The sequence below is a fragment of the Nocardia arthritidis NBRC 100137 genome, assembly GCF_001612765.1.
Lineage (GTDB): Bacteria > Actinomycetota > Actinomycetes > Mycobacteriales > Mycobacteriaceae > Nocardia > Nocardia arthritidis.
Map to the genome: position 1 here is coordinate 1 of NZ_BDBB01000051.1, position 51,281 is coordinate 51,281.

The 51,281-nt window shown below is 69.4% G+C and carries 54 protein-coding genes, 1 tRNA gene and 1 pseudogene; 18 read left to right on the forward strand and 38 right to left on the reverse strand.

Annotated elements, in window-relative coordinates; translation table 11 throughout:
* Positions 1-113 precede the first annotated feature (113 nt).
* On the reverse strand, positions 114-1,022 hold the full coding sequence (gene dapA, locus NA8_RS28325; RefSeq protein ID WP_040868050.1) for a 4-hydroxy-tetrahydrodipicolinate synthase: 909 nt from the start codon (positions 1,020-1,022) through the stop codon (positions 114-116).
* A gap of 148 nt (positions 1,023-1,170) precedes the next feature.
* Here dapA and NA8_RS28330 point away from each other — a divergent pair, with 148 nt between their 5' ends.
* The gene (locus NA8_RS28330) at positions 1,171-1,614 is read left to right on the forward strand and encodes a hypothetical protein (protein ID WP_063053393.1); all 444 of its coding nucleotides are present in this window, start codon (positions 1,171-1,173) and stop codon (positions 1,612-1,614) included.
* 10 nt (positions 1,615-1,624) lie between these two features.
* Here NA8_RS28330 and NA8_RS28335 read toward each other — a convergent pair whose 3' ends face one another.
* The 8 genes from NA8_RS28335 to NA8_RS28370 all read right to left on the reverse strand — a co-directional run bounded on the left by NA8_RS28335 (position 1,625) and on the right by NA8_RS28370 (position 8,265).
* Positions 1,625-2,824 carry a winged helix-turn-helix domain-containing protein gene (locus NA8_RS28335; protein WP_063053394.1) on the reverse strand — a complete coding sequence of 400 codons (1,200 nt, stop codon included), beginning with the start codon at positions 2,822-2,824 and terminating at the stop codon, positions 1,625-1,627.
* Positions 2,825-2,868: 44 nt separating this feature from the next.
* A complete protein-coding gene (locus NA8_RS28340; RefSeq protein WP_063053395.1) occupies positions 2,869-3,888 on the reverse strand; it encodes a DUF8320 family protein in 1,020 nt (339 codons plus the stop codon).
* Complete coding sequence (locus NA8_RS28345) at positions 3,881-5,155, reverse strand: ATP-binding protein (protein WP_245664041.1); 1,275 nt, start codon at positions 5,153-5,155, stop codon at positions 3,881-3,883. The genes NA8_RS28340 and NA8_RS28345 overlap by 8 nt, the downstream gene beginning before the upstream one ends.
* 11 nt (positions 5,156-5,166) lie before the next feature.
* The gene (locus NA8_RS28350) at positions 5,167-5,886 is read right to left on the reverse strand and encodes a DNA-binding response regulator (protein WP_063053397.1); all 720 of its coding nucleotides are present in this window, start codon (positions 5,884-5,886) and stop codon (positions 5,167-5,169) included.
* A 76-nt stretch (positions 5,887-5,962) separates the two neighbouring features.
* Positions 5,963-6,415 carry a flavodoxin family protein gene (locus NA8_RS28355; RefSeq protein ID WP_169810575.1) on the reverse strand — a complete coding sequence of 151 codons (453 nt, stop codon included), beginning with the start codon at positions 6,413-6,415 and terminating at the stop codon, positions 5,963-5,965.
* A gap of 28 nt (positions 6,416-6,443) precedes the next feature.
* A complete protein-coding gene (locus tag NA8_RS28360) occupies positions 6,444-6,944 on the reverse strand; it encodes a hypothetical protein (RefSeq protein WP_063053398.1) in 501 nt (166 codons plus the stop codon).
* A gap of 40 nt (positions 6,945-6,984) precedes the next feature.
* Entirely contained in the window at positions 6,985-7,731 is a 747-nt protein-coding gene (gene dapB, locus NA8_RS28365; RefSeq protein WP_063053399.1) for a 4-hydroxy-tetrahydrodipicolinate reductase, read from the reverse strand.
* Between the two features lie 87 nt (positions 7,732-7,818).
* Positions 7,819-8,265 carry a MarR family winged helix-turn-helix transcriptional regulator gene (locus NA8_RS28370; protein WP_157106968.1) on the reverse strand — a complete coding sequence of 149 codons (447 nt, stop codon included), beginning with the start codon at positions 8,263-8,265 and terminating at the stop codon, positions 7,819-7,821.
* Between the two features lie 75 nt (positions 8,266-8,340).
* Here NA8_RS28370 and NA8_RS28375 point away from each other — a divergent pair, with 75 nt between their 5' ends.
* Positions 8,341-8,775: a MarR family winged helix-turn-helix transcriptional regulator gene (locus NA8_RS28375; RefSeq protein WP_063053401.1), complete on the forward strand. Its 435-nt coding sequence runs from the start codon at positions 8,341-8,343 to the stop codon at positions 8,773-8,775.
* A gap of 23 nt (positions 8,776-8,798) precedes the next feature.
* Here NA8_RS28375 and NA8_RS28380 read toward each other — a convergent pair whose 3' ends face one another.
* On the reverse strand, positions 8,799-9,911 hold the full coding sequence (locus tag NA8_RS28380) for an alcohol dehydrogenase catalytic domain-containing protein (protein WP_063053402.1): 1,113 nt from the start codon (positions 9,909-9,911) through the stop codon (positions 8,799-8,801).
* Between the two features lie 160 nt (positions 9,912-10,071).
* Between NA8_RS28380 and NA8_RS28385 the strand changes: the two genes are divergently transcribed.
* Together NA8_RS28385 and NA8_RS28390 are read left to right on the forward strand one after the other, a co-directional pair.
* Positions 10,072-10,464, forward strand: coding sequence for a DUF4440 domain-containing protein (locus NA8_RS28385; protein ID WP_063053403.1), 393 nt, complete (start codon positions 10,072-10,074; stop codon positions 10,462-10,464).
* A gap of 151 nt (positions 10,465-10,615) precedes the next feature.
* Positions 10,616-11,041 carry a YbaB/EbfC family nucleoid-associated protein gene (locus NA8_RS28390; protein ID WP_169810576.1) on the forward strand — a complete coding sequence of 142 codons (426 nt, stop codon included), beginning with the start codon at positions 10,616-10,618 and terminating at the stop codon, positions 11,039-11,041.
* A gap of 212 nt (positions 11,042-11,253) precedes the next feature.
* On the opposite strand, the gene NA8_RS28395 is transcribed toward NA8_RS28390, so the two are convergent.
* On the reverse strand, positions 11,254-11,742 hold the full coding sequence (locus NA8_RS28395; protein WP_063053405.1) for an FBP domain-containing protein: 489 nt from the start codon (positions 11,740-11,742) through the stop codon (positions 11,254-11,256).
* 232 nt (positions 11,743-11,974) lie between these two features.
* Here NA8_RS28395 and NA8_RS28400 point away from each other — a divergent pair, with 232 nt between their 5' ends.
* Positions 11,975-12,919: a YihY/virulence factor BrkB family protein gene (locus NA8_RS28400; protein WP_245664043.1), complete on the forward strand. Its 945-nt coding sequence runs from the start codon at positions 11,975-11,977 to the stop codon at positions 12,917-12,919.
* Positions 12,920-12,948: 29 nt separating this feature from the next.
* Positions 12,949-13,206 (forward strand): annotated as a pseudogene (locus tag NA8_RS28405) (low affinity iron permease family protein); the annotation flags it as partial.
* Between the two features lie 55 nt (positions 13,207-13,261).
* Here the strand turns inward: NA8_RS28405 and NA8_RS34130 are convergent.
* The gene (locus NA8_RS34130) at positions 13,262-13,411 is read right to left on the reverse strand and encodes a hypothetical protein (RefSeq protein WP_157106969.1); all 150 of its coding nucleotides are present in this window, start codon (positions 13,409-13,411) and stop codon (positions 13,262-13,264) included.
* A 384-nt stretch (positions 13,412-13,795) separates the two neighbouring features.
* Between NA8_RS34130 and NA8_RS28410 the strand changes: the two genes are divergently transcribed.
* On the forward strand, positions 13,796-14,749 hold the full coding sequence (locus tag NA8_RS28410; protein ID WP_063053408.1) for a helix-turn-helix transcriptional regulator: 954 nt from the start codon (positions 13,796-13,798) through the stop codon (positions 14,747-14,749).
* Positions 14,750-14,807: 58 nt separating this feature from the next.
* On the opposite strand, the gene NA8_RS28415 is transcribed toward NA8_RS28410, so the two are convergent.
* The 7 genes from NA8_RS28415 to NA8_RS28445 all read right to left on the reverse strand — a co-directional run bounded on the left by NA8_RS28415 (position 14,808) and on the right by NA8_RS28445 (position 21,534).
* A complete protein-coding gene (locus tag NA8_RS28415; RefSeq protein WP_063053409.1) occupies positions 14,808-15,629 on the reverse strand; it encodes a SigB/SigF/SigG family RNA polymerase sigma factor in 822 nt (273 codons plus the stop codon).
* 80 nt (positions 15,630-15,709) lie between these two features.
* Entirely contained in the window at positions 15,710-16,234 is a 525-nt protein-coding gene (locus NA8_RS28420) for an STAS domain-containing protein (protein WP_063053410.1), read from the reverse strand.
* A gap of 154 nt (positions 16,235-16,388) precedes the next feature.
* Positions 16,389-17,066, reverse strand: coding sequence for a PAS and ANTAR domain-containing protein (locus tag NA8_RS28425; RefSeq protein WP_369690271.1), 678 nt, complete (start codon positions 17,064-17,066; stop codon positions 16,389-16,391).
* A gap of 402 nt (positions 17,067-17,468) precedes the next feature.
* Positions 17,469-18,470: a PfkB family carbohydrate kinase gene (locus NA8_RS28430; RefSeq protein WP_063053412.1), complete on the reverse strand. Its 1,002-nt coding sequence runs from the start codon at positions 18,468-18,470 to the stop codon at positions 17,469-17,471.
* An 882-nt stretch (positions 18,471-19,352) separates the two neighbouring features.
* Positions 19,353-19,787, reverse strand: coding sequence for an Hsp20/alpha crystallin family protein (locus tag NA8_RS28435; RefSeq protein ID WP_174550149.1), 435 nt, complete (start codon positions 19,785-19,787; stop codon positions 19,353-19,355).
* Positions 19,788-20,172: 385 nt separating this feature from the next.
* Positions 20,173-20,248: transfer RNA gene (locus tag NA8_RS28440), tRNA-Gly, on the reverse strand.
* Positions 20,249-20,319: 71 nt separating this feature from the next.
* Positions 20,320-21,534 (reverse strand): MFS transporter, encoded by a 1,215-nt coding sequence (locus NA8_RS28445; RefSeq protein WP_084467153.1) that lies wholly within the window; start codon positions 21,532-21,534, stop codon positions 20,320-20,322.
* Between the two features lie 93 nt (positions 21,535-21,627).
* On the opposite strand from NA8_RS28445, the gene NA8_RS28450 reads away from it, so the two are divergent.
* A complete protein-coding gene (locus NA8_RS28450; protein ID WP_063053434.1) occupies positions 21,628-21,957 on the forward strand; it encodes an ArsR/SmtB family transcription factor in 330 nt (109 codons plus the stop codon).
* Positions 21,958-21,978: 21 nt separating this feature from the next.
* On the opposite strand, the gene NA8_RS28455 is transcribed toward NA8_RS28450, so the two are convergent.
* The 4 genes from NA8_RS28455 to rpsO form a co-directional block, all read right to left on the reverse strand.
* A complete protein-coding gene (locus tag NA8_RS28455) occupies positions 21,979-22,401 on the reverse strand; it encodes a hypothetical protein (RefSeq protein WP_157106970.1) in 423 nt (140 codons plus the stop codon).
* 145 nt (positions 22,402-22,546) lie between these two features.
* Positions 22,547-23,887, reverse strand: coding sequence for a M16 family metallopeptidase (locus tag NA8_RS28460; protein ID WP_063053435.1), 1,341 nt, complete (start codon positions 23,885-23,887; stop codon positions 22,547-22,549).
* A gap of 38 nt (positions 23,888-23,925) precedes the next feature.
* Complete coding sequence (locus tag NA8_RS28465) at positions 23,926-26,202, reverse strand: polyribonucleotide nucleotidyltransferase (RefSeq protein ID WP_063053414.1); 2,277 nt, start codon at positions 26,200-26,202, stop codon at positions 23,926-23,928.
* A 720-nt stretch (positions 26,203-26,922) separates the two neighbouring features.
* A complete protein-coding gene (gene rpsO / locus NA8_RS28470; RefSeq protein ID WP_039799352.1) occupies positions 26,923-27,192 on the reverse strand; it encodes a 30S ribosomal protein S15 in 270 nt (89 codons plus the stop codon).
* 258 nt (positions 27,193-27,450) lie between these two features.
* On the opposite strand from rpsO, the gene NA8_RS28475 reads away from it, so the two are divergent.
* Positions 27,451-28,269, forward strand: coding sequence for an alpha/beta fold hydrolase (locus NA8_RS28475; RefSeq protein WP_063053436.1), 819 nt, complete (start codon positions 27,451-27,453; stop codon positions 28,267-28,269).
* Positions 28,270-28,272: 3 nt separating this feature from the next.
* On the opposite strand, the gene NA8_RS28480 is transcribed toward NA8_RS28475, so the two are convergent.
* Positions 28,273-29,244, reverse strand: a complete 972-nt coding sequence (locus NA8_RS28480) for a bifunctional riboflavin kinase/FAD synthetase (protein WP_051175376.1) — start codon at positions 29,242-29,244, stop codon at positions 28,273-28,275.
* Positions 29,245-29,666: 422 nt separating this feature from the next.
* On the opposite strand from NA8_RS28480, the gene NA8_RS28485 reads away from it, so the two are divergent.
* The 4 genes from NA8_RS28485 (at position 29,667) to NA8_RS28500 (ending at position 32,606) form a co-directional block, all read left to right on the forward strand.
* Positions 29,667-30,119 carry a cupin domain-containing protein gene (locus tag NA8_RS28485; protein WP_063053415.1) on the forward strand — a complete coding sequence of 151 codons (453 nt, stop codon included), beginning with the start codon at positions 29,667-29,669 and terminating at the stop codon, positions 30,117-30,119.
* A gap of 1 nt (position 30,120) precedes the next feature.
* Entirely contained in the window at positions 30,121-31,308 is a 1,188-nt protein-coding gene (locus NA8_RS28490; protein WP_063053416.1) for an aminotransferase-like domain-containing protein, read from the forward strand.
* Positions 31,305-31,769: a hypothetical protein gene (locus tag NA8_RS28495; RefSeq protein WP_063053417.1), complete on the forward strand. Its 465-nt coding sequence runs from the start codon at positions 31,305-31,307 to the stop codon at positions 31,767-31,769. The genes NA8_RS28490 and NA8_RS28495 overlap by 4 nt, the downstream gene beginning before the upstream one ends.
* A gap of 168 nt (positions 31,770-31,937) precedes the next feature.
* Positions 31,938-32,606, forward strand: a complete 669-nt coding sequence (locus tag NA8_RS28500) for a metal-dependent transcriptional regulator (RefSeq protein WP_174550150.1) — start codon at positions 31,938-31,940, stop codon at positions 32,604-32,606.
* Between the two features lie 215 nt (positions 32,607-32,821).
* Here the strand turns inward: NA8_RS28500 and NA8_RS28505 are convergent, their stop codons facing one another.
* Positions 32,822-33,901: a tartrate dehydrogenase gene (locus tag NA8_RS28505; protein WP_063053419.1), complete on the reverse strand. Its 1,080-nt coding sequence runs from the start codon at positions 33,899-33,901 to the stop codon at positions 32,822-32,824.
* 10 nt (positions 33,902-33,911) lie between these two features.
* On the reverse strand, positions 33,912-35,384 hold the full coding sequence (locus tag NA8_RS28510; protein WP_157106971.1) for an NAD-dependent succinate-semialdehyde dehydrogenase: 1,473 nt from the start codon (positions 35,382-35,384) through the stop codon (positions 33,912-33,914).
* Between the two features lie 131 nt (positions 35,385-35,515).
* On the opposite strand from NA8_RS28510, the gene NA8_RS28515 reads away from it, so the two are divergent.
* Both NA8_RS28515 and NA8_RS28520 read left to right on the forward strand, forming a co-directional pair.
* Complete coding sequence (locus NA8_RS28515) at positions 35,516-36,757, forward strand: aspartate aminotransferase family protein (RefSeq protein WP_063053420.1); 1,242 nt, start codon at positions 35,516-35,518, stop codon at positions 36,755-36,757.
* 59 nt (positions 36,758-36,816) lie between these two features.
* The gene (locus NA8_RS28520) at positions 36,817-37,311 is read left to right on the forward strand and encodes a DUF3830 family protein (protein ID WP_063053421.1); all 495 of its coding nucleotides are present in this window, start codon (positions 36,817-36,819) and stop codon (positions 37,309-37,311) included.
* 48 nt (positions 37,312-37,359) lie between these two features.
* On the opposite strand, the gene NA8_RS28525 is transcribed toward NA8_RS28520, so the two are convergent.
* Both NA8_RS28525 and NA8_RS28530 read right to left on the reverse strand, forming a co-directional pair.
* On the reverse strand, positions 37,360-38,760 hold the full coding sequence (locus tag NA8_RS28525; protein WP_084467154.1) for an amidase: 1,401 nt from the start codon (positions 38,758-38,760) through the stop codon (positions 37,360-37,362).
* Between the two features lie 12 nt (positions 38,761-38,772).
* Entirely contained in the window at positions 38,773-39,738 is a 966-nt protein-coding gene (locus NA8_RS28530) for a D-2-hydroxyacid dehydrogenase (RefSeq protein WP_063053422.1), read from the reverse strand.
* Between the two features lie 86 nt (positions 39,739-39,824).
* Between NA8_RS28530 and NA8_RS28535 the strand changes: the two genes are divergently transcribed.
* The 3 genes from NA8_RS28535 to NA8_RS28545 are packed head-to-tail and all read left to right on the forward strand — an operon-like array spanning position 39,825 to position 41,963.
* The gene (locus tag NA8_RS28535; protein WP_063053423.1) at positions 39,825-40,565 is read left to right on the forward strand and encodes a maleate cis-trans isomerase family protein; all 741 of its coding nucleotides are present in this window, start codon (positions 39,825-39,827) and stop codon (positions 40,563-40,565) included.
* A 14-nt stretch (positions 40,566-40,579) separates the two neighbouring features.
* On the forward strand, positions 40,580-41,311 hold the full coding sequence (locus NA8_RS28540; RefSeq protein ID WP_063053424.1) for a maleate cis-trans isomerase family protein: 732 nt from the start codon (positions 40,580-40,582) through the stop codon (positions 41,309-41,311).
* Positions 41,298-41,963 (forward strand): GntR family transcriptional regulator, encoded by a 666-nt coding sequence (locus NA8_RS28545; RefSeq protein WP_063053425.1) that lies wholly within the window; start codon positions 41,298-41,300, stop codon positions 41,961-41,963. The genes NA8_RS28540 and NA8_RS28545 overlap by 14 nt, the downstream gene beginning before the upstream one ends.
* Before the next feature lie 81 nt (positions 41,964-42,044).
* Here the strand turns inward: NA8_RS28545 and NA8_RS28550 are convergent, their stop codons facing one another.
* The 10 genes from NA8_RS28550 to infB form a co-directional block, all read right to left on the reverse strand.
* The gene (locus NA8_RS28550) at positions 42,045-42,467 is read right to left on the reverse strand and encodes an EF-hand domain-containing protein (protein WP_063053439.1); all 423 of its coding nucleotides are present in this window, start codon (positions 42,465-42,467) and stop codon (positions 42,045-42,047) included.
* A gap of 128 nt (positions 42,468-42,595) precedes the next feature.
* Positions 42,596-43,003 (reverse strand): hypothetical protein, encoded by a 408-nt coding sequence (locus tag NA8_RS28555; protein WP_063053426.1) that lies wholly within the window; start codon positions 43,001-43,003, stop codon positions 42,596-42,598.
* 41 nt (positions 43,004-43,044) lie between these two features.
* Positions 43,045-43,944, reverse strand: a complete 900-nt coding sequence (truB, locus tag NA8_RS28560; protein WP_063053427.1) for a tRNA pseudouridine(55) synthase TruB — start codon at positions 43,942-43,944, stop codon at positions 43,045-43,047.
* Complete coding sequence (gene npt / locus NA8_RS28565) at positions 43,944-44,612, reverse strand: 4'-phosphopantetheinyl transferase Npt (RefSeq protein WP_063053428.1); 669 nt, start codon at positions 44,610-44,612, stop codon at positions 43,944-43,946. Before npt ends, truB begins: the two co-directional genes overlap by 1 nt.
* A 57-nt stretch (positions 44,613-44,669) precedes the next feature.
* On the reverse strand, positions 44,670-45,626 hold the full coding sequence (locus NA8_RS28570; protein WP_157106972.1) for a metallophosphoesterase family protein: 957 nt from the start codon (positions 45,624-45,626) through the stop codon (positions 44,670-44,672).
* Between the two features lie 58 nt (positions 45,627-45,684).
* Positions 45,685-47,034 carry an MATE family efflux transporter gene (locus NA8_RS28575; RefSeq protein WP_063053441.1) on the reverse strand — a complete coding sequence of 450 codons (1,350 nt, stop codon included), beginning with the start codon at positions 47,032-47,034 and terminating at the stop codon, positions 45,685-45,687.
* Between the two features lie 236 nt (positions 47,035-47,270).
* On the reverse strand, positions 47,271-48,272 hold the full coding sequence (locus NA8_RS28580) for a DHH family phosphoesterase (protein WP_063053429.1): 1,002 nt from the start codon (positions 48,270-48,272) through the stop codon (positions 47,271-47,273).
* 13 nt (positions 48,273-48,285) lie between these two features.
* Positions 48,286-48,729 carry a 30S ribosome-binding factor RbfA gene (gene rbfA, locus NA8_RS28585; protein WP_063053430.1) on the reverse strand — a complete coding sequence of 148 codons (444 nt, stop codon included), beginning with the start codon at positions 48,727-48,729 and terminating at the stop codon, positions 48,286-48,288.
* 98 nt (positions 48,730-48,827) lie between these two features.
* Entirely contained in the window at positions 48,828-49,118 is a 291-nt protein-coding gene (locus NA8_RS28590; protein WP_040868135.1) for a DUF503 domain-containing protein, read from the reverse strand.
* Positions 49,119-49,192: 74 nt separating this feature from the next.
* On the reverse strand, positions 49,193-51,281 hold a 2,089-nt coding region (infB, locus tag NA8_RS28595; RefSeq protein WP_084467157.1), incomplete at its 5' end, for a translation initiation factor IF-2.

Genomic DNA, 51,281 nt, shown 5'->3' on the forward strand with positions numbered 1-51,281 from the left:
CGCGGCGGCCTCCGGCGACGTGGCAGGCGTCCGCTGCTCGGCCGGTGCCGCGGAGGGAGCGGGCGCTCCCGCGGGGCGGGAGGCGCTGCGGCGGCGACGGGATAGAGACTCGCTCACGAGAGCACCCCCGCCGAGCGCAGGTCGGCGGCGAGCGCTTCCAATTGCTCACCGGTCGGCATCAGCTGGGGCAACCGTGGCTCCCCGACCTCCACGCCGAGCAGCCGCAGGCCACCCTTGCTCATCGCGACACCGCCCAGCCTGGCCATCGCGGCGTGCAACGGCAGCAGCGTGGTGTTGATCTCGCGGGCGCGCACGACCTCGCCCGCCGTATACGCTTCCAGCAATGCGCGCAACCGTTCGGGCGCGAGATGTCCGATGACGCTGATGAATCCGGCCGCGCCGACCGACAGCCACGGCAGGTTGAGCGCATCGTCGCCGGAGTAGAACGTCAGGCCGGTGCTCGCGATGAGTTCGGCGCCCATGTTCAGGTCGCCCTTGGCGTCCTTGACCGCGACGATGCGCGGGTGCTCGGCGAGCTTGCGGATGGTGTCACTGGCGATCGGCACCACCGACCGCCCGGGGATGTCGTACAAGGTCACCGGCAGGTCGGTGGCATCCGCGACGGCGGTGAAGTGAGCGATCAGCCCCTCCTGGGAGGGCCGGGAGTAGTAGGGCGTCACCACGAGCAAACCGTGTGCACCCGCGCGCTGCGCGTTGCGCGCGAGTTCGATCGAGTGCGCGGTGTCGTAGGTGCCCGCGCCCGCGATCACGGTCGCGCGCTCGCCCACGGCATCGACGACGGCGCGCAGCAGATCCGCTTTCTCCGATTCGGTGGTGGTCGGCGATTCACCGGTGGTTCCCGAGATCGCGAGCAGGTCGACGCCGCGGTCGATCAGGCGGGCCGCGAGCGCGACCCCGGCATCGACGTCGAGCTTGCCGTCGGCACTGAAGGGGGTCACCATCGCGACACCTACCGTGCCGGACGCACGCAGCTCCGTTGGCGTCGATTCACCGTTCGTCATGGTCAGAAAGGCTACCCGGTCTGGGACACGCCCTCGACACCGTCGTCGGCGATCAGGCCGCAACACAGACGCGAATCCATATCGACGACGGCGCACTGCTGTCACACCCGCCCTTGCTAGACATCATCTATGACGTCACACTGATGTCATGGATTTGAACAAGTACACCAGTCGGCTGCGCGAGGACCTGATCGCCGCCGCGGCGCTCGGCGACGAGAAGACGCAGGCCACGGCCGCGGCCCTGGCCGCGGCCACCGAAGGCTCGGCCCGCTTGGTCCTGCTCGCCGCGCTGTCGGACCTCGCCGCCGAGGTCAGCGCCGCGCTAGGCGACCGTACGGTGCATGTGTCGATCGACGGCACGGACGCTTCCATCGATGTGCGCAAGAGCACGGTGGGCGACGAGCACCCCACCTTCGAGGAGATGACCGGAGACATCAGCCGGGTCACGCTGCGGCTGGTGGAGCAGATGAAGGCGCGCGCGGAAGAGGCTGCCGCACAGAGCGGTCAGTCCCTGAACTCGTGGCTGTCCAGCGCGGTGCACGGGGCCTTGCGCGACCAGATGCGCGGCTACGGGCCCAAACGCGACATCTGACCCAGTCGCGCTACAGCAACGCGGCCAGATTGCCGCGGTCGCCGATGGCGACCTCGTCCAGTTCGAGCCAATCGGCCAGTTCGCGCAGCGCGCCACCGAGGGCGTGCGCGGTGGCGGGAGTGTCGTATCCGGGCTCGGCGAACGCGGCGGGCACCCACAACCGTCCGTTCGCGCGTTCCGCGCGCAGGTCGACCCGGCCGACGAGTTCACCGTCGAGCAGGAACGGGAAGACGTAATAGCCGTGCACCCGTTTGTGTTCCGGGGTGTAGATCTCGATGCGGTAGTGGAAGTCGAAAATCCGTTCCGTGCGGGCGCGGAAGAAGATCAGCGGGTCGAACGGGCACAGCAGGGCGGCGCCTTCGATCCGCCGCGGTGTCGCGGCGCCCGCCCGCAGATAGGCCGGTTTCCCCCAGCCCGGTACCTCCACCGCGATCAACTCACCCGCGTCGACCAGATCGGCGATGGCGGGCTCGGTCTGGCTGCGATGGAGACGGTAATAGTCGCGCAGGTCCGCTTCCGTGCCGATGCCGTGCGCGGTGGCCGCGCGAAGCACCAGCTCACGGACAGCGTCCTGCTCGGCGACCTCGCGCGCCAGCACATCCGCGGGCAGCACCCGCTCGGTCAGGTCGTAGTGCCTGGTGAAGCCCACCCGGGTGGCCACCGACAGCGCGCCCGCCGCGAACAGTTGTTCGCAGATCATCTTCGTATCGCTGAGGTTCCACCAGGAGCCCTTCGGCCGCGGCTTGTCCAACTCCAGGTGGCGCTCCACCTCACCCGCGGTGGCCGGGCCCACCGCGGTGATCACGTCCAGGATGTCCTTGCCCAGGGTCGGATTGCGCTCGACCACCTTGCGCATACCGGACCAACGCCCGTGCTCGTACCGCCGCATCCGCCAGCGCAACAGCGGCCAGTCCTCGACTGGGATGAGCGCGGCCTCGTGCGCCCAGTACTCGACGAGTGCCCGCGGCCGCCGCGCGCCGTTGCTCCACGCGGCCTGATCCAGCAGGGTGCGATCGTAGGGACCGATCCGGCTGAACACCGGCGCGTAATGCGCCCGCACCACCGCCGACACCGAATCCAGTTGCAGCAGCTGGGTCCTGTCCAAGACCCCGAGCACCGTCCGCCGCGTCGTCCGCCCGGGTCGGCGCACCCCGAAACCCTGCGCCGCCAGCGCCGTTCGCCGCGCCGCCGCCGTACCCATCTTCCGCATGACTGGCAACCATGCCACGAGGCACCGACATCACGATCGCGCCGTCAGGTCGAGACCGTCACCGCGCCGGTGGTGTCGATCTCGGTGCGGCGGTCCCGGTCCGACGCGGTGGCCAGGACGGTGGCCAGGATGCGGCGGCCGGTCGGGAGGATGCGGACGGTGACCGAGCCGTCGTTCGCGGCGTCCAGTTCCCGGGTGGCCGCGTCGATCACTTGCCGGCGCACCCGATGCGGGACGCCGGTGAAACCGCCGTCGTCGAGCAGGATCACCTCGACGCCGCGGGAGCGGGCTCCGCGGGCGGCGCTGCTGAGCTGGTCGGTGGCCAGCTGCGGGGCCCGCAGGCCGTCGCGCAGTTCGGCTTCCAGGAGCCTGCACTGTTCGCGCTCCGCGGCGGTGAGGTCCTCCCCGTCGGCGATGCGTTCCAGGATCGGGCGCGCCACCGCGTCGAGCCGAGCCAGCTGACGGGTGCGTTCGGAGTTCTCCGCGGCCATCGAGGCCTCGGCGGCGGCGCGCATGGCGGCCTCCTCGCGCAGCAGCCGCAGCGAACGCTGGGTGGGCCGCATGATCGCCGCGAACAGGGAGACCCCCGCGACCGTGGCGACCGGCACGATCGAACCGACGACGACGCCCACCCGCAGGCCGGCCACCACACCGACCACGGCGATCACCACGCCGATGCCTGCGACGCCGAGCCAGGCCGCGGCCGAGCGTCCGCGCAGCACCAGCACGGCGAGCACATACGAGGCGGCGAACGCCGTCCACACCTGCTTCGACCAGCCGTGTTCGACATCGAACGAGGTCAGGGTCGTGGCCAGCGGCCCGGAGGCGGCGACGAACACGGTCGCGGGCCAGGGCAGCGGATCGGTCGGCGCCACCAGCACCACGACGCCGGCCAGCGCGAGCACGACCAGTGCCGCGACGGCGGCGGCCACCGGCGATTCGGAGAAGTTCCGGATCATGTACAGCACGATGGTCGCTTCGAGAACGACCAGGAACAGCCAGGCCGCGCGGTCCCGCAGCCCGAGCAGATCCCGCAGCCCGAATTCGGCCTCCCGCTCAGCCATTTCCGCCCCACACCAGCGTCACGGTCGTTCCCTCGCCCGGCTCCGATTCCACGAAGCCGGCGCCGCCGGCCAGCTGACGCATGCGGCCCAGGATGCTCACCGAGATGCCGAGCCGATCGACCGGCACCTCACTCAGGTCGAAACCCGCTCCGTCGTCCCGGAACACCACGCGAATCCCACCCGCGCTGATCGTCACCGTGACGGTCCGGCGCACTTCGCGCCCGGCGACGGTGGCGTGCCGCAGACTGTTGCGCACGGCCTCGGCCAGCGCGGCCGCGATCGTGCTCGCGGCGTCCACCGGCAGATGCAGATCGTCGAACCCGGGCCAGCGTCGCGTGGTGAACCGGATGCCGGGATTCACCTCGTGCACGGCGGAGCGGAGGAACCCGATCGCGGACTGCGCGTCCAAGCGGTCGGGTTCGTACCCGGCCACCCGGCACTCGTCGAGCTGTTCCAGGGTCCGTTCGGCCTGGCGGCGCAGTACCGGTGATTCGGTCCCCGCTCGCGAGGCGTCCAGCAAGGTGGACAGCACCGCGTCGTGGATCAGCGCGGCGAAGCGCGCACGTTCCCGCTCCCGGGCCGCCGCGCCCGCGACCGCCGCCGCGCGGCTGCTCTCGATCGCCGACTCACGATCCACTCGCACGGCCGCCGCCCTGGCATAGATCACGCACCACAGGAACAGCGCGCTCAATCCGGCGGCCCTGGCGAAGTCGCCGAGCAGCGCGAGCGCGGTGGTCTCCCGCAGCACGACCAGATTCGCCAGCGCGCTGAACGCCGCGCCCACCACCAGGTACGCCACGGCGAGCGGCGGTCGCCAAGCGAGCACCGCCGCGAGGACGCCGAGCGCCAGCACCCGGTACAACCACACCGACGCCCCTTCGGCGTCCGGCACGGCATACGCCAGCGGAACCACCGCCATGGCCGCGAGGAAACTCACCGCCGCCGCGCCGGCGACCCGCTGGATCATCCGCCTGCTCATGCCGAACGAGACGATCGCGAGCACCGGGAACAGTCCGAACGCCAGCGCCACCTCGACCACCGTCCACCGGACCGGCACGAAGCGGCTCTGGTCGGCGATCTCGGGCAGCTCGACGACCGCGGCGATCACCCCGGCGATGCCGATGGCCAGGCCGAATCTGCGCAAGATGCGGTCGGCGGCGCCCTCGGAAGCTTTCTCCCCGGACAGCGCGATGACTCCGCGACGCCAGCGGTTCGCACGGAACCGGTCGAGCGGGAGGGAGCGAGAACGCGACTTGGTGTCCAGCATGCTGGACGCGATCATCCGCGCGGATGCCGCTCGGGAACCGGCAGCCAGCCGTCCTCGACCGCCCGCTTGTACAGGTCGGTTTTGGTCGGCGCGGGACGACCGGCGTCGGCGTACTTCTGGCGGATGCGGCCGAGATAGTCGTTGACCGTCTGCTCGGACAAACCGGTCAACCGCGCGACCCTGGAGGCTTTCTCCCCGGACGCGTACAGGGTGAGCACTTCCTCCTGACGCGGGCTCAGGCCCACATCGGACAGTTGCGGATCGCCGTCGATGGCGGCGGCCCAATCGGTGGTCACCACCTGCTCGCCGCCGGCCGCACGGCGTACGGCGGCGACGACGGTCGGCACGTCCTCGGATTTGCGCACCACGCCCAGCACCCCGGCGCGCGCGGCGGCGCGCACCAGGAAGGCGTTGTCCGCGCCGGTGAAGACCAGCACCTCGATACCGCGGCTACGCAGGGCGCGCACGTTGTCCTCGGGCGAGGACCCGTCGGCCAGCCGCAGGTCCAGCACCACCAGGTCCAGCTTCGGCGCGCCGTCGGCGGCGGCGAGCAATTCCGGCACGGTGCCCGCCGTCAGCACCAGATCGAGATCGGTTTCCGGCGCGAGCATCGCGGCGAGACCGATGGCGACCGATTCGTGGTCCTCGACCAATCCGATTCGGCGCGGGGTGTTCTCGTTCCCTTCGGCCCAGGTCACCTGGCTCTCCCATCCCGAGCTACTCGTAAACATCCCCACCGCGACAACAACCGCAGACAGTATGCCGGTCGATGGTGCGCCATGGTCAGACACCAGAATTCGGGGGTGCTCAGGCCATGAGCCCGGCCGCCAGGGTGGCCCCCAGCTCCCAGCACCGCCGCAGGTCTTCCTTGGCGGGCGGACCGGAGATCACCACCGCGGCGGCGGCCTGTTCCCAGCCCAGTCCGGTCGTGACGCTCACCACCCCGCGCTCGGCGCCTTCGGTGCCTTCGTTGCCGTGCAGGTACAGGCCATACGGACGACCGCGCGTGGAGTCGAGGCACGGATAGTAGAACGTGTCGAACGCGTGCTTGAGCGCGCCGCTCATGTATCCGAGGTTCGCCGGACTGCCCAGCAGGAAGCCGTCGGCGGCGAGCACGTCGGAGGCGGTGACGGCCAGCGCGGCGCGGCGCACCACCTCCACGCCTTCGATCTCCGGGTCGGTGGCCCCGGCGACGACGGCCTCGAACATCGCCTGCATATGCGGGGACGGCGTGTGATGGATGATCAGCAACCGGGCCACCCCGCGATAGTATCGGCCCGCGCGGCGGTCAGGCGGTGTCGCGCTCGTGCCGTTCCAGCGCGACCGCGCGGCGCATGGTCTCGCGGGCTCTGGTGCGGTCCCCCGCGTAGTCGTAGGCGCGCGCGAGGCGGTAGGAGACGCGCCAGTTGTCCGGGTCGGCCTCCCACTCCGCCTTGACCGTGGCGAACAGTTCGTCGGCCGCCGCGCGTTCGATGCGACCGGAGGGCAGGCGCGGCAGATCGGCGGTGTCGAGCTCGAGGCCCTCGTCGTGGATGCGCCGCGCCAGGTGCTGATGCGCCAGGGCCGCGCGCACGGTGGCCACGACGATCCAGACCCCCAGCAGCGGCAGGATCAGCACGCCGACGCCGATCACGATCGCCGCCACGTCGCCGGAACCGATCAAGCCGAACGCGATCCGGCCGAGCAGCAGGAAGTAGAAGCCGAGCACCAGGATGAGGGCCGCGATCAGTGCGACGACCTTGAGGACTTCCCCGCCGCCCTTCCGATCGGCCCGGTCCGAGCCGCTCACGGGCGCGCTCCGACGGGCGCCGTGCCAGGCCGCCGCGCGATCACAGGTCCAGGAACGGGTCGAGTCCGACGGTGAGACCAGGGCGGTTGGCGATCTCTCGCACGCCGAGCAGCACGCCTGGGGCGAACGACGAGCGGTCGATGGAGTCGTGCCGGATGGTGAGCGTCTCACCCTGGGTGCCGAACAGCACCTCCTGATGGGCGACCAGACCGGCCAGGCGCACGGAGTGCACCCGCACTCCGTCCACGTCGGCGCCGCGCGCACCCTCCAGTTCGGTCGTCGTCGCGTCGGGACTGCGGTTGAGGCCCGCCTTGTCCCGGGCGGCGGCGATCAGGCCTGCCGTGCGGTAGGCGGTGCCGGAGGGCGCGTCCGCCTTGTTGGGGTGGTGCAGTTCGATGACCTCCACCGATTCGAAGAAGCGGGCGGCCTGCTCGGCGAATCGCATGGACAGCACCGCGCCGATGGCGAAATTCGGCGCGATCAGCACACCGACATCCGGGCGACCGGCCAGCCAACCGCGCACCTGCGTCAACCGGGCCTCGTCGAATCCGGTGGTGCCGACCACCGCGTGGATGCCGTGTTCCACCAGGAACTCCAGATTCCCCATCACCACGTCCGGGTGGGTGAAGTCGACGACCACCTGCGTGTCCGCCGCGGTGAACGCCTCGAGCGAATCGTCCTTGTCGACGGCGGCGACCAGTTCCAGATCCTCCGCCGCCGTCACCGCCGCGCAGATCGCCTGTCCGACTTTGCCACGCGCTCCGAGCACTCCGACCCGAATGGCCACCGCACCTCCTCGTTCCGTTTCCGGTCGGGATCAGCCTAATGGGCCCGGTCGAGCGCGATCCCTCCGCCGCCCGGCCGGGCCCGGCGTTCATCGCGCCGCCTGCGGTTCACCGGCCTCCGGGTTCGGCGCACCCGCGAGATTCGCGGCCATCTTCTGCAGCAACCGCAGCACCTCGGCGAATTGCTCGTCGGCGATGCCCTCCGCCATCTGCCGCCTGCGCTGGGCGATCCGGACGAAGGCCGCCTCGTGCGTGACGCGGCCCCGCTCGGTCAGCGACAGCACACCCGCGTCGTCGGAGACCAGGCCGGCGGCCACGAGTTCGGCCAGTTCGGTGGGCCATTCGGAGTCGTCGGCCCAGAAGGTGTCGAGCGCGTCGCGGATATCGTCGGCGCGCTGCGGTCCGTCGGCCAGCGAGTGCAGACTCTGCCAGCGTCTGCGACTCAACCCGCCCGACGCGAGGTCTTCGTCGAAGCGCTGGTTGATCAACCGATCGAGTTCCACGAGCCAGTAACCGATACCGCGCTGGATGGCCATCACCACTCCTATACATGTCTATCTACAATCACATGTGATCTTACATATATATTTCGAGCATGACAGAGTGGAGTCATGGACGACCACGATGCGATCACCGTCGCCGTGGAAGCGGCGATGGTCCGAATCCGGCGCAGGCAGACGCGCGGTGCGCTGAGCGACGGCGCGATTCCCGTCGCTGTGTTCCGTGTACTGGACGCCGTCGCCGACGGCTCGGCCGCCACGGTCGGCGCACTCGCTCCGGCGCTCAGCGTCGATCAGCCCAGGGCGAGTCGCCTGGTGGCGCAGGCGGTTTCCGCCGGCCTGCTGGAACGCGTCGCCGATCAGCGCGACGGTCGGCGTTCGGTCCTGCGCCTCACCGCCGCCGGTAACCGGGCGGTGGCCGAAGCCAGAAAGGGCAGGCGCACGACCATGGCCGCCGCCATGGCCGACTGGACGCCGGCGGAGCGCGCCGACTTCGCCCGTCTGCTCGAACGATTCGTCGACGCGATGGACCGGCCCGCGGGCTGAACGATCGCCGGCGACAGGCCGGGTCAGTCGAAGACGATGACCTGGCGCAAGGCGTGCCCCGCGGCGAGTTCGTCCATGGCGCGGTTGATTTCGTCGAGCCCGACGTGCGCCGAGACCAGCCGCTCCACCGGCAGGCGTCCCGCCCGCCACATGCGGACGTACTCGGGAATGTCCCGGGATGGCACCGCGGAGCCGAGGTAGCTGCCGACGACGGAACGGCCTTGAGCGACCAAGGCCAGCGGAGAAATGGCGGCACGGGCGTCCGGGGCGGGCAGCCCGACGGTGACCGTCGTACCGCCGGGCGCGGTCGCCGCGACGGCGGTCTCGAAGGCGCGGACGTTGCCCGCGGCCTCCACCACCACCTCGGCCTGCACACCGAGTTCGGCGATCTCGGCCGGGGTATAGGCAGCGTGCGCACCCAGCTCCCGGGCGAGAGCGAGCTTGTCCGGCACGGTGTCGACCGCGATCACTTCGTGCCCTGCCGCGGCGAGCGACACCGCGACCAGCACCGCCGCCATACCGACGCCACCCAGACCGACGACCATGATCCGGTCCCCGGTGCCCGGTCGCGCCGAATTCAGCAGAGCGCCACCGCCGGTCAGCACCGCGCAGCCGAGGACGGCGGCGATCTCGGCGGGCACGTCGTCGTCGACCGGCACCACCGACCTGCGATCCACCACCGCGTGCGTGGCGAAAGCGGAAACACCCAGGTGGTGGTGCACCTCGGCGCCGTCGCGGGACAATCGCCGCCCGCCGTTGAGCAACTCGCCCGCATTGTTGGCGATGCTGCCGGGCACACAGGGCGTGCGGCCGTCGGTCGCGCACCCGGCGCATTCGCCACACCGCGGCAGGAAGGTCATGACCACGCGCTGCCCGACCGCGATATCGCCGCCGCCGGGACCGACCGCTTCCACCTCCCCGGCGGCCTCGTGGCCCAGCAGCATGGGCACCGGGCGGACCCGGTTTCCGTCCACCACGGACAGGTCCGAATGACACAGCCCCGCCGCCTCGATCCGGACCAGCAGTTCTCCCGGCCCCGGCTCGCGTAGTTCCAGATCACACACGGTGATCGGGGCCGACTCGGCGAACGGCGCGGGCGCCGCGATCCGCTCCAGGACCGCTCCACGAATCTTCATTCCGCCGACGCTACCGCTCGCTGCGGTCCGAGCCCACCGAGAACGTCCGTGAGACCGGACTTCGAACCACGGACCCGTGGCACCGGTTGATCTGCGCCGACCCGGCGGATCGCGATCCGGCTCGCAGAGGGGGCGATCGCAGCGTGCGTACGATGCGCGAATGGGTGTGGATCTGGCCGATGTGGTCGAACGCTTGCATGCCGACCTCGCGGCGTGGCTCGGGTCGGCGGCGCCGGACGAGGTGTTCGAGCGGTTCGCGGCGGCGCAGCACGAGCGGTTCAGCATGGTGACCACCGGTGGTGAAGTGCTGGGGCGCAACGCGTTGCTGGCGGGTCTGCGGGGTGCGCGCAACGCCGTGCCCGGCCTCACCATCGAGGTGTCCGAGGTCGAAGAGCTCCAGCGATCCGGCGGCATCGCGGTCGTGCGGTTCCTGGAGACGCACCGGGCGCCCGGCGGCACCACGCATCGCCGGGTGACCGCCGTTCTGACGACCGAGGATCCCGGTGGCGTTCGCTGGCTGACGGTGCACGAGACCGAGAACTCGCCGGCCTGACCATTCCCAGCAGAGGGATGTGCGCGCCGCGGCCGCGCCCCGAGTGCCGGACAATTTCTTGCCTCGTTCCCGGCCGCGAGTCGTCCCGGTGACGACTCGGATCGCGCAGCTGCGGTTCGGGAGTGAGGTGAACCCGAGGAGGTCGGCGCCGGTGGATCGCTGGGAACGCGACGGGCTGCGCTCCGCCAACGGCGGAATCCGCAACCAGGTGGACCACATTCTGGACGCGCTCGCCGAGCAGCGCACTCACCTGTCGGAGGTGCGCGAAAAGCTGGCCGCCGTGCGCTGCACAGCCGAGTCGGCGGACAGCCTGGTTGAGGTGACCGTGGACGCGGCGGGCGTCCTCGTCGATGTGCGCTTCGCCGCGGCGGCACTGCGGAGCACACCGGAACAGCTCGGCCGTTCGGTCACCGAAGCGGGCAGGCAGGCGGCGCGGCTGGCCCGAGACCAGCACGCGGCGATCATCGCTCCGCTCGTCGCCGAAGCCGAAGCGGTGCCCGATCTGCCCGATCTGGTCCCCGGCGCACCCAGCCTGCGTGCGGTGTGGGAACCCACGGATCACGACTCGACCGGCTAGCGGGCTCGGTACCCGAAGCCGTGACTCCTCGCCGGACGGGACGGTCCGGCCGATCCGGGCCGACTCGACCGGCGAGGAATCACGGCCATCCCGAGATCCGTTGCGCTGTGGGCTGGTTCGGGCGGCTCGAGCGTGCGGTCCTCGAGTGTCGGCACATGGCATCTACCTCCGTTCGGATGGCAGCGCGTCGGCTGCCGGGATGGGCAAAGGGATCAGGCGTAGAGCTTCGCGAGGAACGTGTTCAGGTTGTCGCGGACTCGCTCGACCTTTTCCTCGGGCGTGAGGTCCTCGCGGTACCTGCTTCCGAGCGCGGGTCGCTTCTTGTTCCGCGCGTACAGCGAGCAGGCGAGATCGGTGCACATGTAGGTGCCGACCGAGTTACCCCTGCGCCCGGACTCGCCTGCTTTGTGCGCGGTCATCAGCGAGACCCCGCCGCCGGTGTGGGTGGTCAGGCAGATCGCGCACATCTGCGCGCGTCCGGTGCCGCCGGTGGCATACCGCAGGGCGACGCCGACCAGGCGGTCGTCCTGCGGGACGACCAGGTACCCGCGTCCCGGAAAGGACGGATCACTCCAGCCCAGGAAGTCCAGATCCGCCCAGGGCCGCTCGCCCAGGTCCCTGGGCACGGGCAACCGCTTGGCGTCTCCTTTCGAACAGTTGACGAACGACGACCTGATGTCGCGTTCGGTGACGGGTTCCACGATGAAATCTCCTTCGGTCGATCGGTGGGCAAACCGAAACGACGTTACGGTCCCCCGGTGCCGGGAACAACGGATTTTCCGACGTCGCGGGCATTGCGCGCCGCCCCGGGAACAAGCCGGGAGCCGCGAACACCTCGGGCGCGGAGACGGTTTCGCGGCCCATAAGGCGGGTATCCGCGCGCCAGCGGGAGGTGGTGGTAGGCGTCGGGAGGTGATCGGTGAGGTGCAAGACTTGAAGAATGGGTTCGCGGCGCGACGCAGGCTGCGCGGGCCGGCGGATCTGCCGGGACGATCGTGGTGGGGCGTGATCAAGCGGTCGGTCGGCGAGTTCCAGCGGGACAATCTGACCGACTGGGCCGCGGCGCTGACGTATTACAGTGTGCTGTCGCTGTTTCCGGGACTGATCGTCATGACCGCCGGGTTGGGCATGCTCGGACGCAACGACACGCGGGCACTGGTCGACACCATCCGCGAGATCGGACCGGGCAGCGGAACGGATCTGCTGGTCGACGCGGTGAACGAGATCCAGGAAGCGCAAGCCCCGGCCGGGCCGTTGGCGCTGCTCGGGTTGGCGTCGGCGCTGTGGACCGCGTCGGCCTACATCGGCGCGTTCATGCGCGCGACCAACGCCATCTACGACATCCAGGAAGGGCGCCCGATCTGGAAGACCGTGCCGGTGCGGGTAGCCCTGACCGCCGCGGTGGTGGTCCTGCTCGGCGTCTGCACGGTGGGCGTCGTCGTCAGCGGTTCACTCGCCGACCGGATCGGCGGGTGGCTCGGACTCGCGCAGGCCACGATCGCCATCTGGGGCCTCGCCAAGTGGCCGGTGATGATGGCACTGATCAGCCTGGTTTTCGCCCTGCTGTACTGGGCGGCGCCGAATGTGCGGCAGCCGGGATTCCGGTGGCTGACCCCCGGTAGTGCGCTGGCCGTCCTGCTGTGGGCGGGGGCGTCCTGGGGATTCGCGTTCTACGTCGGCCACTTCGGTTCCTACAATCGGGTCTACGGTTCCCTGGGTGGCGTCGTGGTCTTCCTCGTGTGGCTGTGGATCTCGAATATCGCGGTCCTGCTGGGCGCGGAACTGGATGCCGAACTGGCGCGTGCGCGCAACATCGCACACGGCCATCCGGAAGATGCCGAACCGTATCTGCCGCCGCGCGACGATCCCGACGAATGACCAACTGCGGCAACAGGTTCGAGAGGAATTGGGCGCCGACGATCTTCGTCCTGCCGAGCGTCGAAACCTGGCAGATGGTCATCAACACCGCGACGATGATCATCACGTTCCTGCTCGTCGCACTGCTACAGAACACGCAGAGCCGCTCCGACGCCATCCAGCAGAAACTCAACGCGATCGCCGACGGACTGGCCGACCTGATGGGCGAGCTGAGCGCCGACCATCCCGAGCTGCTGCGTCACCGCAAGGAACTCGCCGAGGCCGTCGGGCCGGAGAGCGCCGGGTGACCGGCGCGCGGGCCGGCGGCATGGTGCGCCGCCGGCCCGCGCGGCCACGGATTCGTCACCGCTGATCGGTCTCGGTGTCCTTGCCCGCTTCCCGAATCGCTTCGGCGAGTTCGCCACGCAGACGCTCGGCGTTGGCTTCGTCGCCCGTGTCCTCGGCGGTGGTGATGTCTTGACGCAATTGCGCGATCGTGTCCCGCGAAACCATAGGACCTCCCTCGTCTCTTCGGACGGTTTCCAGTGATGGGGCGAACCGCACCCCTCGTGCTCAGGGTGGCCGCTCGGGCAAGGACGAAACACTCCCGAGACTCGTGCGGGCCGGTGGCGGACGCCGGATGCGCCACAGGCTCGGCTCGATGCGAACGCGCGCCGTAGAGTGGAAGAAGGCCGACGAATGAACCTCGATGAAGCGGGTACACGTCACAGCGGTATGTCCGGATCGGCTTTCGCATCCTGTGGTGACGACCGCAGCCGCTGACCTGCCACCGGATCAACGGTTGTGACCAGTCCGTACGCCGAGCAAAGTGGCTCGACAGACCCTACGAGGTGCCGGACGGGATGCCGTATTCGAGAGAGCAGGAGCGTCGCATCGATGGAATCAGTCACCTTCCACAGCGACAGTCTCGGTGCTACCGAGGACTTCCTCAATCTGAACTACACCAAGATGCGGATCGGCAACAGCACGGGGGTACCGGTCCGGACGAACATCACCCGGAAGCTGCTCGGCCCGGTCAGCCTGGACGAGCTCGAGTTGAGCTTCGACATGAACTACGACGCCCAGCCGCTGGGCAAGATATGCCTGTGCCAGGTGACCACGGGGATGATCGAAGAGAATCACGTCGACGGCGCCACCGACTACTTCCAGGCGGGCGACATCGGGCTGCTCACGCCACCGGATCTGCCGTATTCCGGAGTGGTCCACCACGCCCGTTACAGCATCACGATGTTCGATCCCGCTCTGCTGACGCAGGTCGCCGCCTCGGCCCCGGACCACGACCTGGAACCGATCCGGCTGACAGGTCATCGGCCGGTCTCCCCGGCCGCCGCGCGGCACCTGTCGAACGTGCTCGAGCACATACGCGGTCTCGCCATCGACCGCAGGGTGAACGAACAACCGCTGGTCGCCTCCACTGCCGCGCAGTACCTAGCCGCCAGCGTGCTGCACGCTCTCCCCAGCACGGCACACACCGATCCGACTGCGCGCGACCGCAACGACGCCCACCCCGAGACGGTGCGGCGGGCGCTGGCGTACCTCGAATCGCACGTCCGCGACGACATCACCGTCGCCGACATCGCCGCCGCCGCTTATGTCACCGTCCGTGCGCTGCAACTGGCGTTCCGTCGCCATCTCGACAGCACACCCATGGCGTACCTGCGGCGCCTTCGGTTACGCGGGGCGCACGAACAGCTGCGCGATTGCTCACCCGAGGACGGTCACACCGTGACCTCGATCGCCGCGGCGTGGGGCTTCGCCCATCCGGGACGGTTCGCGACCGCCTACCGCGACGCGTACGGCCGATTCCCCCATACGACGCTCCAGGCGTGATCCCGCGCGCCGTGGCTCGCGGTGATCGCGGCCGAGCGCACCGCGGGGGCAGCCGCGATCAGTCACGCAGAGCGCGCTCTCGAAGCTCGGCGAGCGTCCGCGACAGGACGCGCGAGATGTGCATCTGTGAGACGCCGAGCGCGGCGGCGATCTGGGCTTGCGTACATCCTTCGAAGAAACGCATGCGCAGTAGGCGCCGCTCGCGCTCGGGCAGTTCGGCCAGCAATGGGGCGACCGCGAGCGCTTCATCGGTCAGATCGTAGGAGGGGTCCTCCTCGCCGAACGTCTCCGCGACCCGAACCGCCGCGCCGCCGGTGTCGTCGTCATCGACGACGGCATCGATGGAGTTCGTGGAGTAGGCGTTAGCCGCCAGCAGCGCTTGGGTGACTTCGGTCAGGTCGATGTTCAGCTCCACGGCGATCTCCAGCGCGGTGGGCATTCGTCCCAGACGTTGGGACAGCCGCTCCACGGCCGGGCCGATGGTCAGCTGGATCTCCTTGATCCGGCGCGGGACCCGCACCGCCCAGCTGTGGTCCCGGAAGTGGCGGCGCACCTCCCCCATGATCGTGGGGACCGCGAACGACAGGAACGACGGTCCCCGTGCCGGGTCGAAACGGTCGACCGCGAGCACCAAACCCACGGCGGCGATCTGGTACAGATCGTCATAATTCTCCCCGCGACCGACGAAGCGACGGGCGATATGCTCGGCCAGCGGCAGGCACCGGCGCATGATCTCTTCCCGCAGCCGCGGGCGTCCGGGGTCGTTCTCGGCCAACGCGTGCAATTTCTCGAGCCACGGTTCGATTCCGTCGTAACTGTCGGTTCCACGCCGGGACCGGCGGGGCGTGGCGGTCCTGTGGTTCGCGGTCGCCAGTGACATGAGCTTCCTCGATTCCCCTTTTTCCAACGGTCGACGCGCTCGTGCGATGGCCGACGAGGCGACGGTCGCCGAGTACCGCCCTACCGTTGCGTCAAGCGTTCGTGGGCGGTGTTGTTCGTTTTTCGGATGGTCGAGCGGTGTGCATGTGCGTTCGCGGGATGCGGCCGCTGCTCACCGTCCGCCCGCCCCGCCGCCTCGTCCGCGGCGGCCGCGGATGACCCGCATACGCGCGGCTGGTCGATGCCGTGCATCGCCGGCGCCGGGCGGCACGCCATGACCGGAACGCTCTGCTGCACCGCCAGCAGGTCCAGGACGCGCCGCACGGGCGCCTCATCCGGCACGGTCATGCCGACCGGTACGCCCGCTCGCGCACCCCATCCCGCCAACCGCAGCACCACGCGCACGCCCGCGCAGGACAGAAAACGCACCCCGCACAGGTCGATCACCACCGGAAGGGGGACCGGCGTTGTGTCGCAGTATTTTTCGACGATCTCGGTCATCGACGTGAAGCATTCCTCGGCCGTCGCCGCATCGAGTTCGCCGTGTGTGACGAGGATCAGGCCTTCGCCGGTTCGGATGCCTTCCACGCGGTTCTGACAGGTCATGAGCACCTCCGGCGGCTGGTATCGGCACAAGACCGCAACTTCGAGCCTGGCAGGGAGCGCCGGGGGTGTCAGTGCGATAGACGAAGTCACCCGGGGCGTCGGTCCGAAAAACGAAATGCCCCGCAACGTTCCGGCTGCCTGTCGCTCTGGATGGTCAGTCGCGGGGTATGCGGTGGTGGACGGTGAGCAGGATGTGGTCGAACGCGGCGACCAGGTCCGGCGGTGGCGGCGGCACGAGGAGAAGCTCCGTGATCAACTGCTGGGCGAGCGCCCGCAGCTTGGTGTTGGTTTCCTGCGAACGCCAGCGCAGAACTTGGAACGCTTGCTCGGCGCTGATCTGATAGATACGCATGAGCACGCCCTTGGCCTGCTCGATCACGGCGCGGTTTTCGTAGAGTCCCGGCAGCGTCGCGGCCAGCATGGCTTCGTGCGCCTCGGCGAGGGTGTCGGAGAGGTCGACGTAGAAGCCGGAGGTACCTACCGCGGTTTCCGCGTCGTCCAGGATCCGGTCGGCGACGACGAGCACGGTGTGTTCCTGGCCGGATAAGTCGATGAACCGATGCCTGCTCGAGAAGGGTTCGCCGTGATCGATGGCGCGTGTGATGGTCTCGGCCACGTGCGTGCGGTCGTCGGGGTGTTTGTGCGCGAGCAACAGCTCTGTGGTCGGCTCGATCTCGCCGGGCCGGTAGCCGTGCATGCGATAGACCTCAGCGGACCATTCCCACCGACGGGTGGCGAACCAGAACCGGAAGCTTCCGACCGCAGGCTGCTCGGACGGGGCCGAACCGGTGGTGGTCAAGACGGACGTGCGGGGCTCCATATGCCGAGTCATGGATGCAGTGCCTCTCCGAGGTACAAGGGGCTTGCGGCCGCAACGGGTCCGCGAACCGATGCCATCCCTCGATGGAATCACGCGGACGCGGGCGCGTCGGGCCGAGATTCCGCTGTTGACTCAACGGCCGGCGCACGCGCACATCGTGGCGGCAACCAGGGACCCACTAGCCAGTATGTCATCCATGTCCCGCGCGGGCGCGATAAGCCCGCGACAACGCCCGGCAAACGAGCCCACCCCGGAATTCGTAATACGGGGTAACCGCTCGATCCAAAGGCTTTCGAGCCCGGAAGACAGCGCCGACCCACGGCGTGACTCCCGATTCACCTTGCGCGTGATCCGAGCCGTCGCGCCGGATGCGCGGTGTTCAGCAGGTTCCGAGCCCGAATAGCGAGGCGAGTGTCACGTCCCCGGATCACCCCAGGCGGCAGGCACTCCGGAAACCGCGGCCGGCTCCGATTCCGAGAACGCCGCGGCGGCACCGGAGCCGACGAACTCGGCCGCCGCGAGTACCGCGCGGCGCACCGCGCTTTCAGGTCCGCTGCCCGCGCCTAAGTGGGCTGCCGCGGCGACGGCGAAACTGTCGCCCGCACCGCAGGCGTCGCTGCCCTCGGGCGCCTTGGCCGCGGCCGGAAGCGGGATGCGCAGGCGTTTACCCGACGCGCGCAGGCACATCAGTGCGCCCTCCGATCCGAGGGTCACCGCGATCGCCTGCACGGCCCACCCTTTGGCGAGTTTCCACAGGTCCGGCCCGTCGTCGAGCCGACCGGACAGCAGGGCGAGCGCTTCCGAGCGACTCGGGGTGACCAGAGCCGCGCCCGGGATCGGGACGGATCCGTGCGGATGGGGATCCCAGACCACCGGGACGTGAGCGGCGTGGGCGCGCAGCAGCGCGCGGATCTGCGGGTGGGTCGCGGCGCCGCGACCGTAGTCCGAGACCAGGACGGCGTGCGCCGCCGCGAGCACGGCGTGCGCGGCCTCGGGCAGCGGGTCCGTGCCGAGTCGCCCCGTACCGGAATCGATCCTGGTGATCAGGACCTGCCGCCGGGACTCCTTGGTCTTGGCGTGCCCGTTCGGGGCGGCCCACGGGCCGATCGCTCGCACGCGCTGCTTGCAGACCGTCGAACCGCGCAGGGGCAGCGCGATGACCCGGACGTGGCCGTCCAGCAGTCCGCGCAGCCGGGCAGCCGCCTCGTCGGAACCGAACCCGGCGATGAGAACGACTTCCCGCTCCCCCGTGGCAGCGAGCCGGGCCGCTAGTCCCGCTCCACCGGGACGAAACGTCCGGTGTACGACGTCGACGACAGGAGCCACGGAATTCGGGCTGCACCGGTCGGCGCGACCGTCGACGTCGATGTCGAGCAGCGCGTCGCCGATCACGACGAGCGGATCGGCCGCCGCCATCAATTCCGCTCCAACGCGTCTCCCGACGCCATGCGCAGTCCGGCGACTGTTGCGGGCGTGGCGGGCTGTGGCGGACCGGTATCCGACCCTGTCCATCCGGCCGCGCCCAGCGGGCCTGCGTGCTCGGACACCATGGCGATCTTCACTGCCGGCTCCGTTCGCCGCGGACGACTGGGTCGAATAGCGCAGTAACCGATCGGGGCCTCACGCCGAAGCCCGCACGTGCTGAGATGCCCGGGCCGCTCGCGACGAAACATGGGAACCCGGAATACCGCACGGTTCGCACCCTGAGCCCCGAGAAAACAATGACCTCCGTTCCGGCCCGTCGTGACCCCGAGGAGGGCGCATCGGCGCAGCTCCTGGCACTGCCATGGGCCGTACTCGAACGAATCCAGAGACGACGGACGGCGGGCGACTACCGCTTGTCATGGGAAAGCCTGGCGCGGGGGGTGGGAGCTGCGGGCCCGGGACGCCGGGTGCCGGGCCCGCGTCGGAAGAGAGTGACGTGACGGTTCGATCGGTCCGGAGCATCACCTGCCTTTCGCTGTGCTCGTCTTTTCCGGGGGCACCGACTGGATACCTCTTCCCCCGCGGAGGTCCGCGCTCACGCGGGTGCGGACGGCGCGCGGGGACTCGGCCGCGCGGGGCGGCCCCTTCCGATGAGTGCCGCGGCCCGGTCACCCCCTTGTGGGCAGAAGCCAGGCGTGACGGCGCCGGTGGACATCGCGCGGGAGCCAAAGCTTCACAAAGGATCTCGTCCACCTCGGCGAACAACACCTCGAGTTCGGCATCCAGCAGCGGTGGCCCGCAGACGTCATCCCACGTGTCGAGCATGGTCACGACCCTTCACCTCCTACCGGAACGTGCTGGGCCCTGCGGCGATCAGGCGTCGATCACCTGGTGGCCGTTACCGCGGGCGACCTCGATCTTGCGGGGTTTCGCCCGCTCTGCGACCGGGATTCGCAGCCTCAGTACGCCATCGGTGTAGTCGGCGCCGATGCGCTCGGTGTCGAGTCCCTCTCCGAGGAATATCTGACGGCTGAACACTCCGCGGGTGCGCTCCGCGGCGATCATCTCCCGGCCGGAATCCAGTTCGGGGCGCTGTGCGCGCACAGTGAGGACATTGCGTTCCATGTCCAGGTCCAGGGAGCCGGGATCGATACCGGGCAGATCGAGCTCGACCACGAATTCCTCGCCCTCGCGCCAAGCGTCGATCGGCATGACGGCCGGGTGCGCTGCCGTGCCGAGCACCTGTTGCGTGAACCGCTCCAGATCGCGGAACGGGTCGGTACGCATCAACATGGTCGCCACCTCCAACTCACTCCATCTACCTCGCGGTGCCGAGATAACCTATGTCAATACAGATAGATTTCTTATAGCACTATCCAGAAATGAACGCAAGAGGTCGGAATAGACAGCTTCCCGGTTCGCGGTTGCGACCGGCGCAGGAGCGGGGCCGGATCGCCCGCCGCACGACGGCCACCCGACGATGCCGGTAGTCCCGGCTTCGGCATGGCGCAGCTCGGGAGCCACGGGCGCACTCCTTCGGGGGCGTGATACCGGTCCGTGCTCGTTGCCCACCGCACCACCGCGGTCGGCTCTGGGCGGGAATACCGAATGACGCCGGATGCGCGCGAGTGACGACAGAACCTGGAATGACTTGCTCGTCCGGGCGTCTCCGGAAGAGGGCCGGAAGATTTCGTGGAGCGGATGACGGGATTCGAACCCGCGACCCTCACCTTGGCAAGGTGATGCGCTACCAGCTGCGCTACATCCGCATTCGCATCGCGGCGACCGTGATGCGACACAGAACATTAGCGGACACTCATGGCAAAAAGCCAATCGCCGCTCATGCCCGCCGGACCTCCGCCCGGTCGCGGCGCAGGCCGAGAGCGGCCGCGAGCAGGCAGGCGAGGGCGACCACTCCGACGAACCAGGGGAACACGGTGCTCAGACCCCAGGTGGTGGCCGCCCAACCGGCCAGGATGGTGGGCAGTGCCATCGCCGAGTAGGCGAGCAAGTAATACGCCGACATCGTCTCGCCGCGCTTGTGGTGCGGCACGACCTCCGACAGGTGCCGCAGCGATCCGCCGAAGCCGAGGCCGAAGGTCGCACCCAGCGCGACGCCCGCGGCGAGCACGGCGATCCAGTTGTGCGTGGCCAGCGCGGGGACCGTCAGCAGGAGCGCCAGCGCCATGCCGGTGTCGCCGAGGATCGCGGCCCACCGGGCCGGCACGCCGGTCGCGAACAGTTGCACCGTGGCGCCGGAGAGCGCGGTCGATGCGACGACGGCGCCGCCGAAGACCAGGTTGTGGATGCCGGTCTGCTGCGTGGCCAGCGAGGGGTACAGCGACAGCAGCACACCCAGCACCGACCAGGCCGCCATCACGCCGATGGCCGAGAACCAGAAGTCGCCGCGAATCTCTTGCGGTACAGCGGGTTTCGCGATCCGGATGCGTCCGGCCGCCCGGGCCGAGTGCGGTTCGCGCAGCGCGAGCACACCGGCGCCGATCGCCAGGCAGACCACGGTGATCACGACGTACGGCGTGCGTAGCGGATGCGGCGCGTACTGCGCCAGCAGTGCCGAGCCCAGGATCGCCACCGCCATCCCCACATTGAAGGCGACACCACTGAGTTGCCCGGACCGCGCACCGCGGTGCGGACGCAGATCCAGCAGCGCGGCGGCGCCTGCGACCACAGTCGCGCCGACCGCGATGCCGTGCAGCGCACGCGCCAGCAGCAGCATCGGCACGCCGTCGGCGAGCACGAACACCAGCAGCCCGGCGACCATCGTGGCGAAAGCGCCGAGCAGCACCGGTTTCCGGCCGACCACGTCGGAAATCCGCCCGGACACCAGCACCGCGCCCAGCGCGGCCACGGCGTACACCGCGAACACGATGGTCGTGGTGAGCGGCGAGAGATGCCACTGCTTCTGATAGATGCCGTAGAGCGGCGCCGGAACGCCCGAAACCCCCAGCGCTACGCCACTGGCCGCCAGGACCAGGGCATAGGCCCAGCGCTGTGAGGTTTGTTCATCGACGGCCACCGCCATCGTCGCTGCCATCGGAACTCCGATCAGGTAAGTTTGATGATGATCGAACCGCAGTCGACGATACATCCGGTACGACGATCATCAAACCTGAGAGTGAGCCAGATCATGTCCGATGCGCGAGACGCGGACCAGCAGGCGCCCCCGGTGGCAGCGTTGCCCGCGGTGCTCAGCGCGCTGCAGGACCCGGTGCGCCTGGAGATGGTGCGTCGGCTCGGCAACGCGGGAACGGCGGTCCGCTGCGGCGCGCTCTACGAGGTGATCAACAAATCGACCGCCACCCACCATTTCAAGATCCTGCGTGACGCCGGTGTGATCGAGCGCCTGATCATCGACGGTCACACCTGCCAGCGCCTGCGCATCGACGACCTCGAGGCCGCCCTGCCGGGGCTGGTGCCGACGATCGTCGCGGCCGCCAATCGCGCCCGCGGGGACTGACCCTGCCGAGGCAGTGCGCGCTCAACAGTTGTCGAAGCGCCACTGCCCGTCGATGAACGTCCAGGTCTTCGGCTTGGTGTCGTCCTGCCCCGCGCGGGCGTCGGAGTGCTCGACCGTAACCGTGCCGGTCGAGCCGGACGTGGTGACGGTGATCCGCGCGGGCTCGGACTTCAGGTCCCGGCCGTCGTAGAGCTGCGCCATGGACGCCACGTAGTCGTCCTCGTTGAGCGTGAGCTTGCACCGCGCGGAGCGGAACCGGTACGCGGCGGCATAGTCGTGACTCGCCAGCGCGTCGGTCATCTCCGTGGCTTCCGCGCGCAGTGCGGACTCGGTCGGCTCGCCCGCCTTGCCCGCCTCCGCGTCCGTTCCACCGCACCCGGACAGCACGAGGATGGGCAGCGATACCGTTCCCAGCGCGCGAAGGGCACGATTCGTTCGGTTCATCTCGACTCCTTGCCAGAGATCGCCGGATCCCATGCCCGGACAATCGAGTTCAGCGCCCTCCAGCGGGGACCGAGGGGGCGGGCGGCCGAAACAGTATCGCGGGAACGGATTCCCCGCCAAGCCGCGGTCCCCTCCCTCGCGACGATCAGCTCGGCACCAACCGCCGGACGGCCGCCGGTAGATCACGGGCGCGCTTGTACGGCCCGGCGACCGACGCGGCGAAGGGCCGCGCCAACAGCGTGCGCGCGACGGCGGACACCTCCTCGGTGGTGACGGCGTCGATGCGGGCCAGGGTCTCCGATACGCTGCGGTGGTTGCCGTAGCTGAGTTCGCTGCGTCCCAGACGATTCATACGCGAGGCGGAGTCCTCCAGGCCGAGCACCAGCCCACCACGCAACGAGCCCTTGGCGCGTGCGCACTCGGCATCGCTGATGCCGTCGGCGGCGACTTCCTCCAGGACGCCGCGGGCCAGTGCCGCCACCTCGCCGAGGTTCTCCGGCTGGCAGCCGATGTAGACCGAGAACGCGCCGGTGTCGGCGAAGGTGTCGACGCCGGAATACACCGAGTAGGCCAGCCCGCGTTCTTCCCGGATGCGTTGGAACAGACGCGAACTCAGCCCGCCGCCGACCACGGTGTTGAGCACCGACAGCGGCCAGCGCCGCTCCCCTTCGTGCCGCCCGAAGGCGCGCACGCCGAACGCCAGATGCGCCTGCTCACTGTCGCGATGACTCCAGTGCAGCTGCGGAGCGCCGTGCGGCCGGAACCGGCCCTCGCGCCGCGGTGCGGGCGTCGCCGCGGGTTCGAGCCGGTTTTCGAAAGCACGGTGCACCAATTCCACGGTGTGGTCGTGCTCCACGTTGCCCGCTACCGCGATCACCATCCGGTCCGGCCGGTAACGCCGCAGGTGGAACGACCGCAGTTGCGCGGCCCGCATCCCCTCGATGGATTCGACGGAACCGATCACCGGGCGCCCGATCGGATGATCACCGAACAGCGCGGCCAGGAAGGAGTCACCGACCAGGTCCTCGGGGTCGTCGTCGCGCATGGCGATCTCCTCGAGCACCACCTGCCGCTCCACGTCCACATCCGACGCCCGGCACAGTCCGTTGAGCACCACATCCGAGACCAGGTCGACGGCCAGGGGCAGGTCCTCGTCCAAGACGTGCGCGTAGTAGCAGGTCTGCTCCTTCGCGGTGAACGCGTTGAGTTCGCCGCCGACCGCGTCCATCGCCTCGGCGATGTCCAGGGCCGAGCGCGTCGGCGTCGCCTTGAACAGCAGGTGCTCCAGGAAGTGCGCGGCGCCCGCGACGGTCGGGCCTTCGTCGCGCGACCCGACGCCCACCCACACGCCGATGGACGCCGAGCGGACCCCGGGCAGATGCTCGGTGACCACGCGCAATCCGCCGGGCAGCACGGTGCGCCGTACTCCGCTGTCCGAGTCCGCCCGCAGCTCGAGTGACGAACCCCCCTGCCCGGTGCTGAGCAGAGGGGTTGTCGTCTTCTTCTTCGTCACAGGGACAAGTACTACTCGGTCCCGGCCGAACCCGCATCGGCCGCGTCGTCGCCGGGCTCCTCGGTGTTCTCCTCGACCGGCACGAGCGAGATCTTGCCGCGGTTGTCGATGTCGGCGATCTCCACCCGCAGCTTGTCGCCGACGTTCACCACGTCCTCGACCTTGGCCACACGCTTGCCGTTGCCCAGCTTGGAGATGTGCACCAGACCGTCGCGGCCCGGCAGCAGCGAGACGAACGCGCCGAAGGCGGTGGTCTTGACGACCGTGCCCAGGAAGCGCTCGCCGACCTTCGGCAGCTGCGGGTTGGCGATGGCGTTGATCGCGTCGATCGCGGCCTGCGCCGACGGGCCGTCGGTCGCGCCGACGAACACGGTGCCGTCGTCCTCGATGGAGATGTTGGCGCCGGTCTCCTCGGTGATCTGGTTGATCACCTTGCCCTTGGGTCCGATCACCTCGCCGATCTTGTCGACCGGGATCTTGATCGCGGTGACGCGCGGCGCGTACGGGCTCATCTCGTCCGGGGTGGCGATGGCCTCGGCCATCACGTCCAGGATCGTGGCACGCGCGTCGTGAGCTTGGCTCAGCGCGCCGGCCAGCACCTGCGAGGGGATGCCGTCCAGCTTGGTGTCCAGCTGCAGCGCGGTGACGAACTGAGGGGTGCCCGCGACCTTGAAGTCCATGTCGCCGAACGCGTCCTCGGCGCCGAGGATGTCGGTCAGCGCGACGTAGCGGACCTCTTCCTCACCCTGATCGTTGGTGATGGTGTCCGAGACCAGGCCCATCGCGATACCGGCGACCGGCGCCTTCAGCGGCACGCCCGCGTTCAGCAGCGACAGAGTGGAGGCGCACACCGAACCCATCGAGGTGGAGCCGTTGGAACTCAGCGCCTCCGAGACCTGGCGGATGGCGTACGGGAACTCCTCCTGGCTGGGCAGCACCGGGATCAGCGCCCGCTCGGCCAGCGCGCCGTGGCCGATCTCGCGGCGCTTGGGCGAACCGACCCGGCCGGTCTCACCGGTGGAGAACGGCGGGAAGTTGTAGTGGTGCATGTAGCGCTTGCTGGTCTCCGGGCCGAGCGAGTCGACCTGCTGGGCCATCTTCACCATGTCCAGAGTGGTGACGCCCAGGATCTGGGTCTCGCCGCGCTCGAACAATGCCGAGCCATGTGCCCGGGGCACCACCGCGACCTCGGCGGACAACGCGCGGATGTCGGCCAGGCCGCGGCCGTCGATGCGGAAGCCGTCGGACAGGATGCGCTGACGCACCAGCTTCTTGGTGACCGAGCGGAACGCCGCGCCCAGTTCCTTCTCGCGTCCGGCGAAGTCGTCGACGAGCCGCTCGAGCACGGCGAGCTTGATCTGGTCGATCTTCTCCTCGCGCTCCTGCTTGCCGGAGATGCTCAGCGCCTCGCTCAGCTCACGCTTGGCGGTGCCCTCGACGGCCTCGTACACATCCTGCCCGTACGGCGGGAAGAGCGGGAACTCCTCGGTGGGCTTGGCGGCCAGCTCGGCCAGGTCCTGCTGGGCGCGGCACAGGCGGGCGATGAACGGCTTGGCGGCCTCGAGACCCTCCGCGACGACGGCCTCGGTCGGCGCCTGCGCACCGCCCTCGACCAGCGCGATGACGTTCTCCGTCGCCTCCGCCTCGACCATCATGATCGCGACGTCGCCGGAGTCGACCACCCGGCCCGCGACGACCATGTCGAACACGGCGCCCTCGAGCTGCTCGGTGGACGGGAAGGCGACCCACTGGCCATCGATCAGCGCGACGCGTACGCCGCCGACCGGGCCGGAGAACGGCAGGCCCGCGATCTGGGTGGACGCGGACGCGGCGTTGATCGCCACCACGTCGTAGAGGTCCTTCGGGTCCAGGCTCAGCACCGTGACCACGACCTGGATCTCGTTACGCAGTCCGTCGACGAACGACGGACGCAGCGGCCGGTCGATCAGGCGGCAGGTCAGGATCGCGTCGGTGGAGGGGCGGCCCTCACGGCGGAAGAACGATCCCGGGATGCGGCCCGCGGCGTACATCCGCTCCTCGACGTCGACCGTCAGCGGGAAGAAGTCGAACTGGTCCTTGGGCTGCTTGCCCGCGGTGGTGGCCGACAGCAGCATGGTCTCGTCGTCCAGGTAGGCGGCGACCGAGCCTGCGGCCTGCCGGGCGAGACGTCCGGTCTCGAACCGGATGGTGCGGGTGCCGTAGCTGCCGTTGTCGATCAGCGCGACGGATTCGTACACGCCCGGTTCGACCTCGACGGCAGTGCTCTTGCGTTCAGTTGTTTCGGTCATTCTTCTCTGTCAACCTCTCGTCTTCGCCGGCTCGAGCGCACGGTGGCGCGATCCGGCTGTCGTCAGCCGTACCGGGTACGGACGCGCGGCAACCCTCCTGGCTGCGGCGCGCGCACCCGGCCGAATCCCCTTGGAGACGGCGACGCGGAGGCGGTCATCGATCGAAGCCCGACGGCGTCAACTCGCTGCCGATAGGCCACTACCGAAGACCGACGCCACGCGGGCGGGTGCATACGGCTGTGCAATGTTGTCGTGCGCAGGGGGGCGATCCACCCCTATACACAAATAGCCAACGGAGCGATTGTACGTCTCCCCGTCGGCTGGACCAGCGACCGCCTCGGGCACTCCGTGTCGGACCGCCTGTGACCACCACCGCGGTTCACGAGCGCCCGGACCCGATCCCTGGGAGTCGACAGATGCCCGCGGCCCTCACGGCCGCCGATCGCGGCTCCGCGGAAAATCGCACCTGATCAGCGAACGGCTCCTGCCGTCGGCACACCGGGTAGTCCTGGCCCGGCACGCGGGTCCGAACTCACACACTGAAACGCGCAAGTCGAATCACGGCAGCCATAACCGGCGAACCGCCGCAGGAGCGCGCGCCGTTCACAGCCCGGCTCGCGTCGAGGGATCGCTGCGTCCGCGACGAAGTCGCCGGCAGCGGTTGCTCGGACGCGAGCCGTGACGGGCCGCGAACCTCGGCGCCGAAGGCGCCGGAAAGAACTACCGACGCAGCCCGAGCCGCTCGATCAGCGAACGGTAGCGGTTGATGTCGTTGTCCTGCAGGTACTTCGACAGCCGCTTGCGACGACCGATCAGCGCCATCAGACCGTGCCGGGTGTGGTGGTCGTGCTTGTGCTTCTTCAGGTGCTCGGTGATGTCGGCGATCCGCTTGGACAGCAGCGCGATCTGCGCCTCCGGCGAACCGGTGTCCTTCTCGTGCAAGCCGTACTCGGCGAGAATCGCCGACTTCTGCTCGGTGGTCAGCGCCATGGGGCATCCACTCCTGTTTCTCAGTTCCGCGCTCGAAGGTCCGGTTACCCGGGTATGGGCGCCACCGCGGACCGCAGCAAACCCGAGGGACCACCCTACCGGACCGGGCGCTTCCAGCCGAAATCGCCGCCCGCGGCCCTCGCGCCCGGTTCCGGCCACGCGGCACAGGGAAGCATCGGCATTACCTTCCGGGTAATCGACTCCGCGCAGTCCGGCTGCGAATCTTCTTGTCGTACCGCCGAATACGAGGAGAAGACGATGCCCTACCTGAACACGACCGACGGCACCCGCCTGGCCTACGAGGACTACGGAACCGGAGCACCGATCGTGTTCATCGCCGGGTGGGCGCTGAACACGGAGATGTGGGAGTACCAGGTCCCGTTCTTCGTCGAGCAGGGTTACCGCTGCGTGCTGCTCGACCGGCGCGGGCACGGCCGCTCCGACCGGCCGTCGACCGGATACGACCTGGACACGCGCGCCGACGACGTGGCCGAGCTGATCGAACATCTGGACCTGCGCGAGCTCACCCTCGTCGCCCACTCCGCGGGCGGCGCGGAAGTCGCGCGCTACCTGGGCAGGCACGGCACCGCGCGGGTCGCGCGCATCGCGCTGCTGGCCACCACGCTGCCGTTCCTGCGACAGACCGAGGACAACCCTGAGGGCCTGCCGGAGGAGCTGAGCCTGGCCTCGGTCACGCAGTGGCGCACCGACCGGCCCAAATGGTTCGCCGACCGCGCGCAAGGGTACTTCGCCACCCACCTCGGCAACGACGTCTCCCCCGCGCTGATCGAGCACGAGACGCGCCGCTGCCTGTCCGCCGCGCCGTGGGCCACCATCGCGGTCTGGGAGTCGACCTTCCCGTCCGACCACCGCGAGACGCTGCGGAATCTGCCGATACCCGCTCTGGTCGTGCACGGGGTGCCGGATCAGTCCATCCCGATCGACGCCAGCAGCAGGCGCACCGCGAAACTCATTCCCGACTGCGTCTACAAGGAGTACCCGACCGCCGGGCACGGCCTGTACGTCACGCACGCCGAGCAGCTCAACGACGACCTGCTCGACTTCATGAAGTCCTGACGCTCACCCGGCGTCGACGGCGATGAGGATCTTGCGCGCGGTCTCCACGTCGCGGCCCATGCACTCGACGAGTTCCTCCACCGACTCGAACTTGCGCTGGCCGCGGATGTGCTCGACGAAGTCCACCGCGACGTGCTGACCGTAGAGATCGGCCTCGCCGTCGAGCACATACGCCTCGACGGTGCGGGCGCGGCCGGAGAAGGTCGGGTTGGTGCCCACCGAGATGGCGGCCATGGCCCGCTCGCCCGGGGTGACGGTCCCGATGGTGGGGCCGGGCCCGAGCACGGTGAACCATCCGGCGTACACGCCGTCGGCCGGAATCGCGGCGTGCATCGGCGGCGCGACGTTCGCGGTGGGAAAACCGAGTTGCTTACCGCGGCCGTCACCGTGCACGACGACGCCCTCCACCCGGTGCGGGCGTCCCAGCGCCTCGGCCGCGGCCGCCATGTCCCCGGCGTCGACGCACGCGCGAATGTAGGTCGAGGAGAAGGTCACGGCGTGTTCGGCGAGCAGCGTCACGCCGTCGACCTCGAAGCCGAAGCGCTTGCCGAGCTCGCGCATGGTCTCGACCGTGCCCGTGGCCTTCTTGCCGAAGGTGAAGTTGTCCCCGACCACGACCTCGACCACGTGCAACCGCTCCACCAGCAGGTCGTGCACATAGCGCGCGGGAGTCAGCTTCATGAACTCATGGGTGAAGGGCATGACACAGAACACATCGACGCCCAGTTCCTCGGCCAGCTCGGCGCGGCGGGTGAGGGTGGTCAGCTGCGCGGGGTGCGAGCCGGGGCGGACCACTTCCATCGGGTGCGGATCGAACGTCATCAGCACGGCGGGCACGCCGCGCGCTGCGGCGGACTTCACGGCCCGGCTGATCAGCTGCGCGTGGCCGCGGTGCACACCGTCGAACACACCGATCGTGAGGACACAGCGCCCCCAGTCCGCGGGCACCTCGTCGAGACTTCGCCATCTCTGCACAGTGCGCAGCCTACGCAAATCAGGTAGCGAACAGTATTCGGGCGTGCTGATCTCACACAACGGTTCCGCTGCGGTGAGCCGACGCGGAGGCGGCCTGGCGCCCGCGAGCGCGGACAGGTCGTGCGCCACCCGGCGGAAACGCCGATCGGTCGGGCCACCCGCGCCGTGGCAGGAGACGCGCGGTAGCGGCCCGAGGGATAACCGGGAGGTGGCCGTGGACGCCGCACGACGGCGCATCGCGGTACCGCGCCGTCGGTGTCGACGACATCGCCGCGGAAATCTCAGGTCACCGGAAAGGAACCGTACGGAATCGCGAAAGCGCCTATACACATCGGTTTCCCACGGGCCGACGAGCTCGTCTCGCCAGCAGCGGGAATGGTCTAGCGTCCAATTCGTCGGTGACGGAGTGCCCCGGAGTAGCCATGAAAAGTGCAGTCAAGCACGTGCGTGTGATCAAACCGTCCGATTCGGCCGAAACAATCGGCCGGCAACGACAACGCCTCATTCCCTGCGTCACCACCGAAACCTGTGGCGCCACAGGCATCTCGGCGGGCATTGTCAACATGGCCCCGGGCGCGATGTCGAAAGCGCATTATCACGCGCACACCGAGATCGTCGTCGTCTGCCTGCGCGGACGAGCGGTCACCCTGATCGGCCCGGAGCTGACGCCACATTTCCACGGTCCGGGCGAGTTCATCTACATCCCCGAAGGCGTCGTGCACGTGGCGGTGAATCTCGACGACGCCGAGGATCTGGTCGCGGTGGAAATGCGGACCGATCCGCTGTTCAACGACGACGTGGTGCTGACGCCGGAATACGACGCCGACGTACCCGAAGTGGTTGCCCGCCTGCGGCGCCTCGACCCGGTCGGCTGACGTGGCCGTCCACAAACGCAGCCGCGGCGCGGCCGAGGTGACCAGCGGGCCGATCGACGACATCTTCGCGGCGCTGGCGGGCCGCCCCGACGTGGTGTCCTTCGCCGTCGGAGCGCCCGACCCCGCTCTGCTGCCGAGCGAGCTCGTCGCCACGTTGGCGCAGACGGTCGTGGGCAGATACGGCAGCGCCGTCCTCCAGTACGGGATGACCCAGGGATTCGCCCCGCTGTTGGACGAAGCCCGAAACCTTCTGCGCAATCGCGATATTCGGTGCATGCACGATCGCCTGCATATCTCGACCGGCGGCTCCGGCGCATTGCACAATGTGTGTTTGGCGCTGCTCGACCCGCGGGACGTGGTTCTGGTCGAGACTCCCACTTACGGCCCGGCGGTGAAGGAATTCCGCAGCCACGGAGCCGCCGTCGTGGCGGTGTCCTCCGACGAATTCGGCCTCGTGCCGGAAGCGCTCGCCGAAGCCCTGGCCCGATACGACGCGGCATTCGTCTATCTACTGCCCACTTTCCAGAATCCAACCGGGCGGACGATGCCCGCCGATCGGCGTGCGGAAATCGCGGAGATCGTCGTCCGCCACGGCACGCTGGTGGTCGAAGACGACGTCTACACCGACCTGCGCTATCGCGGCGTGGCACAGCCCGCGCTGTCGTCGTTCGCGCCGGACAACTCGGTCTACATCACATCCCTGTCGAAAACGCTCGCTCCCGCGATCCGCGTCGGAATCACCGTCATGCCCCCGGATCTCCTGCGGACCGTGCTGGCGTTGAAGCAGGGCATTGATATGCAGACTTCGACGTACTGCCAGGCGATTGCCGCCGAATTCCTCGGCAGTTCGGCCGGGATCGCCCACCTCGCCCACCTCGTCGACGCCTATGCGGCCAAGTTGGACGCGTTGTCGGTCGCGCTCGAGCGGCATTTCCCGCCGGGGTTCCGCTGGGTCGAGCCGGAGGGCGGGATGTTCCTGTGGATCGAGGGGCCGCCCGATTTCGATGCCGATGCGCTGCTGGCGCGGGCCTTGCGGCAGGGGGTGGCGTTCCTGCCCGGCAGCGCCTTCTACGCCGACGACGTCGCGGAGCACCGCAACACCATGCGGCTGAGTTTCGCGAACGTGCCGCGCGACGACATCGATCGGGGCATCGCCGCGCTCGCGATCGTCTGCGGGGAGACGGCGTGAGCGATCGGCATCCGGTGCACGGCACCTGGGAAGTCCGCGCCGACGGCGCTCCGTTCGGCTACCACGTGATGCAGTTCCACCCCGGCGGCACGATGCTGCAATCGAATCCCGATCACGGCAATCGCGCCACGAGCGACAGCAACGGCATGGGCACCTGGCGCTGCGCGGGCGAGCGGGTCACCGGCGCCTTCCTGGAGTTCACCGTCGATCGCACCGACCCCGCCGTGGTGCGCAAAGGAATCGTCGCCTTCGAGCTCGACGTGACCGGCGACGAGTTCACCGGGTTCGCCACGGCGACGTTCTACCAGCTGTCCGGCGAGCCGGTGGGCGCACCGGCCACCGCCCGGTTGACCGGTCGCCGATTCGACGGCGTGGCCGCGCATCGCGACGCGGTGGATCTGTCGACAACGGTTCGACCCCCGCACATCCGGACACCGATCCGCCCATTTCGCGGCGGGTGAACGGCGAACAGCGCTTCGTTATCGCCGCGCCGACCGCAGGTCGGGGATGTGTGTATCGGCACGCCAGTGCCTAAGCTCGGGTGTGTGCCAGGTAAACGAGATATCGCCACTCGACGCGAGTTGGCCGACGCCCCGGCGCCGGGCGATGCGCACGGCGGTACCGCGACGATCGCGCCTGTGCTCTCGTCGGTCGCCCAGGACTACCTGAAGGTCATCTGGACCGCGCAGGAGTGGTCGCAGGAGAAGGTGACCACCAAATTGCTCGCCGAGCGGATCGGCGTGTCGGCCTCCACGGTGTCCGAAGCCGTCCGCAAACTCGCCGACCAGGGGCTGGTCGAGCATGCCCGCTACGGGGCGATCGCCCTCACCCCCGAGGGCCGCCGCGCCGCCGTCGCGATGGTGCGCAGGCACCGGCTCATCGAGACGTTCCTGGTGAACGAACTCGGTTACGGCTGGGACGAGGTGCACGACGAGGCCGAGGTGCTCGAGCACGCGGTCTCCGAACTGCTGATGGCCCGGATCGACGCCAAGCTCGGACACCCCGATCGCGACCCGCACGGCGATCCGATCCCGTCGGTGGACGGCGCGGTGCCGACCCCGCCCGCACGCCAGCTCAGCGACTTCCACGCGGGCGAGACCGGCCGGGTCGCGCGCATCTCCGACGCCGACCCCGACATGCTGCGCTACTTCGACTCCGTCGGCATCGCGCTGGACACCGCCATCACGGTCGTCGAACGCCGCGACTTCGCCGGCACCATCGCCATCCGAATCGGCGCCACCGACTCGCAGACGGACCTCGGGCGCCCCGCCGCCGAGGCCATCTGGCTCACCGCCTGAGCCGGTCCGCTCTGTCGGTGGGTCCCACCCGGCGAGGTCGGCACGGTTCCGGCCGCCGCGAGTCATCGGCCATCCTCGGGCGATCGGACTGCTCGCGCCGGTAGTCACGGCGGCGCGTGCTCGGACGGAACGCTCGCCGCTCGCGCGCAGGCCACCGCCGCCATCGACCGCTCCGGTCACCGGCCGCGAATTCGAGAACTGTCCGAGCGACCAGGTCAGCCGAGTTCGGCCGCGGCGGCGCGGGTCAGTTCGGCGGCGCGAGCGGCGATGGCGTCGCCTAGTTCGGTGGTGGTCGCGGTGCCGCCGAGGTCCGGGGTGCGCATTTCCCCGGCTGCGAGCACGTCGCAGACCGCTCGGTCGACCGCGGCGGCCGCGGCGGACTCGCCAAGATGGTCGAGCAGCATCGCGCCCGCCAGGATCTGCGCGACCGGGTTCGCGATGCCCTGACCGGCGATGTCAGGGGCACTGCCGTGCACCGCCTCGAACATCGAGGGGCCGGTGCGCTCGGGATTGATATTGCCCGACGGCGCCAGACCGAGCCCGCCGGTCACGGCGGCGGCGAGGTCGGAGAGGATGTCCCCGAACAGATTCGAGCCCACGATCACGTCCAGCCGGTCCGGGTGCAGCACGAGTTCGGCGGCCAGCGCGTCGACGTGCATCTGCCGCGTCTGCACCCGGGGATACTCGGCCGAGACACGCTCGAAGACGCTGTCCCAGTAGGGCATCGAGTGGATGAGCCCGTTGGACTTGGTCGCCGAGCACAACCGCCCCGACCGTTCGGCGGCCCGCTCGAACGCGAAGCGGATGATCCGCTCGCATCCGGTACGGGTGAACACCGACTCCTGGAGCGCGAATTCGTCGGGGCGGCCCTCGTTGTGGATGCCGCCGATCCGCGAGTATTCGCCCTCGGAGTTCTCCCGCACGATGAGGATGTCCAAATCGTCGGCGGTCCGGCCGCGCAGCGCCGACTCCGTGCCGGGCAGCAGGCGCACCGGGCGCAGGTTGACGTACTGACCGAAGGCGCGGCGCAACGGGATCAGCAGACCCCACAGCGAAACATGATCGGGCACACCGGGAAAGCCGACGGCGCCGAGCAGGATCGCATCGAAGCCCGCGAGCCGCTCCGCGCCGTCGGGCGGCATCATCGCCCCCGTGCGCAGGTAGTTCTCACAGGACCAATCGAATTCGGTCCACTCCAGGCCGGGCAGCACGGCGTCGAGCACGCGCGCCGCCACCGCGGTGACGTCGACTCCGATCCCGTCACCCGGGATACTGGCGATGCGGTACCGGCTCACGAGAACTCCTTCACAGCCGCACTCCGATGTACTTGGTCTCCAGGAATTCGTCGATCCCGGTCAGCCCGCCCTCACGGCCGAGCCCGGACTCCTTGACACCGCCGAACGGTGCGGCCGGGTTCGACACCACGCCCTGGTTGAGGCCCACCATGCCGGTTTCCAGCGCCTCGCACACCCGCAATCCGCGCCGGAGGTTCTCGGTGAAGACGTAGCTCACCAGTCCGTACGGGGTGTCGTTGGCCCGGCTCACCGCCTCGTCTTCGGTGTCGAAGACACCGATCGCGGCGACCGGTCCGAAGATCTCGGTATGGCACAGCTCGGCGGCATCGGGCACGTCGACCAGGACGGTCGCGGGATAGAAGGTGCCCGGCCCGCCCGGCGCGGAGCCGCCGGTGAGTACCGTGGCCCCGCGGGCGCGGGCGTCATCGACCAGGCGCTGCACCTTGGCGACGGCCTCGGCGTCGATCAGCGGGCCGACCACCACGTCCGGCTCGGTGCCCCGGCCCATCGGCAGTTCCGCCAGCCGAGCGGCGAGCCTGCGGGCGAAGACGTCGGCGACGCCGCGCTGGACGAGGATGCGATTGGCGGCGGTGCACGCCTGGCCGATGTTGCGCATCTTCGCCGCCACCGCGCCCTCGACCGCCTCGTCCAGGTCGGCGTCGTCGAACACCAGCAGCGGCGCGTTGCCGCCGAGCTCCATCGAGGTGCGCATCACTGTCTGCGCGCACTGCGCGAGCAGCTGCTTGCCGACCGCCGTCGAGCCCGTGAAAGACAGCTTGCGCGAGCGGCCGTCGAGGATCAGCGGCGTCATCACCGCGGCGGGATCGGCCGTCGTGATGACGTTGACCACCCCGGCGGGCAGCCCCGCGGCCGCCATCACCTCGGCCAGCGCCAGCATCGACAGCGGCGTCTGCTCGGCGGGTTTCACCACGCAGGTGCAGCCCGCGGCGAGCGCGGGCGCGATCTTGCGCGCGCCCATGGCCACGGGGAAGTTCCACGGCGTGATGAGCAAGCTGGGACCGACCGGCTGCCGCGCCACGAGAAAACGCGCACCGCCGGTCGGGGCGGGCATGTAGCCGCCGTCCAGACGCACGGCTTCCTCGGCGAACCAGCGGAAGAACTCGGCGGCGTAGGCGATCTCGCCGCGCGCCTCGGCCAGCGGCTTGCCCATCTCCAGCGTCGCGATCAGCCCGAGCCGGTCGGTCTCGGCCAGCAACGCGCGGTGTACTCGCATCAGCAGGTCGCTGCGCTCGCGCGGCGGCGTCGCCGCCCAGTCGCGCTGCGCCGCGCACGCCGCGTCCAGCGCGGCGAGACCATCGGCCGCATCCGCGTCGGCGACCGCGCACAGCAGTGCACCGGTCGCCGGGTCGAACACCGGCAGCGTCCTGGCGGTTGTCCGCCATTGCCCCTGGATGAACAAGCCACGCGGCACCGTGTCGATCGCGGTCCGTTCGGCTGCGCTCAGCGTGGTTTCGGTGAGCATGGTCGGTGGCTCCTCTCGTCACCGCGCAGCGTTCGGCCATTGCTGCGACCCGTGCGGCCATGTTATGCATATTGTCAACAATCCGACAATAGGACTGTCCCTCATCCACCCGCTCCGGGAGGCGAATCACCGTGACCGAGCTCTCGCCCATCCTGAAACAGGCCACTCCGGTGACCGTCGACCACGGTGCGGGGTGCTATCTCTACGGCACCGACGGGCGCCGATACCTGGACTTCACCGCGGGTATCGGCGTGACGAGCACCGGCCACTGCCACCCGAAGGTCGTCGCGGCCGCACAGGCGCAGGTGGCCTCGCTGATCCACGGCCAGTACACGACCGTGCTGCATCGCCCGCTGCTGGAACTGACCGAACGGCTCGGCGCGGTGCTGCCCGACGGGTTGGACGCGCTGTTCTTCGCCAACTCCGGCAGCGAGGCCGTCGAAGCCGCGCTGCGACTGGCGCGCCAGGCTACCGGTCGCCCGAACGTCGTCGTCTTCCACGGCGGATTCCACGGCCGCACCGTGGCCGCCGCGACCATGACGACCTCCGGCACCCGATTCTCTGCCGGATTCAGCCCGCTCATGTCGGGGGTGCACGTCGCGCCGTTCCCCACCGCCTACCGCTACGGCTGGAGCGAGCGGGAAGCGACCGCCTTCGCGCTGCGTGAACTCGACTATCTGTTCGCGACGCTCACCTCGCCCGCGGAGACCGCCGCGTTCATCGTGGAGCCGGTGCTCGGTGAAGGCGGTTACGTGCCGGGCAGCACCGAGTTCTTCCACGGACTGCGTGAACGCGCGGACCGGCACGGCATCCTGCTGGTCTTCGACGAGATCCAGACCGGGTTCGGGCGCACCGGAAAGTTCTTCGGCCATCAGCACTTCGGGGTTCGACCGGACGTGATCACCATCGCGAAGGGCCTGGCCAGCGGGTTCCCGCTGTCCGGTATCGCGGCTTCGCGCGAGCTGATGTCGCGGGCGTGGCCGGGCTCGCAGGGTGGCACCTACGGTGGCAACGCGGTGGCGTGCGCGGCGGCGATCGCCACGCTCGACGTCATCGAATCCGAAGGGCTGGTGGACAACGCGGCCGCCCGCGGCGAACAGCTGTTGCGCGGTCTGCGCGACAGCGCCGTCAAGGCGATCGGTGACGTCCGTGGTCTCGGACTGCTCGCGGGCGCCGAGTTCACCACAGCCACCGGCGAACCCGATCCGGCGACCGCCGCGGCCGCCCAGCGCGCCGCGGTGGACAAGGGGCTGCTGCTGCTGACCTGCGGCGCGCACATGAACGTGGTGCGGATGATTCCGCCGCTGATCGTGACCGATACCCAGATCGAGGACGCTCTGGCGATCTGGTCCGAGGTGCTCGCCGAGTTGTAACTCGCGAACAACCCGTCCGTTGTGCCCGTCCCGCCGGGCACCGATCAGGAAGCAACCGCATGGCCCGCTACATCACGATCACACTCACCAAGGCCGCGATCACCTGCCGCGCCCGTTTGCTGGACGAGCAGGCGCCGCGCACCTGCGCGGCGGTGTGGAACGCGCTGCCGCAGGAAGGCGGCGCTTTTCACGCCAAGTACGCCCGCAACGAGGTGTACACCCTGCTCCCCCGGATCGACGCGGCCCCGCACCGGGAGAATCCGACGGTCACGCCGATCCCCGGCGACGTCTGCCTGTTCGATTTCGAGCCGTGGGAGATCGGCAATCCCGCCTACGGCTACGAGCCGGGCTCCGCGGCCGAGCACGAGCGTGGCGCCACCGATCTCGCATTGTTCTACGGCCGCAACAACCTGCTGATCAACGGCGACCTCGGGTGGGTGCCGGGGAATGTCTTCGCCACCATCGAGGAGGGGCTCGCCGAGATCGCCGCGGCGTGCAACACGCTGTGGTTGCACGGCGTGCAGGGCGAAACGCTCGCCTTCGCCCGCGCCTGAGACTCGAGCGCACGATGGCCCCGCGGCATGCCGCGGGGCCACTCGCGTTCAGGAAGCCAACACGAATTCGGCGTACCGGGCCACCGCCAGGACCAGATCGTCCGAGTGACGCGGACCGACGATCTGTAGCCCGACCGGCAGGCCCGCGGCCGTGGTGCCCGCCGGGATGCTGATCGCGGGCTGCTGGGTGAGATTGAACGGGTAGGTGAACGGAGTCCACTCGGGCCAGCTGCGCAGGCCGCTGCCGGGCGGCACGTCGTGTCCCGCTTCGAACGCGGGAATCGGCACCGTCGGGGTGATCAGCACGTCGTAGTCGGTGTGGAAGGCGCCCATCGTGATGCCGACTCCGGCCGCCACGTTGCGCGCGGCGAGATAGTCGACCGCGGTGACGGTCTCGCCACGCTCCCAGACCGCACCTAACCCGGGGTCCACCCGGTCGCGCGTGCCTTCCGGGAAGCCGGACAGCATGGTGGCCGCGCCGGCCGCCCACAGCAGTTCGAATGCCTCGCGCGGATCCTCGAAGCCCGGATCAGCGGCGCCGACCGTGAGCTCTGCCTCGGCCAAGCGAGCCACCGCCGCGTCCACGATCGCGGCGACCTCGGCGTCCACCTCGGCGTAGCCGAGCGTCGGCGAGTACGCGACGCGCAATCCCCGCACGTCGCGCTGCATCTCCGCGCGGAACGCGGTGAGCGTGGGAGCCAGTGCGGTGGGGTCGCGCGGATCCGGGAGCGACAGGATGTCCATCAGCAGCGCCGCGTCCTCGACGGTGCGCGTCATCGGGCCCGCATGCGCCAGCGGGCCGAACGGGCTGGCCGGGAACAGCGGAATCCGGCCGTAGGTGGGCTTGAATCCGACGATGCCGCAGAAGGCGGCCGGAATGCGCACGCTGCCCCCGCCATCCGTGCCCACCGAGACCGGGCCCAGGCCCGCCGCGACGGCCGCGGCGCTACCGCCCGAGGACCCGCCCGCGGTGGTGGACGGGTCGGCCGGGTTGCGGGTGACGCCCGCCAGCGGGCTGTCGGTGACCGCCTTCCACGCGATTTCCGGGGTGGTGGTCTTGCCGAGGAAGACCATGCCGTCTTCGCGCAGCCGCGCGGCCACCGGACTGTCCACCGACCACGGTCCGGCCGGATCGATCGACGTCGACCCGCGCCGGGTGGGCCAGCCCTCGGTCAGGAACACGTCTTTGATCGAGATCGGCACACCGTCGAGCAGGCCGCGGGCGTGACCGGACTGCCAGCGGGCCTCGGAATCCTTCGCCTGCACCAGGGCGCGATCGGGGTCGACGAGACAGAAGGCGTTGAGCGCGCCGTCACGGTCGGCGATCGCGCGCAGGATCGCCTCGGTCGCCTCCACGGGCGACAACGCGCCCGCCGCGTAGGCGGAGACCAGCTCGACCGCGGTCATGGCGGTCGGGTCGGTGGGTTGGTTCTTGTCGGGGTAGCTCATGGATGGGCTCCTTCAGCCGGGCACGTACCCCAGCCTTTTGTCGACCACGTTGTCCAGCGGACGTCCGGCGATCCAGTTGTCGAAGTTCTCGGTGAACGCGTCGACGATCTCGGTGCGCCATCCGATGAAATCACCGGAGTTGTGCGGGGTGATCCGGACGTTCGGCAGTTCCCATAGGGGGTGATCGGCGGGGAGCGGCTCGGGGTCCACCACATCGAGCGCCGCCGCGGCGATCGATCCGGTGCGCAGCGCGGCAACGAGATCGTCGGTCACAACGAGTTCCCCACGTCCGACGTTGACAAACCTGGCGTGCGGTTTCATCGCGGCGAAGGCGGCGGCATCGAACATGTTCCTGGTCTGCTCGGTGAGCGGGGCAATCGCGACCACGTAGTCGGCGCCGGCCAGTTCGGCGTGCAGATCGGTGGCGATCTCGCCGAAATCCGGATCCGGCGCGCGCTCGCGCCTGCCCACCGCGCGCACGGTCATCCCGACCGCGCGCAGCAACCGGGCGATATGGCGTCCGATCGAGCCGGTGCCGACGATCAGCGCCGTCGCCCCCTCGACTCGTTCGGATTCCCGATGCCGCCACTCGTGCCGCTGCTGCAGCAGCAGCGAGCCGGACAGGTCTTTGGCGAAACCGAGGATCTGGCCGAGCACGTATTCGGCGATCGCGCCGTCGAAGACGCCTCGGGTGTTGGTCACCACCACGTCACTCGCCCGCAGCTCGGGAAACATCGCCGGGTCGACGCCGGTCGAGCCCATGTGCACCCATCGCAAACGGTCGGCGGCATGCCAGGCGCCCGGCAGCGCCCGCGTACCGAAGTCGTAGACGAACAAGACCTCCGCTCCACGCAGGGCGTCCGCCAACCCAGGCGCCTGGGTGTACCTGATGGTGGCGCGTCCCGCTACTCGGTCCATTCGCTCGGCGTCGGGCACACTGTCACTGTGCAGGACGACGACAATCGGGCCCTGTTCCACATTGACACACTAAGATCACATCGTATGATTGTCAACAATCCGATCGTGTTCGGAGGTCGTCCCGGCTGAGCGCGAGAGGGGCCGTAGTGGATCTGAGCTTTCCCGACCTCGAGGGGCCCGTTGCCCAACGAGGCATCGGGATCATCGCACCGTTCGATCTCGCACTCGAACGGGAGCTCTGGCGGTGGGCGCCACTGGATGTGAGTCTGCACCTGGCGCGCACCCCCTACGAGCCGGTCCCGGTCTCGCTGGAGATGGCCGAATTGGTGTCCGACGCGGCGCATCTCACCGCGGCCACGCACAACGTGCTGCACGTGGAACCCGAAGTCGTGGCCTACCTGTGCACGTCGGGCAGTTTCATCAAAGGCCTCGCCTACGAGAAGTCGCTGCGCGAGACCATCTGCCGGGCCGGGGCGCAGGACGCGGTCACCACCTCTGGCGCGTTGCTGGAAGCGATTCGCCATCTGGATCTCACCCGGATCTCGGTGCTAACCCCCTACGACGAGATCCTGACCCACCGGCTGCACGAATTCCTCGCCGAGGCCGGTTGCGCGGTGGTGCGCTCCGACCACCTCGGGCTCGGCGGCGGCATCTGGAAGGTCAGCTACCGCACGATCGCCGAACGCATCGTCGGCGCCGACGATCCCGAGGCCCAGGCCGTCTTCGTCAGCTGCACCAACCTGCCGACCTACGACGTGATAGAGCCGCTGGAGAAGGCGCTCGGCAAACCGGTGCTCACCGCCAACCAGCTCACCATGTGGGCCTGTCTCGGCCGGATGAAGCTGCCGATGATGGGCCCCGGCAAGTGGCTGCTCAACGTTTTCTGAAGGAAGAACATCGCATGGACGCACCCACCGTCGGTTTCATCTACCCCGACCACGCCGCCGAGGACGACTACCCGCTCGCGGCGGCGGCGATCGGCGCGCACCTTCCCGTGGCCCATATCTACGGCACCGATCTGCACGCCGTCCCCGAACTGCTCGAGCTGGGCAGCCCCGAGAAACTGCGCCTCGGCGCCTCCTTGCTCGCCCGGCACAGCCCCGACGCGATCGTATGGGCCTGCACGTCCGGCAGTTTCGTCTACGGACCCGAGGGCGCACGCGACCAGGTGCGCGCGCTGGCCGAAGTCGCGGGCGTGCCTGCGACCAGCACCAGCATCGCGTTCGCCGACGCCGTGCACGCGCTCGGACTGCGCACCGTCGCCATCGCCGCCAGCTATCCCGACGACGTCGCCCGGCTGTTCGTGGAATTCCTCGCCGACGCGGGCATCGATGTCGTCTCGATGTCCAGCGCGGGAATCGACACCGCTGCCGAGGTCGGCACCCTCACCCCGGCCCAGGTGCTGCGGCTGGCGGTGGACAACGACCACCCCGCCGCGCAGGCGCTGCTCATCCCCGATACCGCGATGCACACCATGGCGGCGCTGCCGGACCTGGAGGCTACGCTGGGCAAACCGGTGCTCACAGCCAATCAGGTCACCATCTGGGCGGGTCTGCGGCTGGCCGGCGCAGAGCCGGTCGTTCCCGGCCTCGGCACCTTGTTCGCGGAAAGGCACCTAGATGTCCGTCGTTGATTTCGAGCCGGTGAATCGGCAGTCGACCGCGGAGATGATCGCCGATCGGCTCCGCGAGGCGATCATGCGCGGCAGTCTCGCGCCCGGATCGCAGCTCGGCGAAGCCGACCTGGCCGCGCAATTCGCGGTCTCACGCGGGCCGGTGCGCGAGGCGATGCAGCGCTTGGTGTCCGAGGGCCTGCTGCACAGCATCCGCCACCGCGGCATCTTCGTCATCGAACTGAGCCTCGACGACGTCGTCGACATCTACCGCGCCAGGACGGCGCTGGAGGGCGGGGCGCTGGAACTGATCCTCGACGGCCGCCGCCCGATCGCCTACGAGGCGCTCGGGCCCAGCGTCGAGGAAATGGTCACCTGCGCCGAACGCGGTGACGCGGTCGGGGTATCGGAGGCCGACCAGGCCTTCCACGAGGCGCTGGTGGAAAGTGCGGCCAGTCCGCGGCTGGTACGCGCGGCCCGCACCTTGCTGATCGAGACGCGGATGTGCCTGGGCGCCTTGCAGACCACCTACCCGGACCTGCGAGAACAGGCCCGTGAACACGTCGACCTGCGCGAGGCGATCGGCACCGCCGACCCCGCGCGCGCCCGCGCTCTGCTCGTCGAGCACATGGACGACGCCGTGCAACGCCTTCGGCACCAGATCGGTGGCTAGCGCGGGCTGCCATACCTTCGCGCCGGCGCAGACCGGTTCGCCGGCTGCGCGGTCCACGCGGCACCTTCGGTTCGCGCGCCGCTATCGGGAGAGAAACTCCAGCAGCGCACGGAATTCCGGCAGCGAGAGATAGCCGTCGCCATCGGTGTCGGCAGCGGCCAGCAAAGCGTCCGCCGGTTCATCGATCCGGCCCGCGCCGCAGTGACGGATGAGCGATTCGAGTTCCTCGACGCAGATGCGGCCGTCGCCGTTGACGTCGAAGACCTTGAACGCGGCGTCGGCGTCGGTCACCTCGATGCGCCCGCCCACCAGCGCGGCGTCGAATTCGGCGCGCGAGACCAGGAAGTCACCGTCGGTGTCGGCGGCCGCGACCAGCCGTTCCACCGCCGCGTCGTCTACCTCCAGACCGAGCGCCCGGATACCCGCCGTGATGTCCCGCACCGAGACCAGCCCGTCCCCGTCGCTGTCCCACAGTTCGAACGTATCCGCCTGTCCATCACTCACGCCCGCCACCTTCGCCGCCGTTGCCCGACCATGGCCGCCGCAGGCGACCACCCCACACTGTACGGATTCTCCTGAGCGACAGGGCTTACCGAAACTGTGCCAGGGCCGGGAGCCGGGCGGGTGCGGGATCAGCAGACGAGAGTGTGATCCTGCGGCACGGGCAAGTGCCTGCATTGCAGGTCGTCGAGCAAGCGGTCGGGGGCCGGCACATCCACGACCCGGTCGAGAAGGTCGGCGCCACCAGGTTGTCGAACCTCGACACGATGGGATCCTCCCGGCAGGTTGTAGGCCAACGAGTAGGCGTGTCGCTGGGCGACCTTGCACGGGTGGCCGTCGCAGCTCACGTTCCGGCCATCGATCCACACTTCCACCTCGGTCACCGGCACATCATCGGAGTCCGGGAGGGCGACCACTATCCGGCCGCGACCTTCGATCACCGATGCCGGTCTGGCTGCGAGAGCGTCCCCGGCGGTGGTGACGACCAGTGCCGCACCGCCGACAAGGACCGCCGCCGCGGCCGCGATAGTTCGCACCATTGATGCTCAACCTCTCACTGTCGATACGACACCAGCATGGATCAAAGGTTGGCCGGACGGACGACCATCACCGAGGACGCGCGATTACCGGACTCCCGCAGCAGGGCGATGGCGCGGCCTGCCGGGTCGATGGCGGCATAGACGCCGGAAAGCCCGGCCGGGGCGAGCCAACGGCCGTTGCGCAGGTCGTCGGCTTGCCTATCGTCGATGTCCCGGTGTGGGAAGGCGGTCCGGACCGCGGCGTCCATGTCGAGGCTCAACGGCGGCGCGCCCGATTCCGCGCCGGCGGCCAGCTCGTCCAGCGTGCGGGCGTGTTCGAGGGTGAACGGCCCGACCCTGGTTCGGCGCAACGCGGTCAGGTGGCCGCCGACGCCCAGCGCCGCGCCGAGATCGCGCGCCAGCGCCCGCACATAGGTGCCAGAGGAGCATTCGACCGCCACGTCCACGTCGGCGAAATCGCCGATATCGCGCCGGGCGAGCACATCGAACCGCGACACCGTGACCGGGCGGGCAGCCAACCGCACGTCTTCGCCCGCGCGGTGGCGGGCATAGGCGCGCTCACCGTTCACCTTGATCGCGCTCACGGTGGCAGGCACCTGGTCGATGTGCCCGGTGAGTTCGGCTGTACGCGCGGCGATGTCGTCGTCGGTGAGGTGAACGGACGGGGTGGTCGTGAGCACCTCGCCCTCGGCGTCGTCGGTGCTGGTCGCCTGCCCGAGCCGGATGGTCGCGGTGTACGCCTTGGTCGTCAGGGTGAGCAGGCCGAGCAGTTTGGTCGCGCGCTCCACACCGAGCACCAGCACGCCGGTCGCCATCGGATCGAGGGTGCCGGCGTGGCCGATCTTCTTGGTGTGCAGTAGCTTCCGGCATTTCGCGACGACGTCGTGGCTGGTCCAGCCGCCGGCCTTGTCGATGATGAGCAGCCCGCCTAGTCCGTCCATCAGACGTGCGCGATCGCGGTCAGGATGTACCCGTCGGTGATCAGCCAACGGCCGTCGAACGAGTGCAACGGCGGCCCTCCGTCGGTGGTCTGCCCAGGCACCAGCAATTCGGTGCGGAAGCTGCCGCGCCCGGAATCGGCGGAGCTGTCCTCGATCTCGAACGTGATGTGCGCGTCTTCGAAGCCCAGCCAGCGCAGGGTCAGGGGGAACCACGCCTTGTAGGTGGCCTCTTTGGCGCAGAACAGCAACCGGTCCAAATGCAACTCGGAGTCGGTGGTCTTCAGCCACTCCCGCTCCGGCGGCAGGCTGACCGAGTCCAGTACGCCGTCCGGCAGCGTGGCGTGCGGCTCGGCGTCGATGCCGATCGAGCGGAACCGCAGCTTGTGGCCCAGCGCGGCGGCCTGGTAGCCGTCGCAGTGGGTCAGGCTGCCGACGATTCCGCGCGGCCACACCGGAGCGCCGCGCTCGCCCTTGCCGATCGCGACCGGCTGCTCGCCGAGCTGGGTGAGCGCCAACCGGGCGCAATGCCGCGCGCCGATGAAGTCGCGGCGTCGCTTCTCCACCGACTTGGCGATGAGATGCTCCTCCGCCGGATGCGGCCGCAGATCCTCCGGGTACGCCAGCAACTCGGCCGAGGCCACACCCGTGGGCAGAATGTTCTCGATCATCACCGACGAGCGTAGTCGAGCCGCACACGGCGGTCTCGCAGCGCCATGTGCCGCGAACTACAGTCCGCGCCGCTGCTGCGCCTTGCTGCGCATCTCCGCCGCGGCGGCTTCCATCTCGGGAGTCACCTGGAAGTGCCCGCCCCACTTGTTCAGCGTGCCCGGCGGATACTGCGGGGTGGGCAGGATCTGGCGCAGCAACCGCTCGGGCAGGCCGCGGCGCTGCCATTCGCGCGGGTAGCCCAGCGAGACCTCCTCGAACCGGACGCCGTCGTAGTGCGAGGTGCGCGGGATGTGCAGGTGGCCATAGACCGAGCAGACCACGTTGTAGCGGGTGTGCCAGTCGGCGGTCAGCTCGGTGCCGCACCACAGCGCGAACTCGGGATAGAACAGCACGTCGGTCGGCTGCCGGACCAGGGGGAAGTGGTTGATCAGGACGACCGGGGCATCGGGGCCGAGGGCGTCGAGCTTGCGCTTGGTCACCTGCACCCGGGCATGGCACCACGCGTCCCTGGTCAGGTACGGCTCCGGCGAGAGCAGGAATTCGTCGGTCGCCACCACGTTGCGCTCGCGGGCGATCGCCAGACCCTCCGCCTTGGTGGTGGCTCCCTCCGGCAGGAACGAGTAGTCGTAGAGCAGGAACATCGGCGCCAGCGTGACCGCCCCGCCGTGCTCCTGCGCGCCCGCGCCCCGCCATACCGGAAAAGGGTCCTCCGGCGTGAGGACGTCCAGGTCACGACACATCGACACCAAGTAGTCGTAGCGCGCCACCCCGGACATCTGCACCGGGTCCTTGGCCGTGGTCCACAGCTCGTGATTGCCCGGCACCCAGATCACCTTGGCGAACCGGCGGCGCAGCAGCTCCAGCGCCCACCGGATGTCCTCGGTCTTCTCCCCCACGTCGCCGGCCACGATGAGCCAGTCCTCCGGCGAGTCCGCCTTGATCTGCTCGACGACCGGCCGATTCCCCTGGTGCCCGACATGAATGTCGCTCACCGCCATCAACTTGGGTATCACCACACCTACCTTGGCACATCCGTCCGGATTCGCGCGCACCGGCCGAGCCGGGTGTCGGTCACCTGGGCAGCTCGGCGCCGACCAAGGCCCACCGGCCCGACAGCGCCCGCCACGCGACCGCGATCAACCGCAACAGCATGAACGCCCCGAGGCCCGACCAGATTCCGGCGACGCCCCAGTCGAAGGCCAGCGACAACCAGATGGCGGGCAGGAAACCGAGCATTGCCGCACCGAGCGTGGTGGTACGCAGATACGCCGCGTCGCCCGCACCGAGCAGCACGCCGTCGAGGGCGAAGACGATGCCCGCCACCGGAATGAGCGCGACGAAGAACCACCACACCACGTGGGCACGCTCGAGCACTTCGGCGTCTTCGGTGAACAGTGCCGGAATCGCCACCGCTCCCGCCGCGAAGCAGGCGGCGAGCCCGAGGCTGAAGATCTCCGACCAGCCGGTCACGCGCCGTGCGATCCCGCGGGCGCCGGTGGCGTCGCCCGCGCCCAGAGCGGCGCCGGTGAGTGTCTGCGCGGCGATGGCCAGCGCGTCCAGGGCCAGCGCCAGGAAGTTCCACAGTTGCAGCACCAGCTGGTGGGCCGCTACCGACGCGGCGCCGAAACGCGCGGCGACCGCCGCCGCCGAGACGAAGCACGCCTGGAAGGCGAAACTGCGGGCGATGAGATCGCGCCCGAGCACGAGCTGGGCCCGCATGACCGACCAGTGCGGGGCGAGGGGGACCCCTTCGCGGATCAGCGCGTCGAGGAACAGCACGGCGGTGACGATCTGCCCCGCCACGTTCGCCACGGCCGAGCCGGGCAGGCCCAAGTGCGGCGCGCCGAGCAGTCCGTGCACCAGCGCGGGGCAGAGCACGCCCGACACCACGAGTCCGGCGGCCACGAAGGCCAACGGCCTGCGCGTCTCCTGGACGCCACGCATCCACCCGTTGCCCGCCATGGACATCAGGATCAGCGGCACACCGAACAGGGCGATGCGCACCCAGCCCAGCGCTTCCTCCGCGATATCCCCACCACCCGCGATGGCGCTGGTCACCGGTACGGCCAACGCCTGGACCAGCACGAGGATCGCGACGCCGACGGCGCCCGCGATCCAGGTGGCCTGCACACCTTCGGCGACGGCTCCTCGATGGTCGCCCGCGCCGTGGCGACGCGCCGAGCGCGCGGTGGTGCCGTAGGACAGGAAGGTCAGCTGCGAACTCGTCTGCGCGAGAATCAACCCTCCGACGGCGAGACCGGCCAGCGCGAGCGCCCCGAGCCTGCCGACCACGGCCAGATCGAACAGCAGGTAGATCGGTTCGGCCACCAGCACGCCGAGGGTCGGCAACGCGAGGCCGAGAATGCGCTGCGGTCCGGCAGCGGCGGCGCGATCGACGCGCGCCGACTCCGTCCCACCCATGGGGGAAGCCAGGTCACCGATCTCCGCGCCGCGGGAACCCTGCGCGTTCACGAACACCTCCCCGAGACCACCGTCGTTCCGCTCGCGCTCCACCTTCGCACGCCCCACCGACAACCACGGCAGCGTGCGGCGGGCTTCGCCCACCCCGCGATTCCGGACGGACAGGGCGACGCCCGGACGACGTCACGGCCACCGCGCGGGCGCCCCGGCGCGGCGCCGCTACCGACGAGCACGCCTCATCCGAGTGCGGCCAGCAGCGCACCGACCAGATCGCCGGGCGTGCCGTACGCGGTGTATCCGGCGGCGAAACGGTGGCCGCCGCCGCCCAGCGCTGTCGCCACCTCCGCGACGTCCACCCCGTCGCCCGCGCACGATCCGCTCTCGCGCGAGCGCAGCGACACCGTCCACCGGTCCGGCACGACACGGGATTGCTTGAAGACCGCGGCGATTCCCGCTTCGGCGGTTGTGCGCACGATGTCGATCACGCTCTCGACTTCCTCCGACCGCACGTCGTCGATGTCGTCGCGACGCACGAACGCGTACACCAGCCCCACACCGCCGCGGACCTCCGGGACGAGCTGCGCCGTGCCGAGCACCCGCGACAACATGGGCAGCCACCCGAACGGGTGGGTGTCCATCAAGGTGCGAGCGATGTCCGCGCCATCGATTCCGGTGGCCAGCAGCCGTTCCGCGAGTTCATGGGTACCGGGCCGCACCCACCGGAACGAGCCGGTGTCGGTGACCAGACCGGCATAGAGACAATGCGCGACGTCCGCGGTTATCGGCACGCCCCACGCGTCGAGCACCCGCGCGACGAGGCTCGTGGTGGACTCGGCGCCGGGATCGACCACGTTGATCGCGCCGAAGGAGGTGTTCGACCGATGGTGATCAATCACCATCGTCGTTGCGGCGCCGGGCAATCGGTCGGCGAGCGCGCCCAACCGGGTCGCGCTGCCGCAGTCGACCGCGATCAGCAGGTCCACCTCGGCACGCACCTCGGCGGGCGCCACCAGGTGCCGCACGCCGGGCAGCGACCGCATCGACACGGGTAACTCCGCCGGTTCGGCGAAGGACACCTGCACCGGGATCCCGCGCCGGTGCAGCACCAGCGCCAGCGCGAGACCACTTCCTACGGTGTCCGCATCGGGCTGCACATGGCAAACGATGGTCACCGAGCGCGCGGCGTCCAACGCCGCCACGGCCACGTCCAAATCGGCCGTTTCCCGCATCGTCGTCATCGACTACCGCATGTCACTCGTCGGCGTCGCGTTCGGCCTTGTAGGGGTCGGCGTCACCCGCGGGCCTGGCCGTGGCGGCCACCTTGGCGACCTCGTCGTCCGCGGCCCGCGCCCTGGCGAGTAGTTCCTCCATCTGCCGTGCCGCGTCAGGCACGGTGTCCAGTACGAATGCCAGCGTCGGGGTGAACTTGACCCCCGTTCCCGCGCCCACCTTGGAGCGCAGGACACCCTTGGCCTTCTCCAGGCCGATCGCCGCACCTTCGTAATCGGGCTCGGCGTCGAGGGTTTCGCCCATCACGGTGTAATACACCGTCGCCTCCCGGAGATCACCGGTGACTTTGGCGTCGGTGATGGTCACGAAACGCAGCCGCGGGTCCTTCACCTCGTATTCGATCGCGGTCGCGACGATCGAGGAGATCCGCTTGGCGAGTCGGCGTGCCCTGGCTTGGTCCACCATGGCCGTTTCCTCCTCACTATCAACTCTGTTCGATGGCGGTCGGAGCGCGGACCGGTGTCGCCACCGGAACTCCGTCCTCCGCGCCGTCGCTGCGCCGGTCAGTCTTCGGGCCCGAAGATCCGGCGGCGCACCGCCAGCAACTGTAACTCCGGACGGGACGCGACGTGCCGTTCACATTTGTCCAGCACCTCGGTCAGGTGATCCATGCCTGCGCTGACCATGGCCACGCCCAGTAGCGAGCGACGGTATAGATCGTGTTCCCCACCTTCGGCGGCACTCACACCGAAGCGCTGCAATTCGGCCAGGATCGGCCGGATCACCGAGCGCTTCTGTTTCAGTGAATGCACATCGCCGAGCAGCAGGTCGAACTCCAGTGCACCCAGGTACACCCACACCCTCCACTGTCAGGAAGACCGGCCGGACGCCGCGCACGTCGCGCGGCGTCCGGATTCGTCTCGGTCTATCAGTCGCGCGGCTTCTCGCGCAGCTCGTAGGCCTCGATGATGTCGCCTTCCTTGATATCGGAGTAGGTGACCGTCATACCGCATTCGAAGCCCTCGCGGACCTCGGTGACGTCGTCCTTCTCCCGGCGCAGCGACGAGATCGTCGTCGTCTCGGCGATCACCACGTTGTCCCGGAGCAGGCGCGCCTTGGCGTTGCGCTTGACCGAACCCGACGTGACCATGCAACCGGCGATGTTACCGATCTTCGACGATCGGAAGATCGCCCTGATCTCGGCCCGGCCCAGCTCGACCTCTTCGTAGATCGGCTTGAGCATGCCCTTGAGGGCCTTCTCGATCTCGTCGATGGCCTGGTAGATCACCGAGTAGTACCGAATGTCGACACCCTCGCGGTTGGCCAGCTCGGTGGCCTTGCCTTCGGCGCGGACGTTGAATCCGATGATGATCGCGTTCGACGCCGAAGCGAGGTTGACGTTGGTCTCGGTGACGCCACCGACGCCGCGGTCGATCACCCGCAGACGCACCTCGTCGCCCACCTGGATCTGGAGCAGCGCCTCCTCGAGGGCCTCGACCGTACCCGAGTTGTCGCCCTTGAGGATCAGGTTCAGCTCGCTGGTCTCCTTCAGCGCGGCATCCAGATCTTCCAGGCTGATCCGCTTGCGGCTGCGTGCGGCCAGCGCGTTGCGCTTGCGCGCATTGCGCCGGTCGGCGATCTGCCGGGCGATCCGGTCCTCGTCGACCACGAGCAGGTTGTCACCGGCGCCGGGCACCGAGGTGAAACCGACCACCTGGACGGGCCGCGACGGCAATGCCGCCTCGACGTCGTCGCCGTGCTCGTCGACCATCCGGCGCACGCGGCCGTAGGCGTCTCCCGCCACGATCGAGTCGCCGACCCGCAGGGTGCCGCGCTGGATCAGCACGGTCGCCACCGGGCCTCGACCGCGGTCGAGGTGCGCCTCGATGGCCACACCCTGCGCGTCCATGTCCGGGTTGGCCCGCAGGTCCAGCGCCGCGTCTGCGGTCAGCAGGACCGCCTCGAGCAGCGCATCGATGTTGATGTTCTGCCTGGCGGAGATGTCGACGAACATGGTCTCGCCGCCGTATTCCTCGGCGACCAGGCCGTACTCGGTGAGCTGCTGACGAACCTTCTGCGGGTTCGCGCCTTCCTTGTCGATCTTGTTGACCGCCACCACGATCGGCACGTCGGCCGCCTGTGCGTGGTTGATCGCCTCCACCGTCTGCGGCATGACGCCGTCGTCGGCGGCGACCACCAGGATCGCGATGTCGGTGGCCTTCGCACCGCGGGCACGCATGGCGGTGAACGCCTCGTGACCGGGGGTGTCGATGAAGGTGATGAGCCGGTCCTCGTCACCCAGATGGGTGAGCACCTGGTAGGCGCCGATGTGCTGGGTGATGCCACCGGCCTCGCCCTCGCGGACGTTCGCCTTGCGGATGGTGTCCAGCAGTCGGGTCTTACCGTGGTCGACGTGACCCATGACGGTCACCACCGGCGGACGCTGTTCGAGGTCTTCCTCGCCGCCCTCGTCCTCGCCGTAGGTGAGGTCGAACGACTCCAGCAGCTCACGGTCCTCGTCCTCGGGGCTGACCACGTGGACGACGTAGTTCATCTCGCTGCCGAGCAGCTCGAGGGTCTCGTCGTTCACCGACTGGGTCGCGGTGACCATCTCACCGAGGTTGAACAGGGCCTGGACCAGCGCGGCCGGGTTCGCGTCGATCTTCTCCGCGAAGTCCGACAGCGACGCGCCGCGGGCGAGCCGGATGATCTCGCCGTTGCCGCGCGGCAGCCGCACGCCGCCGACGGCGGGCGCCTGCATCGAGTCGTACTCTTGCCGCTTCTGCCGCTTCGACTTGCGGCCACGACGGGGAGCGCCACCGGGACGGCCGAACGCGCCTGCCGCACCACCGCGGCCACCGGGACCACCCGGACGACCGCCACCGCCGCCGCCACCGGGACGACCGCGGAAACCGCCGGCCGCGCCGCCACCGGCACCGGGCGCACCGGCACCAGCGCCAGGGGCGCCGCCGCCACCACCGCGGTAGCCACCACCGCCACCACCGCCGGGACGACCC

Excerpts from the sequence above, each read along its gene's own strand:
- dapA (WP_040868050.1), bottom strand. The coding sequence starts at position 1,022 with ATGACGAACGGTGAATCGACGCCAACGGAGCTGCGTGCGTCCGGCACG.
- NA8_RS28330 (WP_063053393.1), top strand. The coding sequence starts at position 1,171 with ATGGATTTGAACAAGTACACCAGTCGGCTGCGCGAGGACCTGATCGCC.
- NA8_RS28335 (WP_063053394.1), bottom strand. The coding sequence starts at position 2,824 with ATGCGGAAGATGGGTACGGCGGCGGCGCGGCGAACGGCGCTGGCGGCG.
- NA8_RS28340 (WP_063053395.1), bottom strand. The coding sequence starts at position 3,888 with ATGGCTGAGCGGGAGGCCGAATTCGGGCTGCGGGATCTGCTCGGGCTG.
- NA8_RS28345 (WP_245664041.1), bottom strand. The coding sequence starts at position 5,155 with ATGCTGGACACCAAGTCGCGTTCTCGCTCCCTCCCGCTCGACCGGTTC.
- NA8_RS28350 (WP_063053397.1), bottom strand. The coding sequence starts at position 5,886 with ATGTTTACGAGTAGCTCGGGATGGGAGAGCCAGGTGACCTGGGCCGAA.
- NA8_RS28370 (WP_157106968.1), bottom strand. The coding sequence starts at position 8,265 with ATGGCCATCCAGCGCGGTATCGGTTACTGGCTCGTGGAACTCGATCGG.
- NA8_RS28375 (WP_063053401.1), top strand. The coding sequence starts at position 8,341 with ATGGACGACCACGATGCGATCACCGTCGCCGTGGAAGCGGCGATGGTC.
- NA8_RS28380 (WP_063053402.1), bottom strand. The coding sequence starts at position 9,911 with ATGAAGATTCGTGGAGCGGTCCTGGAGCGGATCGCGGCGCCCGCGCCG.
- NA8_RS28385 (WP_063053403.1), top strand. The coding sequence starts at position 10,072 with ATGGGTGTGGATCTGGCCGATGTGGTCGAACGCTTGCATGCCGACCTC.
- NA8_RS34130 (WP_157106969.1), bottom strand. The coding sequence starts at position 13,411 with ATGGTTTCGCGGGACACGATCGCGCAATTGCGTCAAGACATCACCACC.
- NA8_RS28410 (WP_063053408.1), top strand. The coding sequence starts at position 13,796 with ATGGAATCAGTCACCTTCCACAGCGACAGTCTCGGTGCTACCGAGGAC.
- NA8_RS28415 (WP_063053409.1), bottom strand. The coding sequence starts at position 15,629 with ATGTCACTGGCGACCGCGAACCACAGGACCGCCACGCCCCGCCGGTCC.
- NA8_RS28420 (WP_063053410.1), bottom strand. The coding sequence starts at position 16,234 with ATGACCTGTCAGAACCGCGTGGAAGGCATCCGAACCGGCGAAGGCCTG.
- NA8_RS28425 (WP_369690271.1), bottom strand. The coding sequence starts at position 17,066 with ATGACTCGGCATATGGAGCCCCGCACGTCCGTCTTGACCACCACCGGT.
- NA8_RS28430 (WP_063053412.1), bottom strand. The coding sequence starts at position 18,470 with ATGGCGGCGGCCGATCCGCTCGTCGTGATCGGCGACGCGCTGCTCGAC.
- NA8_RS28445 (WP_084467153.1), bottom strand. The coding sequence starts at position 21,534 with ATGGCAGCGACGATGGCGGTGGCCGTCGATGAACAAACCTCACAGCGC.
- NA8_RS28450 (WP_063053434.1), top strand. The coding sequence starts at position 21,628 with ATGTCCGATGCGCGAGACGCGGACCAGCAGGCGCCCCCGGTGGCAGCG.
- NA8_RS28455 (WP_157106970.1), bottom strand. The coding sequence starts at position 22,401 with ATGAACCGAACGAATCGTGCCCTTCGCGCGCTGGGAACGGTATCGCTG.
- NA8_RS28465 (WP_063053414.1), bottom strand. The coding sequence starts at position 26,202 with ATGACCGAAACAACTGAACGCAAGAGCACTGCCGTCGAGGTCGAACCG.
- rpsO (WP_039799352.1), bottom strand. The coding sequence starts at position 27,192 with ATGGCGCTGACCACCGAGCAGAAGTCGGCGATTCTCGCCGAGTACGGC.
- NA8_RS28475 (WP_063053436.1), top strand. The coding sequence starts at position 27,451 with ATGCCCTACCTGAACACGACCGACGGCACCCGCCTGGCCTACGAGGAC.
- NA8_RS28485 (WP_063053415.1), top strand. The coding sequence starts at position 29,667 with ATGAAAAGTGCAGTCAAGCACGTGCGTGTGATCAAACCGTCCGATTCG.
- NA8_RS28510 (WP_157106971.1), bottom strand. The coding sequence starts at position 35,384 with ATGCTCACCGAAACCACGCTGAGCGCAGCCGAACGGACCGCGATCGAC.
- NA8_RS28520 (WP_063053421.1), top strand. The coding sequence starts at position 36,817 with ATGGCCCGCTACATCACGATCACACTCACCAAGGCCGCGATCACCTGC.
- NA8_RS28525 (WP_084467154.1), bottom strand. The coding sequence starts at position 38,760 with ATGAGCTACCCCGACAAGAACCAACCCACCGACCCGACCGCCATGACC.
- NA8_RS28540 (WP_063053424.1), top strand. The coding sequence starts at position 40,580 with ATGGACGCACCCACCGTCGGTTTCATCTACCCCGACCACGCCGCCGAG.
- NA8_RS28545 (WP_063053425.1), top strand. The coding sequence starts at position 41,298 with ATGTCCGTCGTTGATTTCGAGCCGGTGAATCGGCAGTCGACCGCGGAG.
- NA8_RS28555 (WP_063053426.1), bottom strand. The coding sequence starts at position 43,003 with ATGGTGCGAACTATCGCGGCCGCGGCGGCGGTCCTTGTCGGCGGTGCG.
- truB (WP_063053427.1), bottom strand. The coding sequence starts at position 43,944 with ATGGACGGACTAGGCGGGCTGCTCATCATCGACAAGGCCGGCGGCTGG.
- npt (WP_063053428.1), bottom strand. The coding sequence starts at position 44,612 with ATGATCGAGAACATTCTGCCCACGGGTGTGGCCTCGGCCGAGTTGCTG.
- NA8_RS28575 (WP_063053441.1), bottom strand. The coding sequence starts at position 47,034 with ATGGGTGGGACGGAGTCGGCGCGCGTCGATCGCGCCGCCGCTGCCGGA.
- NA8_RS28580 (WP_063053429.1), bottom strand. The coding sequence starts at position 48,272 with ATGACGACGATGCGGGAAACGGCCGATTTGGACGTGGCCGTGGCGGCG.
- rbfA (WP_063053430.1), bottom strand. The coding sequence starts at position 48,729 with ATGGTGGACCAAGCCAGGGCACGCCGACTCGCCAAGCGGATCTCCTCG.